Annotated in this window: 42 protein-coding genes and 1 pseudogene; 17 read left to right on the top strand and 26 right to left on the bottom strand. The window is 44.7% G+C overall.

What is annotated here, in order from left to right:
- Both R7E51_RS04770 and R7E51_RS04765 read left to right on the top strand, forming a co-directional pair.
- Positions 1-390, top strand: a pseudogene (locus tag R7E51_RS04770) (hypothetical protein); the annotation flags it as partial.
- 4 nt (positions 391-394) lie between these two features.
- Positions 395-2,041 carry a BatD family protein gene (locus tag R7E51_RS04765; protein WP_170894185.1) on the top strand — a complete coding sequence of 549 codons (1,647 nt, stop codon included), beginning with the start codon at positions 395-397 and terminating at the stop codon, positions 2,039-2,041.
- Between the two features lie 129 nt (positions 2,042-2,170).
- On the opposite strand, the gene R7E51_RS04760 is transcribed toward R7E51_RS04765, so the two are convergent.
- From R7E51_RS04760 to R7E51_RS04740, 5 genes are all read right to left on the bottom strand, one after another.
- Positions 2,171-4,294, bottom strand: a complete 2,124-nt coding sequence (locus R7E51_RS04760; protein ID WP_169628871.1) for a sensor domain-containing diguanylate cyclase — start codon at positions 4,292-4,294, stop codon at positions 2,171-2,173.
- A gap of 327 nt (positions 4,295-4,621) precedes the next feature.
- Complete coding sequence (pstB, locus tag R7E51_RS04755) at positions 4,622-5,371, bottom strand: phosphate ABC transporter ATP-binding protein PstB (RefSeq protein ID WP_005375156.1); 750 nt, start codon at positions 5,369-5,371, stop codon at positions 4,622-4,624.
- Positions 5,372-5,431: 60 nt separating this feature from the next.
- Positions 5,432-6,295: a phosphate ABC transporter permease PstA gene (gene pstA / locus R7E51_RS04750; RefSeq protein WP_005383923.1), complete on the bottom strand. Its 864-nt coding sequence runs from the start codon at positions 6,293-6,295 to the stop codon at positions 5,432-5,434.
- A gap of 22 nt (positions 6,296-6,317) precedes the next feature.
- A complete protein-coding gene (gene pstC / locus R7E51_RS04745) occupies positions 6,318-7,250 on the bottom strand; it encodes a phosphate ABC transporter permease subunit PstC (RefSeq protein ID WP_005375154.1) in 933 nt (310 codons plus the stop codon).
- A 100-nt stretch (positions 7,251-7,350) separates the two neighbouring features.
- Positions 7,351-8,172 (bottom strand): phosphate ABC transporter substrate-binding protein, encoded by an 822-nt coding sequence (locus R7E51_RS04740; protein ID WP_005375153.1) that lies wholly within the window; start codon positions 8,170-8,172, stop codon positions 7,351-7,353.
- Between the two features lie 330 nt (positions 8,173-8,502).
- Here R7E51_RS04740 and R7E51_RS04735 point away from each other — a divergent pair, with 330 nt between their 5' ends.
- Positions 8,503-10,146 carry a methyl-accepting chemotaxis protein gene (locus tag R7E51_RS04735; protein ID WP_042521623.1) on the top strand — a complete coding sequence of 548 codons (1,644 nt, stop codon included), beginning with the start codon at positions 8,503-8,505 and terminating at the stop codon, positions 10,144-10,146.
- Between the two features lie 108 nt (positions 10,147-10,254).
- Here R7E51_RS04735 and R7E51_RS04730 read toward each other — a convergent pair whose 3' ends face one another.
- The 6 genes from R7E51_RS04730 to R7E51_RS04705 form a co-directional block, all read right to left on the bottom strand.
- Positions 10,255-10,830, bottom strand: a complete 576-nt coding sequence (locus tag R7E51_RS04730) for an Lcl C-terminal domain-containing protein (protein WP_005375151.1) — start codon at positions 10,828-10,830, stop codon at positions 10,255-10,257.
- A 1-nt stretch (position 10,831) separates the two neighbouring features.
- Entirely contained in the window at positions 10,832-12,283 is a 1,452-nt protein-coding gene (locus R7E51_RS04725; protein WP_005375150.1) for an Lcl domain-containing protein, read from the bottom strand.
- 25 nt (positions 12,284-12,308) lie between these two features.
- The gene (locus tag R7E51_RS04720) at positions 12,309-14,561 is read right to left on the bottom strand and encodes a proprotein convertase P-domain-containing protein (RefSeq protein WP_206958258.1); all 2,253 of its coding nucleotides are present in this window, start codon (positions 14,559-14,561) and stop codon (positions 12,309-12,311) included.
- A 9-nt stretch (positions 14,562-14,570) separates the two neighbouring features.
- Complete coding sequence (locus R7E51_RS04715) at positions 14,571-16,712, bottom strand: TonB-dependent hemoglobin/transferrin/lactoferrin family receptor (protein ID WP_017820506.1); 2,142 nt, start codon at positions 16,710-16,712, stop codon at positions 14,571-14,573.
- Positions 16,713-18,710: a prolyl oligopeptidase family serine peptidase gene (locus tag R7E51_RS04710; RefSeq protein ID WP_017820507.1), complete on the bottom strand. Its 1,998-nt coding sequence runs from the start codon at positions 18,708-18,710 to the stop codon at positions 16,713-16,715.
- A gap of 324 nt (positions 18,711-19,034) precedes the next feature.
- The gene (locus tag R7E51_RS04705) at positions 19,035-20,378 is read right to left on the bottom strand and encodes a DEAD/DEAH box helicase (protein WP_017820508.1); all 1,344 of its coding nucleotides are present in this window, start codon (positions 20,376-20,378) and stop codon (positions 19,035-19,037) included.
- 550 nt (positions 20,379-20,928) lie between these two features.
- Between R7E51_RS04705 and R7E51_RS04700 the strand changes: the two genes are divergently transcribed.
- Entirely contained in the window at positions 20,929-21,183 is a 255-nt protein-coding gene (locus R7E51_RS04700) for an Lpp/OprI family alanine-zipper lipoprotein (protein ID WP_005375145.1), read from the top strand.
- A 26-nt stretch (positions 21,184-21,209) separates the two neighbouring features.
- Here R7E51_RS04700 and R7E51_RS04695 read toward each other — a convergent pair whose 3' ends face one another.
- Genes R7E51_RS04695 through R7E51_RS04680 form a run of 4 tightly spaced genes read right to left on the bottom strand, consistent with a single transcriptional unit; the run spans position 21,210 to position 25,321 of the window.
- Positions 21,210-22,136: a L,D-transpeptidase family protein gene (locus R7E51_RS04695; RefSeq protein WP_017820509.1), complete on the bottom strand. Its 927-nt coding sequence runs from the start codon at positions 22,134-22,136 to the stop codon at positions 21,210-21,212.
- Positions 22,137-22,142: 6 nt separating this feature from the next.
- Positions 22,143-23,558 carry a deoxyribodipyrimidine photo-lyase gene (gene phrB / locus R7E51_RS04690; protein WP_005383934.1) on the bottom strand — a complete coding sequence of 472 codons (1,416 nt, stop codon included), beginning with the start codon at positions 23,556-23,558 and terminating at the stop codon, positions 22,143-22,145.
- Between the two features lie 22 nt (positions 23,559-23,580).
- Complete coding sequence (locus R7E51_RS04685) at positions 23,581-24,381, bottom strand: MerR family transcriptional regulator (protein WP_005375142.1); 801 nt, start codon at positions 24,379-24,381, stop codon at positions 23,581-23,583.
- Positions 24,371-25,321: a YbgA family protein gene (locus R7E51_RS04680; protein WP_005383935.1), complete on the bottom strand. Its 951-nt coding sequence runs from the start codon at positions 25,319-25,321 to the stop codon at positions 24,371-24,373. Before R7E51_RS04680 ends, R7E51_RS04685 begins: the two co-directional genes overlap by 11 nt.
- Positions 25,322-25,719: 398 nt before the next feature.
- On the opposite strand from R7E51_RS04680, the gene deoD reads away from it, so the two are divergent.
- From deoD to R7E51_RS04635, 9 genes are all read left to right on the top strand, one after another.
- Positions 25,720-26,430, top strand: coding sequence for a purine-nucleoside phosphorylase (deoD, locus tag R7E51_RS04675; RefSeq protein ID WP_005375140.1), 711 nt, complete (start codon positions 25,720-25,722; stop codon positions 26,428-26,430).
- 70 nt (positions 26,431-26,500) lie between these two features.
- Complete coding sequence (locus R7E51_RS04670) at positions 26,501-27,970, top strand: lactate dehydrogenase (RefSeq protein ID WP_017820510.1); 1,470 nt, start codon at positions 26,501-26,503, stop codon at positions 27,968-27,970.
- A 166-nt stretch (positions 27,971-28,136) separates the two neighbouring features.
- On the top strand, positions 28,137-29,621 hold the full coding sequence (locus R7E51_RS04665; RefSeq protein ID WP_005375137.1) for a hypothetical protein: 1,485 nt from the start codon (positions 28,137-28,139) through the stop codon (positions 29,619-29,621).
- Positions 29,605-31,188, top strand: a complete 1,584-nt coding sequence (locus R7E51_RS04660) for a GGDEF domain-containing protein (protein ID WP_017820511.1) — start codon at positions 29,605-29,607, stop codon at positions 31,186-31,188. The genes R7E51_RS04665 and R7E51_RS04660 overlap by 17 nt, the downstream gene beginning before the upstream one ends.
- Before the next feature lie 244 nt (positions 31,189-31,432).
- Positions 31,433-31,813: a DUF3302 domain-containing protein gene (locus R7E51_RS04655; RefSeq protein ID WP_064376388.1), complete on the top strand. Its 381-nt coding sequence runs from the start codon at positions 31,433-31,435 to the stop codon at positions 31,811-31,813.
- The gene (locus R7E51_RS04650; protein WP_005375134.1) at positions 31,813-32,943 is read left to right on the top strand and encodes an HlyD family secretion protein; all 1,131 of its coding nucleotides are present in this window, start codon (positions 31,813-31,815) and stop codon (positions 32,941-32,943) included. The genes R7E51_RS04655 and R7E51_RS04650 overlap by 1 nt, the downstream gene beginning before the upstream one ends.
- Before the next feature lie 335 nt (positions 32,944-33,278).
- Entirely contained in the window at positions 33,279-33,827 is a 549-nt protein-coding gene (locus R7E51_RS04645) for an ECF-type riboflavin transporter substrate-binding protein (protein ID WP_005375133.1), read from the top strand.
- A 6-nt stretch (positions 33,828-33,833) separates the two neighbouring features.
- Positions 33,834-35,573 (top strand): ABC transporter ATP-binding protein, encoded by a 1,740-nt coding sequence (locus R7E51_RS04640; protein ID WP_206958260.1) that lies wholly within the window; start codon positions 33,834-33,836, stop codon positions 35,571-35,573.
- Entirely contained in the window at positions 35,570-36,409 is an 840-nt protein-coding gene (locus R7E51_RS04635; RefSeq protein ID WP_033906719.1) for an energy-coupling factor transporter transmembrane component T family protein, read from the top strand. Before R7E51_RS04640 ends, R7E51_RS04635 begins: the two co-directional genes overlap by 4 nt.
- Positions 36,410-36,531: 122 nt before the next feature.
- Here the strand turns inward: R7E51_RS04635 and R7E51_RS04630 are convergent, their stop codons facing one another.
- The 4 genes from R7E51_RS04630 to napG all read right to left on the bottom strand — a co-directional run bounded on the left by R7E51_RS04630 (position 36,532) and on the right by napG (position 40,025).
- Positions 36,532-36,813 carry a YrhK family protein gene (locus tag R7E51_RS04630; protein WP_025768568.1) on the bottom strand — a complete coding sequence of 94 codons (282 nt, stop codon included), beginning with the start codon at positions 36,811-36,813 and terminating at the stop codon, positions 36,532-36,534.
- Between the two features lie 206 nt (positions 36,814-37,019).
- Positions 37,020-38,201 carry an MFS transporter gene (locus R7E51_RS04625; protein ID WP_206958262.1) on the bottom strand — a complete coding sequence of 394 codons (1,182 nt, stop codon included), beginning with the start codon at positions 38,199-38,201 and terminating at the stop codon, positions 37,020-37,022.
- A 199-nt stretch (positions 38,202-38,400) separates the two neighbouring features.
- A complete protein-coding gene (gene napH / locus R7E51_RS04620; RefSeq protein ID WP_054579344.1) occupies positions 38,401-39,255 on the bottom strand; it encodes a quinol dehydrogenase ferredoxin subunit NapH in 855 nt (284 codons plus the stop codon).
- Complete coding sequence (gene napG / locus R7E51_RS04615; RefSeq protein WP_206958264.1) at positions 39,255-40,025, bottom strand: ferredoxin-type protein NapG; 771 nt, start codon at positions 40,023-40,025, stop codon at positions 39,255-39,257. Before napG ends, napH begins: the two co-directional genes overlap by 1 nt.
- A 395-nt stretch (positions 40,026-40,420) precedes the next feature.
- Between napG and R7E51_RS04610 the strand changes: the two genes are divergently transcribed.
- Complete coding sequence (locus R7E51_RS04610; protein WP_017820512.1) at positions 40,421-40,921, top strand: GNAT family N-acetyltransferase; 501 nt, start codon at positions 40,421-40,423, stop codon at positions 40,919-40,921.
- Between the two features lie 46 nt (positions 40,922-40,967).
- Here R7E51_RS04610 and R7E51_RS04605 read toward each other — a convergent pair whose 3' ends face one another.
- Positions 40,968-41,945, bottom strand: coding sequence for a phosphotransferase (locus R7E51_RS04605; RefSeq protein ID WP_176311648.1), 978 nt, complete (start codon positions 41,943-41,945; stop codon positions 40,968-40,970).
- Positions 41,942-42,217 carry a GNAT family N-acetyltransferase gene (locus R7E51_RS04600; RefSeq protein WP_206958266.1) on the bottom strand — a complete coding sequence of 92 codons (276 nt, stop codon included), beginning with the start codon at positions 42,215-42,217 and terminating at the stop codon, positions 41,942-41,944. The genes R7E51_RS04605 and R7E51_RS04600 overlap by 4 nt, the downstream gene beginning before the upstream one ends.
- Positions 42,218-42,344: 127 nt before the next feature.
- On the opposite strand from R7E51_RS04600, the gene R7E51_RS04595 reads away from it, so the two are divergent.
- The gene (locus tag R7E51_RS04595) at positions 42,345-43,091 is read left to right on the top strand and encodes a flagellar brake protein (RefSeq protein ID WP_042521645.1); all 747 of its coding nucleotides are present in this window, start codon (positions 42,345-42,347) and stop codon (positions 43,089-43,091) included.
- 123 nt (positions 43,092-43,214) lie between these two features.
- On the opposite strand, the gene R7E51_RS04590 is transcribed toward R7E51_RS04595, so the two are convergent.
- The 3 genes from R7E51_RS04590 to R7E51_RS04580 all read right to left on the bottom strand — a co-directional run bounded on the left by R7E51_RS04590 (position 43,215) and on the right by R7E51_RS04580 (position 48,854).
- Positions 43,215-44,174, bottom strand: coding sequence for a porin (locus R7E51_RS04590; protein WP_206958269.1), 960 nt, complete (start codon positions 44,172-44,174; stop codon positions 43,215-43,217).
- A gap of 397 nt (positions 44,175-44,571) precedes the next feature.
- Entirely contained in the window at positions 44,572-46,200 is a 1,629-nt protein-coding gene (locus tag R7E51_RS04585) for a methyl-accepting chemotaxis protein (protein ID WP_005375120.1), read from the bottom strand.
- A 293-nt stretch (positions 46,201-46,493) separates the two neighbouring features.
- Complete coding sequence (locus tag R7E51_RS04580) at positions 46,494-48,854, bottom strand: Lon protease family protein (RefSeq protein WP_005375118.1); 2,361 nt, start codon at positions 48,852-48,854, stop codon at positions 46,494-46,496.
- A gap of 187 nt (positions 48,855-49,041) precedes the next feature.
- On the opposite strand from R7E51_RS04580, the gene R7E51_RS04575 reads away from it, so the two are divergent.
- Together R7E51_RS04575 and R7E51_RS04570 are read left to right on the top strand one after the other, a co-directional pair.
- On the top strand, positions 49,042-49,539 hold the full coding sequence (locus R7E51_RS04575; protein ID WP_005375116.1) for a hypothetical protein: 498 nt from the start codon (positions 49,042-49,044) through the stop codon (positions 49,537-49,539).
- 85 nt (positions 49,540-49,624) lie between these two features.
- A complete protein-coding gene (locus R7E51_RS04570) occupies positions 49,625-51,256 on the top strand; it encodes an ABC transporter ATP-binding protein (RefSeq protein ID WP_206958270.1) in 1,632 nt (543 codons plus the stop codon).
- A gap of 242 nt (positions 51,257-51,498) precedes the next feature.
- On the opposite strand, the gene R7E51_RS04565 is transcribed toward R7E51_RS04570, so the two are convergent.
- Positions 51,499-53,532 (bottom strand): prolyl oligopeptidase family serine peptidase, encoded by a 2,034-nt coding sequence (locus R7E51_RS04565; protein WP_206958272.1) that lies wholly within the window; start codon positions 53,530-53,532, stop codon positions 51,499-51,501.
- A 120-nt stretch (positions 53,533-53,652) separates the two neighbouring features.
- The coding region (locus R7E51_RS04560; RefSeq protein WP_318128067.1) for a substrate binding domain-containing protein at positions 53,653-54,351 on the bottom strand (699 nt) is incomplete at its 5' end.

The following is a 54,351-nucleotide window of genomic DNA, read 5'->3' as shown; positions in this document are numbered from 1 at the left end:
CAACAGCAACAGCAACAGCAACAGCAACAGCAACAGCAACAGCAACAGCAACAGCAACAGCAACAGCAACAGCAACAGCAACAAAAGTCTCAAAACGAAGGGAAAGAAGCGCAAGGACAACAGTCACAAAATCAGCAAGATTCTGAAAATAAAAAAGAAAAACAAAAAACGGAACAACATCAACCGCAACGAGATGACAAGCAAGTGAAGGATCAAGGTGAACCAATACAGGCTAAAGCGCATCCCGAAAAAATGCATCAGGATGATCCTGAGTTCCGTCGACTAGAAGCAGTAGAAAGTGCTCGCGACCCAAGCTTTTTGATCCGTGCGCAAATGCAACTTCAAGCGCAACAAAAACAACCTCCACAACAATCTCAAAAGGAGTGGTAAGCCTGTGATGAACAAAGGCGTAAAACTGGTCTTTATTTTTGTGGCCAGCCTAATATCCAGTTTCTCGGTGATGGCACAGACACTTCAAGCTAGTGTGAATAAAACACAAGTAGCCAAGAATGAAGTGATTAACCTCAGAATCATTTCAGATACTGAGCTCAGCTCAGACTCAATCGACTTCAGTGTTCTAGAGAAAGACTTCTTCTTAGGTCAACCTCGTTATGGCCGCTCTAGCAATAACATTAACGGAAGAAAATCAGTGCGTACCGAGTGGAGTATCTCAATTGCACCAATGAAAGAAGGTGTTCTGACTATTCCAAGTTTTTCCGCTGATGGTATGAGAACGGAGCCGATCAAACTGCGTGTCAACGCGAGCCAAACAGACCCCAATCTTGATGATCTATTTAGCTTCAATATTACGGTCGACAACAGTACGCTCTACCCTCAGCAATCTGCAACATTACGTATACAACTTCTAATTAAAGCGGACACTCGACGCCTAGATAACCCGCAAATAGTACCTCCGCAGATTAAAGGCATGAAGCTTGAGGCACTGGGTGGCTTACAACAAAGACAGAAGATCTTAAATGGGTTAGAAGTAGCGGTCATAGAGCAGTCGTTTCGCTTAACGGCCAATCAACCAGGCACTTATACCTTGATAGGTCCTAAACTGACCGGTTCTTATATTTATGGCGACAGCTTGACGGGCTCAACCAAAATAATGCCTATCAACACCAAAGCGGAACGCATGCCAATCACGGTCAAACCGATTCCGAGCGAATTTAAAGGTGAATGGCTTCCTGCTTCAGCGTTAGAAATGACACAGAGCTGGCAAGACGATCAAGGTAATCTACTGTCGACTAACGCGATCAACACAGTAAAACAAGGCTCTTCACTCACTCGAACCATTCAAGTTAAGGCTCGCGGTACACAAGCCGAATATCTGCCACGAGTCAATATTAGTTACCCGAGTTCACTGCGCGTGTATCCCGAACAACCTAAGTTCGATAGCGCGAGAGATGGCACCGTTACCATGACGGTGAAGCAAGTCATTATTCCTACAGAGGCCGGGAAATATACCTTACCAGGATACGACTTGAACTGGTGGGACAGTCAAAATGATGAAGCGAAGAAAACAACGTTACCAGAGCTAACATTAGACGTAGAGAAAAATGACACTGGGCTAATCACGTTGCCGGAATCGCCTCTTTCAGCGCCTTTAGTGTCAGCCCCTAGTCCTGAATCAAGCGGCGATGTAAACAGTCTCTGGCGAACATTAACCTTTGTTTTCCTAGGGCTTTGGATAATGACATTGGGAATCGCTATTTGGGCATGGAAAAAGCGGTCAATAACAGCGAGTGGAACGGTTTCAAATACTGAACAACCACTTTGCATCGACGCGCTAAAAAAAGTCATCGAAGAGGGCGATGCTGCGAAAATTGAACGCTCTGTAAATGAGTATTTAACCACTCATCAAGACAGGCTAAACCCTGGCGACGTACAAGCAATTAAGCAAGAGCTTAATGCCATGAATCAAGCGTATTTTAGTGCTAACCAACAACCTTGGAGCCCTGATTCGCTGCTAGCGAAAATTCAAAACCTTGGCAAAGCAAACGTAACAAAAACCGACCACCAGCTCGAAAAGCTATAAATAACTAGATAACAATGGCAGCTCTCATGAGCTGCCAATTCTCTTATCCGGCCAAATTTGCTTTAGCGGTTTTATCTAGAGCACCAACCGCCGCCCCCTTCCCTATCAAGTTGCTCTTATGAACATCACTCACTTAACAAACACTTGGGGCTCGTATTCGTATCGCCTTACACAATTTCGCCCATGATTCTTCGCTTGATAGAGTGCCTTATCCGACAACTGATATAAATGGTCGAAATTAAAGTCTTTGCCTTTCGCTTTATAACAGGAGTAACCGACTGAAACGGTAAGTAACTCCCCTTCTGGGTTATGTCGATGCTTTATCCCCTCGCCCTCGATGCACTGACGAATGCACTCTGCTCTCAGTCGAACCTCCTCTTGCTCAGAACCAATCATGAGCAATGCAAACTCCTCACCTCCGATACGGCAAAAAACTTCATCTTCACCTTTGGTATGATGATCCAAGATATAGCCAATTCGCATCAATGCGATATCGCCTTCGAGATGACCATAGTGATTATTGAATAAGCCAAAATGGTCAATATCAATCAGGATCAGGCCAAACGACATGTCGTCTTCATACTCTAGGGCACAATATTTTTGCATCACATGTTCTAACATGCGGCGATTACCAAGACGCGTCAAAGGATCGAGCTTAGAAAGTACCTCAAGCTGTCGATTGGCTTCCTCTAACTCTTTTGTTCGGTTCTGAACCTCCAGCTCTAAGTTTTCGTTTAGTTCGCGAATCGCCTCTTGAGCTTGAGTACGTTGCAATACTTCAGCTAAGCTGGACGCGAACATACGAATCACTTCACGTAACTGAGAAGTTAAGGGCGCACGTGTCAGCAAATTATCAACAGCGATAAAGGCGATAGGACCACTGCTATTTGAAGTCAATACCGTCATCGCAGCCCAACCAAAGCCAACAATATTACAGTCATGATAAATAGGCACTGATTCTTCAAATGCGACTTCGTTTGGCATTGAGCGAGCCAGATTTATAAGAGAGAAATCTTGGGTTTCGCCAAAGAAGTAAGATTCATCCACCACATTACCTTGAATATCGGTACCCCACGTTCCTTGCATGTAAGAGCAATTTTCATCAGTTAAAAACACCGCCATTCGATCAATACCAAGATTTTTAATGGCGAAAGTGACGGCCGATTTGCATACTCCACTGACAGTAGTGCAACGTGATAACTCAACCATGCTTGAATGCAGCATGCGTACGTTTTGTTCTTGGCGCTTACGAATGTAAATTTGAGAGAAGAGTGAACCAAACGAGTCCAACATCTGTTTTTGATATGCCGTTATCGGCTTACGATGAATAAAGTTATCTAGCGCGAACCACCCAAACGGTTCATTGCCATCGCGTAAAATCAACATCGCATTCCAGCCCTGCCCGATGACCTTGCCTGCTGTGTATATTGGCGCGTCTTCTACAATAACTAAGTTGCTCTCGAGGCTAGATAACGCGGTGATATACTCCTCGCTAAGTTGGTGTAAATCGTATTGTGTGTGAAATTCATCAATCGTAATTCCTGACTCATCCGTGCCGTATGTACCACTGAAGCTGCGCTTTTTCATATCGAGAAGCATCAGTGTAGAGCGATCAAACCCAAGTCGTTCACGTAACGCTTCGACGGCTTTGTAGTACAAGTCCTTTAAAGAATCAGGATTAGAGATTTCGAGTGCAACTTGCTGAACTAACTTCATATTTTCGATAAAGCGCTCGCGTTGGCTAATCTCATCAACATATTGCGCTTCACGAATATCTCTGTGCCTGATCTCTTTCGAGGCATTTTTTTCAGCACGAATACATTGCCAACGCGCCGCTGCGAGTTGCATTGCGTCGTAACTTTCTTCATAGATATTATGTGCCGTGCGAGCATGTACAGATTGAATCAGTAGGTAGGTACGTTTGATAGGCGTGTTGTCGAGCATCATGATGTAACTATCACCGCCTAAATCTCGGGTGTGATTCCAGTTACAAGTGTTGATCGCCAGAGGTATGATGCTTTCAGAGGTGTCAAACTGACTTGCCCACTCCCAGAATGTCTCAGGATAGTTTTGGGTTGGGTAAAGCTCTCCGCGAGAGAAGCTCATCGAATGACGAGGGTTAATTGAAGGATCTTCAAAAATAGCGAGGGCTTGAGGGGAGAACAGACTCTCTAAATGATCAAAGATTGCCTCCGCTAGCAACCGATGGTCCCTCGTTGAAGACACTTTTCTTGTAAAACTTCTTAAACTCACCCTACCAACCTAATCTACTTTTTTATCCTCGATAAAAAACTACTTAGGCCATGATATGCAATCAATACGTTCAAATTTGAGCTGTTAAGTCATTCGCAAAATTATCAGACTTAGTGTTACATTCGAGAGCTCTTCAGCACTTTTAAAGCCATGTTTCACATAAGTTACATGCTTTATAAACTGGGGAGGAAAGTTGTACTCATTTACAAGATTTTTGTGTTGGTAGATGTTTTAAGCCTACGACTTAAAAAGAAAAAGGCCCCTCATCAAGAGGGGCAAAGTTACCATCGCTTATAGTTATTTAGTTATGCTTGTAAATACGGTGGATTAACCGAAATCACCATTTACGTAGCCTTGAGTACGGTCGTCTTGAGGGTTGCTAAAGATCACTTGCGTATCGTTGTGCTCAACCAGTTCACCCATTAGGAAAAACGCAGTGCGGTCAGAGATACGACGCGCCTGTTGCATTGAGTGAGTCACGATAACGATGGTGTAGTTCTTCTTTAGCTCTTCCATCAGTTCTTCGATTTTGTGTGTCGCAATTGGGTCAAGTGCCGACGTTGGCTCATCCATCAGAATCACATCCGGCTCCATCGCGATTGTACGTGCAATACATAAACGTTGCTGCTGACCACCAGAAAGACCGAATGCGTGTGATTTAAGGCGATCTTTCACCTCATCCCAAAGTGCAGCACCGCGCAGCGAACGCTCTACCACTTCATCAATTGTCTTTTTGTCTTTGATACCTTGAGCACGTAAGCCGTAAGCCACGTTCTCGTAAATGCTCATCGGGAATGGGTTTGGCTTTTGGAATACCATGCCGACTTTGATGCGAAGGTCAGCAACATCAATGTTGCCGTAAATATCTTCGCCGTCCATCGCCAATTTACCTGTAATTTTCACGCCTTCGATTAGATCATTCATTCGGTTCAAACAGCGTAGAAGCGTTGATTTTCCGCAACCTGACGGGCCGATAAGTGCAGTTACTTGGCGAACTGGAATTGGTAAGTTGATCGATTTCAGTGCTTGGTTGTCACCGTAGAATAGGTCTAGGTTTTCAATATCAAATTTGTTCATTGTCTTAATCTCTTAATTCTTGAATTCGTGTCTTTTAACGTGCGTTCTTAATTAGTGTTGTTAGTAAGTTGCGGTGTTAAAACGTCTAGCAATCAGTTTCGTTACCATGTTGATCAAGAGAACAACTACGATAAGCACTGTTGCCGTACCGTAAGCCTGATTCCATTCTTCAACGGTAAACAGTTCGGTAGTCAGTTTGTATAGGTGAACGGTTAGCGTACGACCTGAATCCAATAAAGAATCCGGAATACGTGCAACCATACCTGCTGTCAGGAATACTGGAGCAGACTCACCAATGACACGACCAATACTTAGAATGACCGAGGTTAAGATACCTGGCATTGCGCTTGGAAGAATCAAACGCCAGATAGTGTAAATCTTAGAAGCACCGAGGCCATAAGAGCCTTCACGGTAAGTTTGTGGCACTGCCATCAGCGCTTCTTCCGTTGTACGGATGATCACTGGCAGGATTAGGATACTTAGCGTCAATGCACCCGATAGAATCGAGAAGCCAAGGCCAAGAATCGCCACGAAGAAAGTCATACCAAACAGGCCGAAAATGATCGACGGGATACCCGCCAATGACTCGGTACAGAATCGGATGATTTTCACCAAACGACTGCCCACTTTCGCGTATTCGGTCAAGTAGATTGCCGTCATGATACCGAGTGGCGCTGCCACTGCGATAGAAGCGATAACCATGTAAATGGTCGCCACAATCATTGGGAAGATACCGTGCTCTTCACCTGTGCGCGTATAGTTATCAGTAATGAAGTTCCAATCTACGTGTTGTAGACCGTTTGATAGGATGTACCAGATAATCCAGAACAAAAAACCTACCGTTAGTGCTGCCGAGATCCAGACAAATGCGTTAAAGACATTATCTTTGAACTGGCGTGCTTTTTTCAGTTTTGCGCGATCCATAAAAGTCACCTTTAACGAGCGATTACTTCGCTTTTTCTCGGTTTAGGTACAGTAGTACAGCGTTCAACGACATGATGAAGACCAGAAGTACTACACCTGTAGCGTAAAGTGCGTTCGCGTGAACACCACTTGCGTAAGACATTTCAATAGCGATGTTTGCAGTTAGTGTACGAGCCGAATCAAGGATGCCTTCTGGCATTGCCGGCGCGTTACCCATAACCATGATAATCGCCATGGTCTCACCCAACGCACGACCGATACCCAGTATCACACCTGTCATGATGCCTGAGCGAGCCGCTGGAACGAGCAACTTAAAGATGGTGTAGATTTTCGATGCGCCCAGTGCCAAAGAACCTTCTTTATAAGTACGAGGGACAGCGCGGATAGACGTTTCAGATACCGTAATTACCGTTGGTAGAATCATCACACCAAGAACAATGATACCGGCAAGGATAGTATTACCTGCAGGTACATCAAATACCTTCTGAATCAATGGAACGATAATAACCAGACCGAAGAAACCGTAGACCACTGAAGGAATACCGGCTAGCAGCTCAACCGCTGGACGGATGATGTCTGCTAATCGCTTTGGTGCGATTTCAGCGATAAAAATGGCGGTCAGAACACCAATTGGAACCCCAACAATGACAGCACCAGCCGTCGATACGATAGATGCCACAATCATGGTGGCGACACCGTAAAGCGCAGGTGGTAACCAGTTTTGTCCTAAGACAATGCCCGATACGCCTGCTTCTTGGAATGCCGGAATACTCTCTCGAACGATGAAGTATGCAATAACGGCCAATGAAACAATGCCGATTACGGCACTCGTTAGGAACAAGCCGTGGAAGATGCGCTCTTTCCAGTCTACACGACGCTTCTCGCGTAGGCCTGACTTGCTGATAGCTCTAGCGTCAGTATTCATAAGCTTTTCACTATTTGTTGCGATGGTCATTTAAAAATCTCACGGTTCTGGGCAATGCCGTTGAACACAATGGATAGAAAAGGCTCAGCCCGAAACGTTGGGCTGAGCAAACTTTAGAGTCCCGATGGGATTAGTTAACTGAGATGTAACCTTTTTGGTCAACTAGCGCTTGCGCTTCGTCAGTTAGCATCCAGTCTAGGAATTTTTGCGTTTCTGTTGATGGCTTGCCTTCTTTGTAAAGAACAAGGAATGGACGCGCTACTTTGTAAGAACCGTTTTTAACGTTAGCTACCGTTGCATCAACGCCGTCGATTGCTAGCGCATTAACAGTGTTGTCTACAGTACCAAGAGAAATGTAGCCGATTGCGTATGGGTTAGATGCAACCATTGTTTTCAGTGCGCCGTTACCGTTTGCAACTTGAGCACGTTGAGAGATAGCTGATACCTTCTTACCAGAAATCTTCATTTTTAGAGACATGATGTCTTCAAATGCGCCACGAGTACCAGAAGCTGTGTCACGAGTAATGGCTACGATTGGCTTGTCTGCACCACCGACTTCTTTCCAGTTTGATACTTCGCCTTTGTAGATTGCAGTCACTTGCTCGGCTGTTAGACCTGGCAGTTTGTTTTGTGGGTTAACAACCACTGCGATACCATCACGAGCAACCACTTCTTCGATTAGTGTTGATTCTTTTTCAGAGTCTTTTAGATTACGAGAAGACATACCAAGGTCTGCTGAACCATTTTTCGCTGCTTTTACACCAGCTGAAGAACCAGGACCTTGAACTTCGATAAATACGTTAGGGTTCTTCTTCATGTACGTTTCAGAGAAAACTTCCATCAGTGGAGTTACGCTGCTAGAACCCACTGCAGAGATAGTTTCTTTAGCAGAAACAGGAGTCACTGCCATTGCGCCTAGAAGTGCGATTGCACCGATTACTGTCTTTTTCATCACAATTTCCTTAAGTGGCTTTATTGCCGTTGTGTTTCACTTGAACGGTGCTCACTTTAGAATTTGAATATGACAGTTGTGTTTCACTTAGTTGAACCCTCTATGACACGTTGTCATTTCTAACTATTAATTCCGCGACTTATCCCTCTCTCAATTTGAACGTAACGTTTTTATAAGTTGCCTCATGTTCAAGATGATAACCCCATCGATTTTGGTACATTTCATAACAATTAGATATGAGTAACTCATTGATTTGGCAAATGTAACAATTAAAATCGAAATGCTTATTTATAAAAAAGATAATAATCAAACCGATAGAGGGTCAATCTCATGCGTCAATTTCTTAGTACGCTTTCTATTAAACTTCAGGTTTTTCTGCCTGTTCTATTCACAGTTATATTACTCATCATTGGACTGAGTGTCGGAATCGGTAAACTCGATCAAGCATTCAATAAGGTTTCGGCTTCCACCCATAAGCTAATCATTCACAAAGAGGAACTTAGCGGCATCGTAGACAACACTTACGCCATGCGCATCAAAGCCATTTATAGTCTATTTAGAGCCGAAGATGTTCAGTCTCTCAACCAAGAGCTTTCTGAGCGACAAAACAAAAACCGCGATTTTCTTAACTCCATCGACAATCTCCCTGGCGTTCAAAATGAAGTCAATGCTATGCGTAAAGCCATGAATCACTATGTTGATTTCACTCGCGTTACCATGACACCTCTGCTCACCACTAAACACTCTTCTGATTACACCACCTCTGATTTCAATCAAAAGTACGAATCTGCAATGGCTGAGTATCGATTAGCTGGCGAAGCGATGATCAACGCCATCGACAAACTATCTAAACAATTGAATCAAATCGTCACCGATGAAGTCGAAACGAATGGCGAACAACATTCAACCACGCTAACTTACAGCGCCGTCTCGCTTGCGGTGATCTTGAGTGCCGCTTCACTTATTAGTTGGGTACTCGCCAGCTACATCGTTGCGCCGATTCGTAACCTTCAAGTAACGATGCAGGAAGTCGCGAAGGGAAACCTACTAGTTAAGGCCGAAGCCATCGGGAAAAACGAAGTGTCTCAGTTGGCTCGGGATGTAAACCAGACCATAGAAAAACTGCGTGAAACTGTAAGCGCATTGGTTCGCATTAGTGAAGATGTGGCATCAGCATCAACCGAGTTAGCAACTGTTATGACTCAAAGCAGCGTCAACTCGGATCAAGAAAAGCAAGAAGTTGAGCAAGTAGCCTCGGCGATCAATCAGCTAGAGTCGACCGCAGCTGAAGTATCGACCAATGCACAAGAAGCCGATAGTGCATCAAATCAAGCACGTACGTTAACCTCACAAAGTATAAGCATGTTTGGGGAAAGTACTCGCGCAAGTGAAAAGATGGCGGAACAACTTAACGAAGCCGCTGCCGTCGTGACTTCGCTAAAAGATCAATCAGAACACATTGGTCGCGTGATCGAAGTGATTGAAGGTATTTCTGAGCAAACGAATCTACTTGCACTGAATGCAGCGATTGAAGCTGCACGAGCGGGCGAAAGTGGCAGAGGCTTTGCGGTAGTGGCCGATGAAGTACGTATGCTGGCAGCGCGAACTCAGGAGTCCACCAAAGAGATCCAAACCATTATAGAAGAGCTACAGCAACAATCTGGTCACGCAAATGAAAGTATGCATTCCAGCTTAGCCATGTTGTCAGACAACCAAGCTCTGATACAAGAAGTTAGCCAATCACTTGCTAATATCAGTAATGCTATCGCCGATCTGAACTCAATCAACACTCAAGTTGCGACCGCATCAGAAGAGCAGAAACAGGTCACGGCTGATATCAACAACAACTTAACGAACATCTATGAACTAGTGAGCCAGAACGTCACTGGGATCACTCAATCAGCCGCGGCAGCGCAAGAACTGTCTGGCTTAGCGGAAAACCAAAAACATCAGCTTAAGCAGTTCCAAGTTTAAATACTCTGCTCAACACGATAAGTTCCAAAGGTTAGAAAAGAAAAAGCTCCGCACTGGCGGAGCCTATCATAAAGGCAAAGCTATCAACCCTTATTAACGTAATAATTATTATTCATCTGTCACTAACAAGAGAGAGCTTTTGAAACTTGAGTTTAACGGATCTCTATTGAAAACCTCACCATTAGTCGTATCAAAAGTTGCAACATGCTTACCGTCGCCATTAGGTGTGTTGCTCCAGACATAACGCCCTAGAACATCATCTCCATCTTTCAGACTATAGCCGCTAGCAAACCCTGTACTATTTATGGCTGGGCTGTGGCAAGCTCGCTCAGTTAGAGATACTAGCTCTTTGATATTTGCTAGTCGCCAATTTTTTTTGTCAGCAAAATTGTGAAGAGGATGGTTGCCGTCCTTATTACGAATTTGTTTGGCTGTGGAGAGAGCGAGTTGCCATGACATTGTAGATCGCGTCCCCTGGCATTCTTGGTTTCCTACATTCCATGTCATACCAACTGGACAGCGCATCCATGTTAGACCTGTTTTCAGGTCAGTTACGGTACCGCTCTCAGAATATGTATAACGCGTGTTAGGTGCCGTTTTAGCAAAGTCAGTAGAACACTCTTGTGCAGCTATTGCAGTTTGAGAAGCCAAAGTAAGAGATAGTACAGTTATTAATTTCTTCATCTTATTGCCCCTTAACTGCGACTAGACGGATTGGGAATTGGTAAGAATCATCGGCACCCGCACTTGTGTTGCTTGATCGAATCTCGACGTATGAAATAGTGCCTCTATCTTTGCCCCGGGAGACAATCGCAGGGAAATAAATCTCGCCATCAATAAGTTGTGATGATGCATTCGTAAACTTAAAGTCGCTATGCCAAAACGCACCATATCCTAAATAAGGGCTACCTATGGTTTGCTGTGGAAAGTATTTAACATTAAAACCATAGACGTTGTATTTTGCATATTCATCGTTCGGAGCAAACAGTGTTTGTTCACCAAAGTCTAGTAAGTCATAAGTCTCACGGTAAGTAGGCAAGCGCCAACCAGTGATTCCACATAACGATTGTTTGTTTATGTACTGAACATATTGGCTAGTGGTACAAACTTCATCACCAGCGTCTTTACAACCTGCAAGCTCTACATCTTTGCTAAATGGCTTAAATGTTTCAGACTCAAACGCAAATAGGCGATCTTTAAATTGAACTGAGCTCGCATCCGCACTTTTGTTTTCCCAAACAAGACCAGTACGCTCGTCCATAGTACAAGCCCACTCAGTCGCATCTGCAGCTAAAGCTGCACCTTGTGAATCTAGCTTAACGAACTTAAAGCCAGCGCCTGTCGACGTTTGCTTGTCCTCTTTGTCGAAGCCGTATTCTGCATCTTGACCAGGGTAAGACGCTTGAACCTCAGCAACGTCTGCTGCTCCTTCAGCAAAATAAAGAACGGCGCCCGTATCGTTACTACCAACCGTTTGTTCAGCAACCGCTACAATTTCTTCAGCAAATGCACTTACTTCCGCTTCAGACAGAAGATCAGAGGCCAACGATTTACCTTGAAAGCTAAGATTTTGAGCAAGCAGCGCTACGCCTTGGGTCATTTGCTTTGGTTGCATCGCAGCTAATAGCACAACCGTGTTTTGCTCTAGCTTGTCTAGCTCGCTAGCTTCTGCGTTAGACATCACCGTACCAGAAAGAGAAACGCCGGCATCGGCGAGTTGCGCTTTCACAATCTCTTCAGCTTGAGCAACGGTTTTACCGTCAATTACAAGACCCGCGAGCAACGTTGTTACACCATTGACCGTGTTACCCGTTGCTAAATTTTGACCCGGAGCCGCAAGACGCAACGTTTGGTTTGAACCTTGATCAACTTGAGCAAGAATGGTGCTGGTTAGTACGTTTTTGTCGCTTGAAGTCAGGCTAAATTTACCGGCATTATCCGTTTTAGCACTCGGTTCAGTGGAATCACAAACGTAGTTTTGGTTTAAATCGATACATACTGGCGTATCAAGAAGTGTACCTGCAGAAACGATGGTGCCAGCTACATCATAGGTCGGTGCCGACGTGTCACCACCAGAACCTCCGCCACAGCCAGCAAGGGCTAGTGACATAGCAACGAAAGAATATTGAAACTTCATAGATTTTATCTTCTTTTGATTTTAATTAACGAGAGCGAATCACTCTCACCATTGAAAGCAGGAAAAGTCCTAACAAGGTCCAAGGCGAACCACTGCCACCTGAACCACCGCCACTGCTTTCTTTAGTGGTATCAGCACTACACTGATACTGAGCAAAGTGACTCACACCCCACTCTTTCAACACCCCAGAGTTCCCTGACACGCGGTCAGACACTTCGAGACGCCAAGTACCCCAACTCGGTTGACCGACAAGTGCTTGTAACTCCTCGTCATACTGAGCGGTGAAGTAACCTTTAAATCCTTTGGTATTGCTTGATTGATGGCTAAGTAGCACGACCGATTTGCCTTGTGGAGACACTAGCGTCACTTGCAGATCTTGCAGTGAGTCATGTTCGATGTTCAGGTAAACCGCAAACGAATCATCAATCGTGCGTGACTTGTCCGATAGCGTCTGAGAGAACAGTCTGTCGCCCTGTTCCGGCAAAGCGGAGTTCACTGGTTGAGGCTGGATATCGAGCTCTGGCGTACCATTAACCAGCATCACCTTTTCACTCCACTGGTGAGTCTTTAGGCCTTCAGAAAATTGATAATCCAATGAAATAGAGGAATCGAATTGCGTGCCACATGTTAGACCGCTTGGTAACGCCACCTTCATTGAGGTCGAGTCAGAAAGCGTTTCATCAAAGTCGAAAACAGATGCGTTGTTTAGCTGCCATTGCCCTTTGATGCTCGCTTCACGGCCAGTTTGGCTCAGGCTCAAACCAACGTCTTGACCTTGTGCGATGTATCGAGCGTCATAGCGAACACGAAGAGGCGCTTTAAGTAAGTTGTGTCTGTTGAAGCTGTCCGTCAGGAATTGGGCGTAGTTTTTATTTGGGAACAAGGTGTTTGCGGCAAACACGGTCGATTCCGCCAGATCATGCATTTTCACGCCACGACCAATGCCGTACATACCTTCAAGTACAATGGCGTCAAACTCGCGGAACACGTTATCGGTATCATCACCGTATCGTTCAACCGATGCTTTAAGCGCTTGAAACAGCGGCGTTGACCATAGCTCGTCACCTAGTTCACCGCCCACACTGACGTGCGCTGGATACTCTGAGCTCTCGAAGTAACGTGCTCTTTGGTTCCATAAGCTACGAGTTGTTTTGCGTGTTCCGAACACACCGTCCCAGTTGAACACCGTATCTAACTCGAATTCTTGACCACGACGCGAAGCATCCAAATATTGAATGCGGTAGCTCGCGCTGCCCGCCCAGTAATCAGCAAAACCCTCTGCGATAGCACCAGTGTGACCGTACGCCCAATCCGGTACGATTTGGTAATGAATGCCATGCCCAAGCTCGTGTATCACGACATCAGCATCGACTGCATCCGGAGAAACACCACCGACACCCAGCATGAGTGCTTTCGGACCGTAATAGTAAGTAGAGTTATCTTTTGATAAACCGCGAGCGTCAAAACGAAGCGGTTCGTCAAACAAGTCGTAAGTCAGGCTTGTCAGATATTGGATCGAGCTATCAAGATGATAAAAAGCCATCAACTGTGGGAACGCATTGTCACCAAACTCGGTGCTTTGCATCTCATCAACACTGTCAAATGCTTGAACCCCTTCTGCGCTGAGGAAGTCCAACGTATCGAGTACAGGCGCTTCACCAGGTGCTGGGGCTGCAAATAAACCCGTCGCATCCACTTGCTTTAATCTTGGGTTAGAGAGGTAGAACTTACCGCCGGACTTTAAAACCTCAATCGACTTGGTGACGTACTCGATCGGCTGAGGGTAATCAGACAGTGCTGACCACGTCGATTCTGGTGCCGCTTGCTGTTGCATGGTGCGAAGATCTGGGTTGAATAAAGCAACCTCAACATTAACCAGACTTCCAGAGCTCAAAGCAGGTGGCTCTTGTGCTTGCAGTTGGCGAGGTGATTCCAATTCCATTGCAACCGTTGGTTTACCGTTGCGAATGATCGTATCTTCAAGGCTCTTAAACACTCGCACAACGTGATGATTTTTATCAGTTGTTACTACTAAGGTGCGCTGTGCTTGATATTCACCGTTTACCCAAACATCAAAATTGTAATGCTCACCAAGCTGAGACTGGGTTTTGTAACGGAACTTAAACTCACCCGCTTCTGAGTAGTGGCTGTCTAGATAAGTTTTCGCTTGCGCTTCATTGGTCACCACAGAATCCGTTGAGGGATAATCCCACTCTGCAGCCAGCGCCGCAGGGGTACATGCAATAAGCAGTGAAAACGCCAATGGTTTTAGCTTCATGATTTCGTCCTAGAATTCGTATTTTGCAGTCAGCGTGAAGTAGCGCCCTGGCTCAGTTGAGTAACGCTTACTTTCCTCAGCGATACCCGCTACGTCTTGGTATCGGATGTATTCTTTGTCGAACAGGTTGATGATGTTTGCGCTAACACGAAGGTCTTTGGAAACGTGGTAAGTTGCGCCAATATCAAACGTATTCCACGCACTTGTCTGCGCGCAATCTGTCGCTAGGCCAAGCGTGGTCTGGCATTTAGGAACGCGATCCATTGCCGCGGCCCAGTTCCAAGTCACGTAAGCATTGAAGTCTTGGTTGGCGTATTTCAGTTGAGCGTTACCTTCGAATGGCGTAATGCTTCGAACGTATTCACCTTCCGCGTCTTTGCCATCTACGTAACCAAACTTGGTGCTGATGTTCCATCGCTTAGTGATCGCGTAACCCGCAGAAAGCTCTGCACCATACGTCTCGACACCATCGAGGTTTTGGTATTGTTTAATGTAATTACCATTGCTTGAGTCAAAGCCCGTGGTCACAACGTCGATGAAGTTTTCAAACTTGTTGTAGAACAAAGACGCATAGACATACGCACGACCGTTATCGAACTTGTTACCGATTTCAAATGAGTCGGAAGTTTCAGCCTCTAGATCCATGTTTGGTGCAATGACAAACGGCGTGAGCGGCACAAAGTCGTGGCTTACGAAGCCATACGCTTTATCGTATTCCGGAGCACGGTAACCATGGTTATAAGATACATAAGCAATGTTGTTGGCAAATACTTCACGAGAAACCGACAGACTTGGAGATACCTCTGAGCTATCCATATCTTTTAATGGGAAGCCGCCCACTTCACCCGCACCGTCTGGCGTGAGACGGTGCGCATCAAAGCGTAGGCCACCTGTGATGGTCCATTTATCCAGTTCCACCATGTCTCGAACATACAAGCCAATGTTATAAGCACGAGCAGGAGCGAAAGGTTGTTTGGTCGAAGGCGTTACCCCGTTCCAATCAATCTTGGAATCGCTATCTGTGCGCTCGTAATAGTCTGTAGAAAGCTCAACACCGTAAGCCAATTGGTGCTCAGCATTTGCTGCATAAATCGTATTGGTGAAATCGCCACGGAAGCCAATTGTTTCGTCAATGAAGGTTTTGTGTTCCAGCTCGCGACGCTTGGTGATCAAACCATTGTGATCCACTTGGCGCATTAAACGGTTGGTGTCTTCCACCACTTCGGTGTGACGCCAGTAAACTTTGGTATCCAACTCTTCGAACCAAGTTGGATTAATCGGAGTCACCTCTGCACCAATATAAGCGCTGTACTCTTCTGTGGTTTCATCCTCAGCAAAGTCTTCAATATGCCAAATTCCATCAGGTTGAATGGACGGTGAACCCTCCAAACGCTCTTGGTTCTGGGTGTAGAGTTCCGCTTTGGCTTTCAACATCACCTCTTCATTGAAAAAGTGGTTGATCGTATAAGCACCGCTGTAACCATCGAGGTCGCGGTTATACAAATCTTCATCAAAGTTACGTGTCTCTTGTCCTTGCCAGTATGAAACGTTAAACAAACTCTCTGTATCACCGGAACGAAAAGCTAGATTACTCGTGCCTTTGTACTTGTTGCTGATATCGGTGTAAGTACCGGAAACATCGGTGTAGAAGTCTTTGTCTTTTAAGAAATCACCCGGCTGACTGGATTCTAAAATCACCACACCGCCGATCGCGCCAGAGCCATGCACCGAAGAACTTGCCCCTTTAATGATTTGCAGCGATTCAAAATTGGATAAATCAAAAGTATCTCTCCCAACTGCATCATTAATGTCATTCGCACCGAAGCCATCCGCAGAACGAATGCCATCACGAACGATCATAATGCGGTTCCCCGTCATACCACGGATGGTAATGTTTTGCGGACGTCCTGCACCGCCCGTCACACTTACACCAGGTTCGTTACGCAGCACGTCATATAGCTCGGTCTCGCCTCTTTCTTCGATTTGCTCGTTTGTGATAACCGCGACACTACCTGCCACTTTTGACAATGGCTGATCGATTTTATTGGCGGTTACCACCACCTCTTCCATTGAGAAAACCTTAGATTCGGCGTGCACTTGACTGGCAGCAAGTACCGAAAGTACTGCCGCTGACACTGGGGTAAGCTTCATTTACTGCTCCGCTTTAGATGTTTTAATGAGTGATAGTAGAAATGCGTATTCTTTTGCTTGTTGTTCTTGCGCTTGTCGTGGGTCCATTTGGTGGCCCGAATTAAAATCAGTTTGCAACAAGTACGGCCCGTTGCGCTCACTTAACGCTGAAACTTTAGCCAGATACTTTGCGCCTTCCCAATATGGCACGCGCTGATCAATTAAACCGACTTGAACCAACATGGGTGGGTAAGCGTTTTTATGGATATTGAGAATCGGATCGTACGCCTTCATTAACGCCAATTGTTCAGGTTTGGTTGGGTTACCCCATTCGCCATACTGCTGTGTGGTAAGCGGAAGTGAGGTATCCGACATACTTGCAACCACATCAACAAAAGGCACTTTAAGTACGACACCTGAAAACAATTTAGGATCTTGATTAACCGCTCCGGCCACCAACGTACCACCAGCACTAGAACCGATGGCGAAAACCTCTCTATTGCCACGTTCGAATGTTTGCAGCGCCTTCGCGGCCGCGACAAAATCACCAATAGAATTGGCTTTTCGCACACCACGGCCTTGCTCGTGCCATTCATCGCCAAAGTACCCACCGCCACGGACATGGGCGATAGCGTAAATCACACCTTGGTCGAGTAAACTGATAACCTGAGGCATAAAGTACGGTTTCATCGTAAAACCATACGCGCCGTAACCGTAAATCATCACAGGAGATTGTGGGTGCAATTTGTCTTTGCGATACGCCAAAGAGACCGGGACAGAAACGCCGTCGTGCTTAATAAAAATACGTTGGGATACATAACGCTGACTATCAAAGTCTTGGTAAGCATCTTGAGAGTACAAGGATTTATTCAGCGTTTTTACATCGAACTCTTCCCACTGAGGAGGCGTAGTCATCGACATGCTTCGGATACGAATTTTGTTTGATTCAAAATCGCCCAATGTGCTTAGCCAAGCGACATTACCATCGTGTTCCAATGGCAGTATCACTTTTTCCTGCCCTTGGTAAGAATACACCGTCAATGTCGACAAGTTGTTTGGCTTACTAAGTGCCACAACTCCTGCATCATAAAGGTAGAACTGTTCAAGCGGCTCACGAGGATTGGTAAAGCGTTGCCATGTTGCGCCAAGCGGTGCGAGTTCGGCTTGGTAAAGGGCGAACTTTCCTTCCAGGTTGCTTTTAAGATAAATGTAACCTTTCGCCACATCCGCGTAATATTCCACACCCACTTCAGGCTTTCGCAATGAATCTGAGACAGTGCCCGTTTCTAGGTCGACAAGCTTCTGCTCTGTTGTTGACTCGTTGTTGCTTTGCAGCACAGCATAACGGCTATCTGCCGCACGATAGAAAGAAAGTAACCAATCTGACTTGGGTTCATTCCATAGGACTGTTTTTGCCAAAGATTCAGTGGAGATACGTAAGATCTGATGAGGTCGCTGGGTGCGCTTTTCTTTTGCAACGAGGAATGCCACTTTCCCGTTAGGTGACAACAATACGCCACTATCGACGTGCGTCGCCAGTTCCGTAGATTGACCGGAGAGTAAATCAACAACCACAGCACGATATTGTTCGCTGCCGTCGATATCTTCCGTGAAAAGGAGCGTGTCACCATTCACTTGCCATTGACCAAGTTGGTAGTACTGATGCGCAGATTGTCGTTCATCGAAATCGAACACCACGTTTTCTGGTGCATGTTGACTCGCACGGGATAACAGTAAGTAACGACCATCGCGACGCGTTAGCGTCCACTCTCTTCCACTCACGATCGACCATGGCTTATCACCTTTGTCTGCCACCATGGTATCCCACTGCGTGAGTAGGTTTTTTGTCAACGTCTGATAACTTTTTTGGTGCTGTTCAGTTTTGTGGTTTTGTTCTGTTAGGTAGGTAAGAACTCGCTCATCTTTACGAGCATCATCTCGAAGCCAGTTGAAATCATCAGCAGCAAAGCCAGAACTAGAGGTAATTATGAGCCCTAAAAAAACATGAGTAAATTTCATATAGAGAGCGAATTCATTTATAGGATTAATACAATGGCGCGTATTCTGCCCTTAAATAAAAATGAGATCAATTATCATTTTCATGATCATGTAAGATTTTTATCTAGTGTGTGAGGAAAAACGTTTGCTTTGACCGAGGTTATAAAACTTAATAACTTCCTAAATTAGCGTTCTATGCTGTTTATATACAACCAGACAGATATAAAAGCTGACTAACGAGTGAGTATGGAAAGACGCTATTTCACCTAGCGACAGACATAAAAAATCCGAGTGCGAACACTCGGATTTTTAAGAACTAAAATCAATGGGAAACTACAGCAGCTTTTACTCTTCAGAGCTCGGTGCCGCTGGTTTTTTCTTAGGGATGAAGACATCATCACCCACAGATACGTTTTTGTAGAAGCTCTTGTCACGCTTAGCTGGTTTTTTCGCCGATTTTTTCGCTTGAGGGCGAGCTTTCTTTGCGGTCGCTTTCTTATTGCGGAAATCTGGTTTAGGTGGCTTAAGGCCTTTAAACTTACCTTTCAAATCTTCGAACAATGAAAACTCAAGATCTTGTTGTAGGTATGCTTCTACACGTTTAAAGCTATCCCAGTCTTTTGGACCAACAAGAGAGATTGCATCCCCTTTGTTTCCAGCACGACCAGTACGACCAACTCGGTGTACGTATTCTTCGGTATGCTTTGGCATATCGAAGTTGATGACGTGTGTCACAGTTGCAATATCCAAACCGCGGGAAGCAACATCAGTCGTTACAAGGATCTTAAATACTGCGCGCTCAAACTGACTCATAATGGTGTTACGTTGAGTCTGGTTCAAGTTACCACTTAGTGCTACAGCCTTCAGTTTCTTTTCGTTCAGCTTTTCTGTTAGTCGCTCAGTATCATCACGCGTTGCCGTAAAGATAATAACTTGACGGTATTCAGCCTCAGAAAGAACACGATCTAAAATTGCCTCTTTATGATCTAGGTGATCACACAAGTAAAATTTTTGCGTGATATCTTTATGTTCTTCGTTAGAAACGCCGATAGCAATTCGCTTTGGCGCATTGAGCATTTCAGCCGCGATTTCATTGACGTCTGCATGATCTAATGTCGCAGAGAACATCAACGTTTGACGACGACGATGCTTGGCTGCTTTATGAATGCGACGAAGCTCTGGTGCAAAGCCCAAATCCAACATACGGTCTGCTTCGTCCAGAATTAGCGTTTCCAAACCATCCAGATAAAGCGAACGGTGCTCTAAGTGATCAGCCAAACGTCCTGGTGTCGCCACGATAAATTTCGGGTAACGACGCAGAGCTTTTACCTGATCGTTAAAGTTCTCACCACCCAAAATCAGTGCTGCTTCATAAGATAGGCCAGCTAGCATAGAACGAAGCTCACCATATACTTGTTTCGCTAGCTCACGAGTAGGAGCAAGGATTACCGCGCGAGGGTCTTTCGCAGAAAACGATTTTGTCTTTAAAGACTTATGAAGCATTGGCAATACAAACGCCAAAGTCTTGCCCGAACCTGTTTTCGAAGATGCCAATAGATCCTTGCCTGCAATCGCAACAGGAATCGCCTGCTGCTGAATGTCAGTCGCTTTTTTAAAATCGTAGTGTTTTAGGTTCTTCAACAATCGGTTGTCTAGGCCTAGATCTTTAAATTGCAAAGTATTCTCCAATAAATCAGTCAGCGTCTGAGCGCTCTGTAGTGTCGTTTCCGCTCTAACGCAGCAAAAAAATAAAGCTCGGTATAATACCGCAAATCATAGGAGTATAGATAGAGATCACACAAACTAATTCCCTGTGGTAACGGTAAAACATCATTTGTGGCTCAGTTCAGAGTAAAGACTAGCCTTTTTGATGAGCAGCTGGACAGGAAGTTTAGAGAAAAGCCGTTCAAATATGCCTTCTATCCATCAACAAAACGACTTAAATAGCAGTTATTTGGGCCAATAAACTTTCATTTGTGTCAATATCGTCTAAATTATTGATATCAGGAACGTGGCAAATACACCTGCTATGAAAACTGTTGTGAGAACGAAATAAAGGATAGGTAGTTAAACTTTGTTAAGTTCAGGTAAAAGTTGACGTCAGGTACTCCATGAAATTCTTGGGTTTTTTTGACTTTTGCTACATCATGTACTGATAAAATGTAACCACATTTAACCTCGCTACTGTATAAAATAATAGCTAGTGGCGAGACTTTCACTATAAGCAAGGAGTTCTTATATGAACAAAACGTTGATCGCAGCTGCAGCAACTTCAGTACTTCTACTAGCCGGTTGTGCTTCTTCTGATGACGCAGCTACAGCAAATGCAGCAAAATTAGACGAACTAAGCAACCAAGTTAGCCAACTAAGCCAAGACGTACAAGCTCTTCAATCTGACGTTCAAAAATCAGGCGCAGCAGCAATGGCTGCTCAAGAAGAAGCTGAGCGTGCTAACGAGCGTATCGATAACATCGCTCAGTCTTACACTAAGTAAGATTTGATACCGCGTCTTAACGCCCGTTAAGGCGCGGTTATTTCGACGGGAACCCCATTCTGTGCAGCGATTGCTGCTTTAGCCTTCACGTTTTTCATACCGAATTCATCCAGCCACCACTTTAACTCTTTCGGCACTTTGAGTTCATCTTTCTCGCCATTACTACGAGTCAAAGGCTCATGTGCTTCTAAGAACACACTTCTGTCAGGCTCAAGTGTCATTTTGATAGGCTGGTTAATGATGTTAACGTCTTCGCCGTTACGAACCTTGTCAAATAACCACTCAATGTCACTTGGGTCCATACGAATACAACCCGCGCTGACTCGCATACCAATCCCAAAGTCCTTGTTGGTACCATGAATTAGGTATTCGCCATTCCCGTAAGCTAAACGCAATGCAAACATACCAAGTGGATTATCAGGCCCCGCAGGAACAACGGCTGGTAGGTCAATGCCCTTTGCTTTGTACTCGGCACGAATAGAGGCTGGAGGAGTCCATGTAGGGTTCGGTCGTTTTTGGCTGATACGCGTTGTCATTACTGGGGTATCGCGCCCTATTCGGCCAATTCCGACAGGAAATACATGGACAATATTCTCTCCTTTCGGAAAGTAATATAAGCGCAGCTCGGCTAGATTAATAACGATACCTTTATAAGGTACGTCTGGGAGGATTAGCTGTGTCGGAATAGTAAGAACATGCCCCTCTTCTGGTAAGAAGGGATCCACGCCTTTGTTTGCGGCCATTAAACCTAGCATACCCACATCGTAGAGCTTAGCGATATTTGCCATGGTTTCGCCTTCTTGCACGACGTGGTTTTCAAGGCGACCAATTAAACGGCTTCCATCCTCTGGTAATTCGTACATCTTAGCGAATGATAGACCACTCACTAAAGATAACGACACAGATAGCAGGGTACGTTTTGCGAAACTCATTGATCGCTTTTTGCTAAGCATTTCACTCTATTCCTTGGCACTTTTAAAGAGCTGTAAGGTTATCTCTCTTTCTGTCTTGTGATCAACCATCGGCTTGTGATATTCCAGTAAAGAAAAGCCCTCCCAAGTCCAAGGTTTATGGATGTATTTGTTCGGTACACTTTTGATTTCTGGTACCCAGTGGCGCACAAATTCACCATTAGCATCGAACTTTTCGCCTTGGCTTATCGGGTTGAAAATACGAAAGTATGGCTGCCCGTCACAGCCCGTAGAAGCAGACCATTGCCAGCCACCATTGTTCGCTGCAAAATCGCCGTCCACCAGCTTACTCATGAAGTACGCTTCTCCCCATCGCCAATCAATATGTAAGTCCTTGGTAAGAAAGCTCGCGACAATCATACGTAATCGGTTGTGCATCCAGCCTGTTTGATTGAGCTGACGCATTGCTGCATCAACGATTGGGTATCCTGTTGTTCCTGTCTTCCATCGCTCAAAGGCTTTCTCATCATAGGACCACTGGATTTTATCCTCCCAATCGATAAATCCTTTGCCTTTGACGAGTTTTGGTTCGAAAACCAATAGGTGCTGATAAAACTCACGCCAAATGATCTCACTTAGCCAAGTTGCTTTCCCTTCTGTAAGGTCATTTTGTTGATTTTCAGCATACAAACGAGCAATACACTGCCTTGGTGATAGTGCGCCAATCGCAAGGTATGGAGACAGTTGGCTAGTGCCATCAATAGCTGGAAAGTCTCGCTCGCTTTGATACGCGTCACTGCGCTCCCGTGCAAATTCCCTAAGCTGCTTCAAAATATCATTAGTCGAAGCCAGCCAGTCTTCACTGGATTCTCGAGGATAGCTAAATGTGAAGCTTGAATTAAATCGAGCCGACTCTAATTGTTCGAGTACCTTTTTATTGAGTGGCGCTTGCTCGTGAGGTTTTACTACCGTCGGCATATGGAACTGCGTTAACCAAGCACGCTTGAATGGCGTAAATACCTTAAAATATTCGCCTTGCTTATTAAGAACCGTCGTTGGCGCGTGCACACATTTGTCATGAAACAGTTCAAATTCGATATCGTGAGAAGCTAACGCTTCACTTACTTGTGTATCGAGCTCTCGTTCGTTCACCTCATAGTGAATGTTTGCCATGACAGACGTGGCTTCAAGTGTTTCCGCCCACCCACTAATCACATCTGTACAATCGGAAAACGACGGCACCTCTTTGTACAAAAAAGGAATATTAAGGCTTTCAAGCTCCTCGTTAAGACAAGCTAAGCGACGAGCAATGAGGTCTGCCTGCATCGGCGCCATGTGATGCTCCCGCCACTGCTCTGGCGTCGCGATAAAGCAAGCGACGACAGGCTGACCTGAATCCAATGCCGCTTTGAGTGCCGTGTGGTCTAACGTACGCAAGTCACGTCGAAACCATACTAAAATCATGGTAGCTCCTATCTTTTGTCTACTAAGTTAGGTGTAATTTCTCTATCACTTCAGAGCACCCCATCCGATCACCTAGCTGTGCGTGAAGCATTTTGATGGACGCTACTTGTTTAGCAGCTAGTGCTTTATTGGAGAAAAGGTAGATAAACGAACCATTTTCAATGACCTCGTGATCTAGTAGACCAGAAACATCATCAACCTTATCGATCAAAGTCGTGTGATACCCTTGTTCACAAAGCTTCGCTGCTTGAATCCAACTCTCAGATTCTCTGTTTTGTTCAAAGCTAATGAGCAGACACTTTCCTTTGGAAGCGGCTTTGTTTTCAGAATCGATAACAAGGGCAAGACGAGTGATCAAACAAGTCTGAAATAACCCCACCTGCAAGGATCGCAACGATCCTTTTACCATATCTAGCGCATCAAATACTGGGCTAATAAACTGATCAATAACGAGTTTTAGTGGGTACTCTTTAAGAACAGAGGCAAGTAAACTCTCTGCTTTTCCTCGATTCAGGGTAGACAGCGCAAGCAGCATGTTTTCAACTTCTTCGAGTGTGCGAACCTCGTTTTTGACTTCGACATCGGCGCTTTTTCCTAGCAGCCCCTTCACTTTACCAATCGAAATCCCCTTCGCGAGCCAACTCTGGACTTCGCGAATCGTATCGAGATCTTGCTGGCGATAGAGTCTGTGTCCTTTTTCAGTTCGCTGAGGCTGGATCAAGTTGTATCTTCGTTGCCAAGCTCTCAGCGTAACTGGTTTTACACCCGTGATTTCTGCGACATCTCGGATCGCGTATAGTTTTTCTTCTGAACTACAAACCATAGCGTAATCTCATCTCCTGCGGATACGGTTCTAAAAACTTCTGTTTTGATAAATACTCGTCTGGGTAAGTATTTAAGTAATGCTTAATCAACGTAAGTGGTGCTAGCAGAGGCAGCATTCCAATACGGTAGTCGTGAATCACTGTCGCTAACTCTTCTTTTTCTTCTTTAGTTAGTGAGCGTTTGAAGTACCCTTGTAAATGCATCAACACATTTGTGTTATTTTTGCGGCTAGCCCGATTCGTTAACGCCTTCATCAGTCCTAAACGATACTCTTGGTAAAAGTCTTCAATTTCATAATTAGCGACATCGGCAACTAAGCGGCCAAGGGATCGGTATGACTCTGGGTGGTGTGCCATTAACGTCAGTTTGTAGCGCGAATGAAAGTCGATGATTTTGCCACGAGTAGGCTCACCATCCATCGAGTCGTAAAAGTCATTTAGACAAAATACTCGAGTAATAAAATTTTCTTTCAATACAGGGTCGTTAAGTCTGCCATCCTCTTCAACAGGCAACCAAGGCATTTTTTGCATCAATGTTTGTGTATACAAGCCAACACCTTCTTTCGCAGCACTGTTCTTGCTGTAAACCTTGACTCGCTCCATGCCACAAGTTGGTGACTTGGCACAAACGATGTAACCACAAAGCTGCTCGCTTTGAAGTTCATCTACTTTATTGGCCGAGTAAGTGAGCATATTGTCGGTATGATCATTTTCTGGATTTTTGGTTTCAACCAATGCAACACGCTCTTCATTAGAAACAAGACGAATTGTTGGACGGGGTACTGGCATACCTACGCCGACTTCAGGGCATACCGAAACAAAGTCAAAATACGGGCTGAGCTCTTTAGTCACAAAGTTGCTCACCTTATGACCAGAGTCAAAACGCACTCGTTCACCCAAAACACACGAACTGATACCTACTTTGATTGAAGATTCCATGATGACGCATCCCTATACAAAAAGTTTTGTTGTATAACTTATAGCAAGCCTTTCCAGATTGTACAAGAAAATAAGTTGTACAATTTAATCGTTTTACTTCACTCGAAAGTATTTCGATCAACCAGCTTTCAGAAAAAAGTTTGGCCCAAAAACAAAGAATTTGTGCGCGCAATCGACAAACTGCTCAAAAGCAAATCGATTGCTCTTTTGGTTTCAACAGATTTAGTTATCAATAGGAGTTGCAGTTTCTAAATACGTGGTTTTTGTGACTAAGCTCTCAAGGGGCTACTGTACGTCCCGATATTATTGCCTCAACGAAAACGAACAAGTTCAACAGAATTGGTAATAGCGTTCTATAATAGAGGCGTTTTATCAAAACAAAACTTTGGAGAGCACTTATGGCAACCCCACACATTAACGCACAACCAGGTGATTTCGCTGAAACAGTTCTGATGCCAGGCGACCCGTTGCGCGCTAAATACATCGCTGAAACGTTCCTAGAAGATGTGAAACAAGTTTGTGACGTTCGCAACATGTTCGGCTTTACTGGCACTTACAAAGGCAAAAAAGTTTCTGTAATGGGCCACGGCATGGGTATCCCGTCTTGCTGTATCTACGTACACGAGCTAATCGCTGAATACGGCGTGAAAAACGTTATCCGTGTAGGTAGCTGTGGTGCAGTACGTGACGACGTGAAACTAATGGACGTTGTTATCGGTATGGGTGCTTCTACAGACTCTAAAGTTAACCGTATCCGTTTCAACAACCACGATTTCGCAGCAATCGCTGATTACGGTCTTCTAGAAGAAGCAGTTAACCAAGCGCGCGCTCAGGAAGTGCCTGTAAAAGTAGGTAACGTATTCTCTGCAGACCTGTTCTACACACCAGAAGCAGACATCTTCGAGAAGATGGAAAAACTAGGCATCCTAGGTGTAGACATGGAAGCGGCTGGTATCTACGGCGTAGCAGCTGACCTAGGCGCGAAAGCACTGACTATCCTGACAGTTTCTGACCACATCATCCGTGGTGAAAAACTAAGCTCAGAAGAGCGTCAGAAGTCGTTCAACGACATGATGAAAGTTGCACTAGAAACTGCAATCAACATCTAAGAACAAATAGTAAGTAATAATTTGCAGCCAGAGTTATGCTGGCTGCCCGAATTATCCCGAGGGGGCGATTGTGTCTAACGGCGAACTGCCAAAAGACGCAGATGGGTTACAACTCAACTTTTGTAAAACATTGGCGTGTGACAACTTTGGATTGAGTGATGCAAAGCGTTACGTTCTGCAACATGCGAACCCTAAGCGTCCGGCGATGGTATGCCGTGAATGTGGAGCTTTCCCCCCCTTACTTAATAATCGCGATGTCGTGAACGAACTTCATCGCCTGCGGCACGTCCACAGTGACGGGTTGCCTGCTTGCCGTAATGATGATTGCGACAACTTTGGACTTTCTGTCCACACTCACAAACACCTCTATCACGCTTTCGGTTACAGTGGCGATCGCCAACGTTACCGCTGTAAAGTGTGTCAAAGTACCTTTGTCGACAAGTGGTCTGGTGCCAACAAGAAGCTTCAATTTCAAGAGAACTTGATGGGTTTATTGTTTACGGGATATTCCGTACGAGAAATCTGCCGCAAGCTTAGTATTAACCCAAAAACCTTTTACGATCATGTTGACCATATAGCTAGCCGCTGCCGCCGCAAGCTGGCAACCATTGATGCGCGCTGGGTAAACCACGCAACGTATTATGAATTGGCCTCAAACTATATTGCATTGCAACCGAACAGCAATAATGGTGTGTATTGGATTGTTTCTGGCGAAGCGCATTCTGGCTATATTCTTTGCCAGCACGTCAATTATTCCGCTGATGAAGAGCCAATCGCAACGCTCGATCATAATCCTTACGATGAGGTGTCTCGTTTTGTTTCCCAGGAGTATGTAGCGGAAGCAAGTGAGCCGCTTGCGGAACCTTCTTATCACCTCAGAGAGCGAATTGACCAAAAATACCAAACAATTTTGGCTCGCGGTAACGTAGAAGACCCTCTTGGTAATCTATCTGTATTTCATTACCCTTCAAAAGGGGCATTAGTCCGTCCGCCATACACCTCGTATGCACACTATTTGCACGTACTTGATATGTGCTGCCCAAACAAACGTGTATCTCTATACATGCCTCAAGATCCCCTACTACGTTCAGCTGCACTGAGCGTTTGTTTACCTCGTATTAAAGAGAAAAGTGTCGACTTGATGTACGTAGAAGAGGACGCTAGTTGGGACATGAGCACTCCCTTTGGCAAAGTCGATATCGCCTATATGAGTTGGTGGCGCGATCGTTGGGCAATCTCTAGTCAAAACGAAAACCACAAAGGCATTTGCTACCTCGCTGGCGATCAAAATGAGCCTGAAAAATGGTTTAACGTTGCGACAACTCGTCATGTGAAGTTTTATCAAAACCGCTTTCAGATTCTTTTCGAAAGCTTCATTAACGAGCCACGTCGCAAATTACGACCTGCTGGTATTTTACCTCTTTTAGATATATTCAGAGCTTGGCATAATTTGTGCTATCAGGATAAACAAGGTCTTACCGCTGCACAAAGGTTAGAAGTCTCTGATGCACCTTTGACAATCAAACAGCTCCTATCGTAGCTATTCTATTGGTAATTTAGATGTAGTAATTAGGGGTTGTAACGGTATACATTACGGCCCCTGATCGTTTACCAAAACGTTATCCGCATCGCTTTGGTAAAGAAACATGCATCTAACCACTTAATATTAGGTGTGATTTCCAGTTCGATAGTCATGGATGTGAACGTTGGATAAAAACCAAATTCAGCTAGAAGATGATCTCACTAAGCTTAAAGGCCAAATAAAATCGGCCCCTAAACATACCTTTAATATTGCGCAGCAATATCGTATCCGCGCGGAACAAATTTTATTTGTGGACGGAGAGATCAAAGCCTTACTCATCATGGCGCAATGCTGTTGGTGCCTAATGGATTACCGACAAGGCTTAAAACTCGTCAAAGACGCTTACAGCAAACAAACACAGCTTGAAACCGACGATCATCTCCCGGAAATTCTCCATCTTTTTGCTCTCCAATATTGGGGCCAAGCAAAGTATTATTCCGCGCAACAATATTGGATTAATGCGCTCGAACAATCTGCTCTCGTTGATGATGTTGAAATTCAAATCGAATCTCTAATTGGGCTTGGTAATGTATGGCGCATCACTAATGAACACCAACTTGCCGCTTCAACTCATGAGTTAGCCGTTAAAGTGGCAAACAATGTTCGTATTGCTTGGTTAGAAGGTAAAGCGCGCATCTTATTAGCTTGGGACTATTACTTACTAAATAAGTTTGTCGAGATGCTTACGGTACTGGATGGAGCAACCGAAGTATTAAAAGATCATGATGATAGTACATGGCAAGCCGAGATCTGGGACTTTAAAGGGTTAGCACTGCTTGGACTAGAACGCCTTGATGCGGCCGAAGAAGCCACCCAAAAAGCCCACCAGCTCGCCATTGAGCATGACCTCGTTTGGATGAAAGCACACTCTTTTATTAGCCGAGCAAGACTTGAGCTTTTGCGCCAAAATACAGACAGCGCTGCCAAGTTGCTACTTGCAGCAGAAGAGTCTGCACTCAGTTTCGACCACGGTGAGCTACTCAGCCAAATTTGCTTCCAACAATCACGAGTCGCTGAAGAACAAGGTGACTTTGAGTCTGCGTTTAACGCGTTCAAGAAATACCGTAAGCACGCACTCAAAATGCTCAAAGAACAAACTCATCGAATCAGCATGGATAAAGCAAGAGGCTCTAAACGCCAACTAGAGCAGCGAGCACGTAAGCTGATCAATCATATTCGCTCTCAACACGAATACGACCCTGAAAAACAGTTCTCTAATGTCGTTTCTGAGACCTACTGGTGGGAACAGTTAGTTTTGTTTAAAACGGAGCTCAAACGCTCTAACCACGCCATCATTATGATTCAGCATTCAAACCCCGAAGTTCTCGATGTTTGTACCGAGCTCGTTCATGCATTGACAACCTCCAGCGACCTCATCTCGAGAATTTCCAGTAACAGGCTAGCAATGTTAATTGCAGAAAAAGGTCAAGCAGCAGAAGAGGTCTACCGCACTGTCCAAGCGATGTTAGACATCTATCCATGGAAGCGACGCGGAATCAAAGGCCCGAAACCGATACTGTATTTGCAAGATATCCTGACCTTCCCATTCACGTTAGAACAGCTCGAAGAAAGTTATATTGAGGTAATGAAGAATGGAACAACTGCTTAGCAAGGTGACTGACGCAGGTATCGATCCTTCTTCCGTTTCAGGTGAAGAAGCGATTACGCTATGGGAACACATAGGGTTACATATTGCGTCAACAAACCGAGAGAAAGCGCATTGCTATATCATTAGCGCCGAGTATCGAAGAGAGATCAAACAGCTCAACGACAGCATTAGTGAATTGAAACAAGCGCTTGAGTTGCTTGTTTTACCAGAGGATGTAGAAGATATTCTTTCTGTGAAAGCAAGCTTGAGTGAGCGTTTGGTTGAAGTAGGTGACTACAATGCGGCATTAACCGAGTATGTTGCTTCAACCAATATCGCCGTCGAGTACGGCTATATTGATGAGTACGTATTGGCCATTATTGGAATGGGTAATTTGTGCGATGCCCATGGGGATCACCAACGTGCATTACGTTATTATCAAAAAATAGATGCTATCGATCACGCTATTGGCAGTCGATCCCTACGCCTTCGTTACAAGCTGTACATGCTTGCCTGTTATATCAGCTTGAACCGTACCGCAGACGCCAAAGAACTATTGAGTGAATGTGAAGAACTGAGCATTCTCGTCAGTGATAAAAACCTCGCCGCACAAATTCACCTCTACCGAGCCAAATTACATCGTCTGCAAGAAGACTACCCCAATGCGTTGCTGGCTATTTCGAATGTTCAGTATACAACGGGTAGTGCCACGACATACTGGTTATCCACGATGGTCAAAATTGAGACTGCGTATTGTCTAAACGGTGTAGGGCACACTTCTTTAGCTAATTTAACGTTGGACTCCATCAGTAAAAGGATTCAAAAGCAACTATCTCCTATCGTTACTCAACATTTTTATAACGCGATGAGTCAAGTTTACGCCTCTCAAGGGTTGTATCAAGAAGCATTAAATTGTGAAAAAAAAGCGCATAGAATCGAATCTGATCTTGTAAAACATATTCCGATCGGTGAGTTAGGGTCTGCTCAACTACGCCGACTTTCACGCTTTGAGTTACAACTCAAACTCATTTTGTCAGAGCTAGAAAACAAAGAACTAAAAGAAACCACCAAGCAGCATAAAAATACTGTTGCTCAGCTACAGCAGGACGTCTTTACCGATCCACTTACGTCTTTACACAACCGACGCTGGTTAGAAGTTAAACTAAAAGATCTACTTCTGCACGATACTGCATTTGCATTGATGGTCATCGATATCGATCACTTCAAATCCATCAATGACGAACTAAGCCACTTGGTTGGCGACAAAGCGATCAAAAGTGTGTCACAGGAACTGGCGTCCTACTTCAGATTTAAAGGCGCATCGTGCGTACGATTTGGTGGTGAAGAGTTCCTCGTGATCCTTGAGAATACCCAACTGGAACGCGCAGAAATGCATGCCGAGAATTATCGTGAACGGATTTATCAATATGGTTGGGACGATATTCTTGGTGAACGGGGGCTGACCGTATCCATAGGGATTACCTTGCATCGAGAAGGCGAGAATACTCAGCGAACTTTTTATCGTGCAGACAAAGCTCTTTATCGCGCCAAAGCCAATGGCAGAAACCAAGTCTGTACCGAACTTTAAACCATGCCCCGGTTGACACCTGGGGCTTTAGTATACTTTTTACTTATCCTTCCTATATCACTTCACTGCTTGTTTAAATAAGTACTCAGCAACACCTTAACTGCCAATAAACATCAGTGGATACTTACATCGCATAAACATAATTCCTACATAAAAACCGCTTGATTCATCTGTAGTTAAGACAAATACTTAAATTGTTAATTTACGTAGATTTTCCATTTCGCAATACGCACAGGTAGGTAAGATGTTTCTAGACTATTTTGCACTTGGGTTACTCATCTTCGTTGCTTTAGTGATCTTTTACGGAATCATTGTCATCCATGATATTCCATATGAAATCGCCAAAGAGAGAGAGCACCCGCACCAAGACGCAATTCACTACGCTGGCTGGGTCAGCCTTTTCACTTTGCATGCGCTGTGGCCATTTTTATGGATCTGGGCAACATTATGGCGCAAGGAACGCGGCTGGGGTTTTAAACAACTAGAACAAGAAACACACGACATTCATCACCGCCTTGAAGAACTCATCGATGAAGTCAACGAACTCAAAAACCAAGTATCGATGTTGAAACAACAAAAGATTCAGCAAAAGCCTTTGCCTGAACAAAGTAAAGAGGACGAATAATGGACTTATTGCTGATTCTGACTTACGCCGCTCTTTGTATTGCCATTTTTAAAATTTTCAATATTCCTCTAAACAAATGGACCGTTCCAACCGCCGTACTTGGCGGCGTAGTGTTAGTGGGCACACTCGTGCTGCTTATGAACTACAACCACCCATTTACTCAATTGGGTAACCAAGTGTTCCCGACTACGCCTATCGTCTCTGGCGTGCGTGGCCGCGTGGTGGAAGTGCCAGTCCAAGCCAACCAACCGCTCAAAACGGGCGATATTCTTTTCAAAATCGATCCTGTGCCTTTTGAAGCAGAAGTTGCTCGCCTTGAAGCGAAAGTCAAAGAAGCAAGCCAAGGTGCGTTGGGTTTAGAGTCTGATCTAAGAGAAGCAGAAGCTGCTGTATTGAAAGCGCAAGCGGACAGAGATAAAGCACAAAGGGAGTTTAGCCGATATCAAAGGGGCTTTGATCGTGGCGCGTTTACTGAACAAGATTTAGATACTCGACGCCAAGCGTATAAAGCGGCAGAAGCCATGTTAGACGTTGCGATTTTGCAACAAGAACAAGCGCAAATCGCTCTGGACTCTGAAATCGGAGGCGAAAATACCCAAGTCGCGCAACTTCTTGCCGAGCTGCGTAAAGCAGAGTTTAACCTAGAGCAAACCGTCGTTCGTGCGCCAACCGATGGTTACGTTACGCAATTGGCTTTGCGTCCTGGTGTTATGGCTGTGCCGTTGCCACTTGCCCCGGCAATGACCTTCGTACATACCGAAGACATTACGTACACCGCGGCATTCAGACAGAACTCATTACAACGCTTGAAGCCAGGCTTTGAAGCAGAATTTATGTTCCGCGCAATTCCGGGCAAAGTGTTCCGTGGCGAAGTCATTGACGTGATTCCAGCCATTGGTGAAAGCCAAATTCAAGCGCGAGGCGCTCTGCTTGGGACTGATGCCTTGCGCACGAGCGGACGTGTTTTTGCGAAGCTGAAAATTACCGACGACTTGAGTGGATACCACCTACCAATGGGTACTGCGGTTGAAGTTGCAGTTTATTCAGACAGCTTTACTCACGTATCAGTGATGCGCAAAGTGCTTATTCGTATGAAGAGCTGGCAGAACTATTTATACCTCGACCATTAATGAACATATAGCGCATTCATTTATTGGTAAAAATAACATCAAACCGTGTAATCAGGGGCTGACGATCAGCCCCTGATTCATTCTAGCCATCCAGATAGATAGCATTCCCACTTTTATTAATATTCTGTATAATGCGCGCCTTATTTTTAATGCTTGCTAAAACCAAAGCCAGTCAAAGGGATGCGTGAATCAAATCACACATTTCCTGAAGAAAAATAGAGCAAACAATAAGCAGCTTGGTTGTTTTGAATATATGTTACACAATCAAATAACTAACGCTTTCCAACAATATAAATGAACGTTCTTTAAAATCGACTATTGAACTGAGGTTATCTATGAATCTTTCCGCTAAAACTGTTGTGGTTATTGCAATCGGTGCTGCTCTTTACGGTATCGGCGGCTTACCTATGTTTGGCATCCCTGTGTTTGCAAACACAACGCTAAAACCAGCAATGGCAGTATTAGCATTGTTCTCAGTACTATTTGGACCACTTGTTGGCTTCTTGGTTGGTTTTATTGGTCACTGGGTTACTGACCTATTTGCAGGTTGGGGCGTATGGCTCACTTGGGTACTTGGTTCAGGTATTGTTGGTTTGATTATCGGTCTATTCCCTTCTCTAACGCGCTACCGTTTGGAGAAAGGTGATTTCAATATGAAAGACTTCGCGTTATTCGTAGTACTTGCGCTATTAGGCAACGTATTTGGTTACGGTTGCTCTGCATTCCTCGACACGATTTTATACGCAGAACCGTTCACTAAAGTGTTTACCCAGCTTTCTATTATCGCGATCGGTAACACCATTCTTATTGCTATTGTTGGCTTCTTCATTCTTAAGTCTGTCGCTAAACGTAACAAGCAAAGCCGTAACTTAACAGAGGCTTAATGTCGAATGACAATCGAATTTTCTAACTTCTCTTTTAGATATGAGTCGCTGGACAAACCGACGCTAAAAAATATCAATCTAAGGATAGAGAAAGGAGAGAAAATCGTCATTATCGGTCCAAGTGGTAGTGGTAAATCTACCCTTGGGCAATGTCTTAACGGACTGATCCCACACGCAATCAAAGGGGAAACCAGTGGAACATTGACCATCAATGGTCAAGACACCGCCCCTTTCGACATGCACCAATACACTGAGCAAGTTGGCATCGTACTGCAAGATACGGACAGCCAATTTGTCGGTTTGAGCATTGGCGAAGACATTGCATTTGCGCTGGAGAACCAGCTAACTTCAAATATCGACATGTACCCATTGGTCAAAGCCACGGCCAAAATGGTCGACTTGGAACAGATGTTAGATCGCTCACCCCACGATTTATCTGGCGGGCAGAAACAGCGTGTTTCTTTGGCGGGCATTCTCGTCGATGACGTCGATATCCTTTTGTTTGATGAACCACTAGCTGCGCTTGACCCTAAAACGGGTAAAAAAACCATCGAGATTATCGATGATCTACACCGCGAAACGGGCAAAACCATCGTAATCATTGAGCATCGTCTTGAAGACGTTCTGCATTGCTCAGTTGACCGTATTATCTTGATGGAAAGCGGCGAAATCATTACCGATACAACGCCAGATGAAATTTTAGCGTCGCCTCTGCTAGAAGATTACGGCATCCGCGAACCGCTTTATATTTCAGCACTAAAAGAAGCAGGCTGCGCGATTGAGGGCGATGCAAAACCTTCTAGCTTAACTACATTACCGTTGGAGCTATATAAACCAGCGGTACAAGCATGGTTTGATGGTTCAACAGCACAACCACCTAAAACGCCAGCCGAGACTTTGCTTGAAGTCCGTGGCCTCACCTATTCTTACGACGGTGAGAAAAACGCGTTAGAAGACGTGAGTTTTGACATCAAGCGTGGCGAGTTTGTCTCTGTACTTGGCAAAAATGGCTCGGGTAAATCGACCATCACCAAACTGATTATGGGCGTTATTGAAGCGGATAGCGGCTCAATGAGCATAAATGGTCAAGATCTTAACGAACTGACCATCTTCGAGCGTAGCCAGAAAGTGGGCGTGGTGATGCAAAACCCGAATCACATGATTTCCCATCACATGATTTTCGACGAAGTGGCCTTCGGCCTCCGTAATCGTGGCGTTGAAGAGAAACAAATCGAAGCTAAAGTATTTGAAGTCCTTGAGCTGTGCGGTTTGAGCAAATACCGTCACTGGCCAATCGAAGCATTGAGCTACGGCCAGAAAAAGCGCGTAACCATTGCGTCAATTTTGGTATTGGAACCAGAGCTTCTGATCCTTGATGAACCGACGGCAGGTCAGGACTATCGAAACTACACGTCTATGCTGAGTTTCATCGAAAAGCTCAATCGCGAGTTGGGCGTAACCGTGATGATCATCTCTCATGACATGCATTTAGTGCTGGAATACACCACGCGCTCTATCGTGATTGCAGACAGTAAATTAGTCGCGGATGCACCAATGACGCAGGTATTCAGCAGTCCAGAGCTACTAGACCAAGCAAACCTCACCACAACAAGTCTGTTTGAGTTGGCTACGAAAGTTGGCATCGAAGACACCAATGGCTTTATGCAGCACTTTATCAATGTAGAAAAAGCGCACCGCCAACGAAAAAGCGGCGAAGTAAACCAACCAGAGAAAGCTGTGGCATGAAAGACAATAAGATGAAGTTTGGTATCAACTACATCGATACCCAATCACCACTTCATAAGTTGAATGGCATTACTAAGTTCTTGCTTTTCATTGCTTGGGTAACGGTGGTGTTGACCACATTTGACTTGCGAATCATCGCGCTGTTGATCGTGCTTGGTGTAGGCTTATTGAAAATGACCAAAGTGCCCTTTCATGTCTACAAACCGCTGTTATTCGGTACAGGCACGGTATTGCTGATCAATGCCCTGTTTATGTTCGCGTTAGCTCCGCAACAAGGTACTGAGTTCATGGGCTCATCAACGGTTTTACTCTCGTTACCCGGTAATTACTCGCTCACTCAAGAGACGTTGTTTTACCTAGTAACAGTGACGTTGAAATACTTCAGCATGTTTCCAATCGCGTTGGTGTTTGTATTTACCACTCACCCGACGGAGTTTTCAGCCAGCTTGAACCGCTTGGGTGTACCTTACAAAATCGCCTATGCCGTAAGCTTAACGCTGCGCTACTTGCCGGAAGTGAAAAAGGACTTTGTTAACATCATGCACGCGCAACAAGCACGCGGAGTAGAACTGAGCAAGAAGGCTCCGTTGTTCACTCGTATGAAGAACGTCGCGAAGATTCTTGGACCTCTGATTTTCTCTAGTTTAGACAGAGCCGATCAAATCTCAAACGCGATGACGCTACGTGGTTTTGGCCGCCACTCCTCTCGCACTTGGTACAGCTTAAAACCACTGACCAAAGCCGATATGATCTGCATGGCTGGGATTGCGGTGATAGTGATTGCTGCGATCAGCAAGCGCGTGATGGACACACAACTGTTCTGGTATCCGTTTTAAATTCTGAAGCTTCAAACTGAACATAACGTGGTTAGTGTTGTGACCACGTTATCTTCCGTCTTTCCCCTCGATAACTCGCCTGCTGGCTTCTTGCTTGCAAGTATTCAAAAGAAGCGGTAATTTCAGCGGCTCGCTGATGTGCCAGAAAGTTGCTTATTCAAACGACCAACATGAACTAAACTCATCAGTTTTATCAGGGGCTTAATGATCAACTGCGCACTGCCCACGATGAAAAGCCAAGTACCACTTTCAATCAACGAATCATTCAAAAAGAAAAAGCTACCAATTAAAAACCAAATAGCAATGAGTAGGTCGTTTGCAGCACCTAACGCCTCATAGCGGCGCTGAATAACGATGTGACGGCTTCCTAGATCTAAATCCAACTCTCTGCCATGTATCTGCACTGTATAGCTCCCCTCTTATTGTTTCGCGTCAGTTATGCCCAAGTTATTTCGAAATACTTAGTTCTAAACCCTAACGGACGTAGCATGCATTGACAACCATTGGGGGGATTATCTATTTGCAATCAAAAGAAAAGGGCGCATAAGCACCCTTTTCAGCGAGTCTAATTACAGGTATTCGCTTTAATGATTAGATAGTGAGTGCCAACTTAACTCCACTTCAACAAGCGAGTTTCGTTGCCTTCTTCCGGCTTCGCTGGAATATTGAGTGACAACAGCAAGCTCACTGCTGCCATACCAGCGCCGATGTAAAATACGCTAGCAGGTGAAACCAGCCAAATCACACCAAACGTAACAGGTATTACAACCGCCGCAATATGGTTAATCGTAAACGCAACGCCCGCGGTCGACGCCATATCTGCTGGGTCGGCAATTTTCTGGAAGTAGGTTTTAATCGCAAGCGCTAACGCGAAAAATAAATGATCGACAACATACAATACTGCCGCCCACTCAGCCGTTTGCACCAAACCGTACCCGACGAACACGAAGATCAAACCGACGTATTCAAACATCAACGCTTTGCGCTCACCTACAACGCCGATAAAACGGCCTATTCGCTTCGCAAACAAGAAGTTAAAGACATAGTTAATCAGGAACAGCAACGTAATATCTGCGGCGGAGTAACCAAACTTTTCTACCATCAAGAAACCAGCGAAGACCGTAAAAATTTGACGGCGTGCTCCACTCATAAACGTAAGCGCATAGTATAACCAGTAACGTTTACGCAGGATGAGCTTCTTGTTCTGAGGAACTTTTGTCTTAAATTGTGGGAAGGCAAATGCCATCACCAAAATGAGCACAAAACCTAAACCACCAGCCATTAAATAGACCGTTTTAAAATCAAGTTTGAGCTGTTCGAGCGAAACCCAAATGGCGCCGTAGGTAAACAGAGAAGCCAAAGCTCCAACAGAAATAAACTTACCCAGCATTTCTGGCGCTTCTTCTTTAGATAGCCATTGTAAAGACAAAGACTGCTTGAGTGTTTCAAAGTAATGGAAGCCGGTGGACATTAACAAGGTTGTAAAAAGTAGACCGTACAAAGTGGGAAAATAACCTGTTAATGCCGTACCAAGCGTAAGCATCGCCAAAGAGACGAGCATAAAGCGTTGCTCTCGGATAAACAGCAATACAAACACGGCGGTAAAGGCCAAAAAACCCGGAATTTCACGCACACTTTGCAATAAGCCTATGTCGGCACCATCAAAGTTTGCTTTCTCGATAACAAAGTTGTTCAACAACGCCATCCAGGTAGAAAAAGCAATGGGCACGATAATGGAAATTAACAGGAGGAAATTTTGCGGCGTTCTCCAGCCGTGCGATGAGGTAGTCATGATGTTTCCTTTAAATATGAAGGCATCATCATAGCTTTAAATGTAACAAATTCGCAATATCATTATTATTTTCAGCCCAGAGCAAGCAGATATGGCTGAGGGATATTGTTATGAAGATAAACATCGCACTTAACTCCTCGGCTAAGCGCGATGTTCAAGTATCAAGAGAAATAAAGCATGAGTAAATGTGCTCAGTGGCTTAATCAATGACTTTTACTGATAGGCAATTTTTAAATTCAAACACATGTTCTGGACATACATCCAAACAACGACCACAGCTAATGCAGTTTTGATCCATAACTCGACGATCTCCCTCTTTCAAAGGCTGCCGAAGCACTTCTGGTTCTGGGCAAACGTAAAAGCAATCCATGCATTTGGTGCAATCTTCGCGGCGAACAGCAGTAACGCGCAACAGGCTTTTTCGGCCTATCACGCCATAGGTAGCCCCCAGTGGACATAAGTGCCCACACCACCCATGCTCAACCAAGAGTAAATCCAACACGAACACCAGGGCGATCAACACCCAACCTGCGCCCATACCAAACACCAACCCGCGATGCAGTGCCGCCACTGGATCTAACCATGTCCAAAGAATTGCGCCAGACAGCGCACTGCCCAACATCAAAACAGGGATCAGCCAATAACGAATCACGGGAGACCAACGATAGCTCGCTTTAATGTTGAGCTTTCGACGCAACCACGCCGCCAAGTCTGTCACGATGTTCAACGGGCACACCCAAGCACAAAATGCGCGCGGCGCCAAAATCGCGTAAAACACCACGACAATCACTACGCCTAACAACGCATTAAACTCCGGAACATGCCCTGTCGCCAAAGCTTGAAGCACAATTAACGGGTCACTTAACGGCACGGTATCGAGCAACATACTTGATGACAGATTACCAGTTAGAATTCCCAGCGTCGGCCCAGCCATAAATAGCGCAATGATGGTGAACTGACATAGCCGACGTAAAATCAAAAACCGATGCGCGCGCCACCAACCAAGCTTTTCAAGCGCTTCTTTGCCAGCATTTTGAGCTAAATTCTTTGCCATTACTTACCTCCTTTTAGCGATTCAAGCGCACCTTCCGGCACAGGCGTCTCACTAGGGAGGATATTTTCGAGTGGTTTGTCGATCTCTTTCCAACCAAAATTGTAGTGGCTGCCCACTTTGCCTTTCGCCAAATCCGTCGGGACAACTTTAATAGCAGCGACATCCAACACGCACGCTTGTTCACACTTACCACATCCGGTACACACTTCGGAATTCACTGTAGGGATAAGTTTGGCGTGATAGCCGGTTCGGTCGTTGTGAACCATCTCTAACGTGATGGCTGCATCAATCAGCGGACAAACGCGATAACAAACGTCGCATCGTAACCCTTGCCAGTTAAGGCAAGTTTCATGGTCAATAAGAACCGCTGTACCCATTCGAGCATCATCAATATCGGTTAGTTTCGGATCCAGCGCCCCACTCGGACAAGCGACAACACAAGGAATGTCTTCGCACATTTCGCAGGGAATATCGCGTGCAGTAAAGTAAGGTGAGCCAGTCGCGACGGGTGAAAGTAATGTCGCAAGTTTCAAGGTATCGTAAGGACATGCCTGAACACACAAGCCACATCGAATACAAGCTGATTCGAAATCGCCTTCCGGCAGTGCACCAGGCGGACGAATAGGCACACCTTTGGTTTCTCGAGCTTGGCTTTGTAGCGATTGTAAGCCCAATACACACGCAGCTGCGCCAACACCAGCCGCAGTTCGAGCTGTATCACGCAAAAATCGGCGCCGACTTTGCGATATTTTAGACTGAGAGGATTTCATGCTATTTCCTCAACAAAACTCCCTTATCAAGTTAAGCATAAATAGCCCTAAACGTGTCGTTTCCCTATACCTCATAGGAGGTAACCCCATCCTCTATTGATTCAAGTCAACTGACGCACAGTGCCGTCGTCACAGTTTGACTAAATGCGTTTATTTACTGCGACATGAAATTCACCACGATACTCTGCAGTACGCGCCATTCTCAGTACAATAATTCAACACCTTTGCAATCTACTCGCTCAATTCGATGATAAATCACTACTAAAAATTCAAAAAATGACATCATAACAAGCTAATTTAAAAGGCATTTATCCATTAAACATAAAAAAACACTATCCAAATAAGAAAACTGTGGTTAGATTAAAAATTAAAACTAAAAAGCGAAGGAGAGAGGCATGGAAATTATCGTACGTCCAACGACCGTCGAAGACGCAGCGGCACTCGTAGAAATCTATTCACAACCAAAAGCACAACGTGAAACCCTGCAACTCCCAAAGCCTTCGCTCGCGATGTGGGTGGAAAGGTTGTCAAACATACCTGATGGTGTATATAGCTATGTCGCTGAAATTGATGGTAAAGTCGTCGGAAATATTGGCTTTCACCACTCTCTACGTCCAAGAACGATGCACACGGCATCGTTTGGCATCGGAGTACATGATAGTTTCCATGGACTCGGTATTGGTAGCAAATTGATAGAAACAGTCACTGAACTAGCAGATAACTGGTTAAATGTGAGAAGAATTCAGATAGAGGTCAATGCCGATAACGACGCCGCCATTGGGCTTTATAAAAAGCATGGATTTCAAATTGAAGGTGAAGCGATTGACGGTTCCTTCCGTGATGGTGAATTCATCAATACCTATTACATGGCGCGCATCAGACCAGGCCAAAGATAAAACAAAGCCTCCTACTAATTGGAGGCTTTTCTTTTTAAACTTCGACTCACTTTCGTAAGTAAGCCAACGCTCTGCGAGTCAATGCTTCTGTGTAGGGATTGATCTTCCAGTGGTCGGGACTCCAACCTTTCACAAATCGCTGAAAGTCTGCCCAAGCCACAGCAAACAAAGGACGCCATTCACGCTCGACTTCATTAGGGTCAAGATTCGGTTGATAGCCCATTAGCGCGTGTTGCAACTGAGCAAAATACGTATCCAAAACCCAAACTTCCATCTCTGCACAACGTTCTGGCTTAACGGCACTACTCATAAACAGTGCCACATCTTTCATGGCACACCCACATCCAACGTATTGAAAGTCAACCGCAGCAACGTTTGATTCTTCTTCATCAAAACAGAAGTTCGCCAATTTGGCATCACCGTGTACTAGTGTTTTAAACTTAGCTTGCGAAAGCGTTTGATCAATCAATTGAGCCGCATTTTGTAGCTCAGTGTCTTGCAATGCTTCAAGCTCGTCGGGTCTGGTTGCTAAGTGCCAGTATGTACCGATATGCCACAACTTATCAGAACGAACATTGATGTATCGCGCATGAAAGTTCGCCAACCAAGTGAGGCAGGCTTGTAGATGCTTTAGCTGTGCATCTGTGATGACTTTTGGAAAGCCCACCTCGGCGAGATCTTCCATCACAATGAGCCATTCATTCTCCGATTGGAACGTTTTTAGACCTTGTGGTACTCGGCAGCGAGTATCCACCTCTCCGGAAAAATACTCATACCAATTCACTTCCACCTGATAAGAGTGCAACTTTCTTTGATGAGAACGGTCCGTATTCCAGCCTCTAGGATGCTCTGAAGGCTTAGGGAGTTTTACATGCTTAATGATCACCGAACGAGTAGAATAAGTAACTCGGACTAACTCCCCATAGCCTCCCCATAGCGATTGTATGACTTCTACAGAGCGGTAATTACCGAGATTGAGTTCCTGGCCAATATTTTGGTAGCATTGGTGGTTGTTACTCATCATGCGATCAGATGTGACCACGTTTGGTTCTTCTCCATATAGTGAATAACATATGGGCAAACTGGTTTGATTTGATAACCGAGTGACTCAATTTCTGGCAACACCGCTTCCATCATCACTTTTCCGTACCCCTTACCTCGCAGTGCTTCAGGAACAACCGTTGATGTAATGTGCATGACATCACCCTTAAGCTGATAAATCACCTTGGCTTTATAACCCTGCTCTAAATCAACCCAGAATGTACTATTCGTGGTCTCATGAGTTACTTTATGCATATCTTGCTCTCTAATTTTTGTTACAGATTGATTGAATCAAACTATATCACTGAATAAAATCGATACCATGCGAGAGTGCTGCTTCGCCTCACGCGATTACCTTCTTACATCAGGTACGACAATTATAATGAGAAATATGAGCCCAATTGCCAGAGACGGCAAGCTACCTCTGCAAAGCAAGAAGGCACCAGAACGTCAGGCAAGTACATTAAATAGCACCGATGCAATGGCAATGGTCGAACATGGCAGTGAAGTGAGCTTAAACGTCACCACCCCCGTTGGTACAAAGTTTATTACAACCAGCACATTTGTTGGCTGTCACTCAAATAATACTGCATTGATAGAGGTTCCGAACATCTCCGATGAAGACTTGAAGTTCTATTTTCAAGAAGGCTTTTGGATCAATGTAAAAGCCTACTCTCATCGAGGTGAAGGGGCCGTTATCCCATTTCGGGCCCAATTACAGCATCGACTAGGCGATCCGTACCCAATTTTGGTGCTAGACCTACCCAACACTATGCAGGTCTTTCAGCTTCGCAAAGAAGTGCGTTACGAAGTAAATTTGAGAGCGCGTGTTTGTTTAGAAGCCTATCGAACTGAATGCGAAATAAGAGATTTATCTCGTAGTGGCTGTCGTTTTGTAACATCACCAATGAGCCGACCACTTCAGGTTGGTGACCACGTTTCATTGGATCTAACGATGCCCGGAGAAAGTCGTATGCTAGCGCCGTTGCGAGGTCGTATTTGTAATTTACAAAAATCAACGCACTATGCTCGCTACGGAATGGAGTTTGATGAGGTTGGTAAAAACAACGCTAAAAACCTCCTCAGTCACCTCAAATTTGATGGTACTAAGCTCACACTAAAAAGATAGATTTGATAACCCCTATCGCTTATCAAGAAGCTTTGAAGTGCTAGAAAACAAGAAACCCCTTACTTTTCAGTAAGGGGTTTTATTTACTAAGAATAAGGCAGTGTCTTAGATAAGAGTCATGACTTAAAAGTCGTAACGTAGACCTAGCGCTAGCTCATCTTTTTCATCAGCGCCTACGTTATCCATTAGATCGAAGTTGTATGATGCGTAGCCACGGAAGTTAGGCTTGAAGTAGTAAGTTACATCAACAGCTAGGTTTTCTACAGTATCTGCGTCTTCTAGTTCACCTTTGTTGAACGTAGAAGTGAATACAGTTTGACCCATAGTGTAAGCAGCGGCTAGTTCGTAGCCTTTGTAATCAAGAGTCTTGCCTGCAACATCCATATCCGCGCCAGTGTAGTTACCAGCGAAGTAGAAGTCACCTACAGAGTATGCAGCTACCAGCATGAACTCATCGCTGTCGTTTTGATCTGCGTAACCAGCACCTAGTTCAAAACCAGTGTTAGCAAACGCGTAAACACCAGATAGAGAGAAGCCATCTTCCTCGTTGTCTGTAAAGCCTTGTGCATCTGTTGTGCGATCAGCAAAACGGTAGCTAGCGCGTACAGCTAGTTGCTCGAATTGGCCTTTGTAAGACAGCATGTTATCTGTACGGTCAGAAACAGGCAGTTTAAGTGCTGCTGTGTTACCGTGGTAAGCCATAATGTCAGTAAAGTCAGTAAGAACCACTAGTGCGCCGTCGTTTTTACCGTAAGTTACTTCACCGTATTTGCCACCCAGACCTGCATAAGCGTAACGAGTTTCAAGATCACTATCGTTATCTACAGCACCTTCTTCTTTTGTTTTGAACTCACCTTCCCAAAAACCAACACCGTATAGGTTTTCATTGATTTCCTGTTTGCCTAGGAAGTTAAGACGGATGCGAGTACGGTCTTCTGCCTTACCATCCATCATAGAAAGACGCGCTTCAGCGCGGCCGCCCATCTCAAGAGAAGTGCCATCTTGGTTGTATAGTTCTGAAGCGACAACTTGAGATCCTGATGCCATTAGCGCCACTGCTACAGCTAAAGTTTTTAATTTCATTTTTATTTTCCATATCATTGTTTTATATGTGTTTTCTCACCAGAAAAACAGGACTTTTCTGTACCAACGAGAAAACTGGCGGCATAGTAGCAGCTGTTATTTTTCACGCAACGTGTTGAATAAACAGCGCTTATAGAAGAAAACACCACTTAAAATGGCGATATGAATACCTCTCAACCATCAAGTTATCGGTTGAGTTAAAAAAAATGTTCGCGTCAAAAAAAAATTGACGAAAAAAATGTAAAAACAATATCACAAAACGTGACATTGCCCGCAAAAAAATCTTGTTAACTAACTGTTTTAGATAGACTTATTGATAATAAATCCGATTATTACAAACAAAAAAATCCCTGAGCATTCACTCAGGGATTTAGAGATTTGATAAGTAGATGATGAATTAAAGCTTAAAGAAACTTAATTGCTCTTTCTGCTTCTCTGCAAGTAATGAAAGCTCAGTACTCGCACTTGCACTCTGGCTGATGCCCGCTACATTTTGGTTTACAAGCTCCGACATGTTAACCACGTTGCGATTGATATCTTGAGTAACTTGAGACTGCTCTTCGGCTGCGGTTGCTACTTGCGTGTTTGAATCGTTGATGTTGGCGACCGACTCGGTAATTCCAACCAACGCTTCATTCGCTTGTTGCGTCAGCTCGTTGTTGCGGCTAAGCATATCAAGGCTGACTTGCATACTGTCATTCGCCAGCCCAGACTGCGCTTGAAGCTCTTCAATGATCGTTTGGATCTCTTGTGTCGAGTCTTGAGTACGCGCTGCTAGCATGCGTACTTCATCAGCTACTACCGCAAAACCACGACCAGACTCACCAGCTCGCGCCGCTTCAATCGCAGCATTCAATGCTAGCAAGTTGGTCTGCTCAGATACGCCGCGAATCACTTCAATAACATCGTTGATCTGTACAGATTGCTCTTTTAGACGCAAAACAACTTGCGCTGCATCGTTCAATGCTTGAGACATTTGCGCACTTGCTTCCGCACTTTCTTGGAAGATAGCCAAACCTGATTGAGCAAGTCCATCAGCTTCACGCGCTGTTGCGTCAGCAGAGGTCGCGTTATCACTCACATTATTCGCAGTACTTGCAAGCTCGTTAACCGCAGATGCAACTTGCTCGATCTCCGCCAACTCTTGTTGAGCGTTCGCTTCCGCTTGCGTCATTACCGCAGCTAATTCGGTCGATGCAGATGCAACTTCCTCACTAATACGGGTTAACTGGTCCACAGTGTTGTATAACTGCTCTGCGGTTTGGTTTACATCTTTGCTCAGCTTAGAGATCTCATTGTCCCCATCGACATCTGCACGTACTGATAGATTACCCATTGCTAACTGACGCATCACTTCTTGCAGCTTTTGGATTGGTGTAACAATCATGCCAGATAGGAACCAAGCGCCTATCAATGAGAAAGCAAATACCGCTAAAACCGTCAACATAGCGTTATTTTGCACACGTTCATTTTGCTGATGACTTCTGATAGTAGATTGTTCAGCTTGCTCGTTTACATGCTTTGATAGCGTGTTAATTTGTTGGACCATTTCTCGGCCAACATTGCGATACTCTTTGACAAATGCACGGTACTCGCTATCCGATTTCAAACCTTGATCGTATTGGTTGAAGAAAGCAACTGAGCGCTCTGAATATCGCACATAGGATTCAATTGCTTGGCGAACTTTAACGGCATCGTCACGGAATAGGTTTCGGGCTTCAATTGCGCTTAAATCGGCATCAACTTGCTTTAAGCCTTCTTTCAATTCGGTTAGAAAATTCTCACGACGAGAAGCATCGTAAATAGCGTAAACCGCGCTTATGCGCAGAGGGTAAATTTGGTCGTCAATACTCGCCAATGTGTCTTTGTGAAAAACCAAAGATTCTTGGTTGGAAGCAATAACATCTTGCTCTGCTTGAAGATTGTTTTTAGTAATCCAAAGAGCAATAAACAAAACAATCGCGGTAAATAATACCGGAACCAAAATTTGCGTTCGTACTGACAAATTTTTCAGTGATAACTGCATGACAGGGCCTCAGTTGTATGCGTGATGTCTATATCCAAACAAACTCGAGCAGTGCCTATAACAACGTTACTTTTCGGCAGTTTGAATATCTATGCTTCCTTGCGACGGGATAAATCCCAGACGAATAAACAAGTGGCGAATATTAGAGGTCGATCACACTTTTGTCTAGTACAAAAACTCTCCATTTTCAATCTGTTATTGACAATATCCCGACAGTAGCGTCGGGATATTGTCGTTATGATAACTTATGATCACTTATGATGAGATACATTCACATTTAGGACGGTTTCAGCCTATTTTCTCAACGAATTGAGCTTAGCTTGAGCAAGGCCAAAAATGGTATCGATTGGATAAGAGCCTTCATCGGTTGGCTCACCAGCAACTTTCCCCGTAAACAATTCGATAGCTTCAGTAACATGGTCAATCGCCCAAATATTAAACTCGCCTTTTTCGACTGCTTTCACGATGTCGGAACGAAGCATTAGATTGTGAACATTAGAGCGCGGAATAATGACTCCCTGCCCGTCATGACGACCTTTAATTACACACACATCATAAAAGCCTTCGATCTTTTCGTTTACGCCACCAATAGGCTGAGCTTGACCAAATTGATTCATCGACCCTGTTATCGCAATGTCTTGTCGGTTTGGTTGCTTTGAAAAAGCAGACACAACCGCACATAACTCAGCCATGCTGGCACTATCACCATCAACACCACCATAAGATTGCTCAAAGGTAATGGTTGTCGTTAATGGCACTCGTGCCGTTTTACCAAATACGGAAGATAAGTAGGCAGACAAAATCATTACGCCCTTAGAGTGAATACTGCCCCCCAAATCCACGCTGCGCTCGATATCGATAACATCCCCATCACCGTAACACGTCGTCGCTGTGATGCGATTCGGTGCACCAAACATGTAGTCACTAGTGCTCAATACCGAAAGTGCGTTCACTTGGCCTACGGCTTCTCCTTCGGTGCGAATCAGCGTTGTGCCGTTAATAAAGGTTTCCATTACGTTATCGCGTAATCGGCTTACTCGCATTTCTTGGTTATTGAGCGCCTCTTCAACATGCCCAATACGGATCATGTTGGAGTTGGCTTGACGAGCAACGTAGTTCGACTCTCGAAGCAAGTTGGCGATATTAGCCGAATGTAGAGATAGCTTGGATTGGTCGCCAGACAAACGTGAGCTGTATTCGATGATCCGAGCAATGGCTTTGCGATCGCAATGCAGCATATTGTTGTCATGCACCACGCTAGAGATAAAGCGCGCGTAATGCAGCTCAGACTCCGGCGTACGTTTCATTTCGTCTTCGAAATCTGCCGTCACACGGAACAACTCGCTGAACTCTGGATCGTAATGTTGGAGTAATTGGTAAGTTCGGTAATCACCAAATAAGATAATTTTGATATCAAGCGGAATCGGTTCAGGATCGAGTGATACCGCTCCCGTCAATGTGACTTCTTTTTCTAGAGACGTAAAACTCAATTGACGAGCACGCAATGCGCGCTTCAAACCATCCCAAACGTAAGGCTGTTCAAGTACTTTCTGAGCATCCATTAATAGAACGCCGCCATTCGCCTTATGCAAGCTCCCTGCACGAATCAGCGAGAAGTCGGTAAACACCGTTCCCTTGAAAGTGGCAGTCTCAATCGACCCGAAGAGTGAATGATAGTTGGGGTTTTCTTCAACAACGATAGGAAATTCGCTGCTTTTACGGCTTACCAAGACATTCACTTTATAACGACGTGGCAATTTTTTATCCAAGGATGCCGTCGCAATTTCGCCTTGCTCGCCACTTTGGTCAAGGAAGATATCTGCGTTTTCAACAATATCTTTTTGCAGCTCAGTTAAGTAGGTTTTGATTTCGGAATATTGCGCGTAATCCACTTTGAGTTTTTTGATGAAGTGAGTAATCACATCAAGCGTCACTTCATCATTGAGCTTTTTGATTTTATCGCTGTATGTCTCTTCCCACTCCGTAAGCTCACGAACCATCGAGCGCAATCGCACTTCGAGTTCATCAATAGCATCGCTGAATTGCTCTTGTTCTTTTTTGCTTAGTACATCAAAAGACTCTTCCGTATGAAGCTCATCACCGTTCATGGCGACAAACTGATAATCCCCCTGCGTAGTCAGTGTTAGGCTGATGCCCTTTTCTTTTGCCTCTCGACTAATACGATCCAGCTCGTTTTGTTGCTTAGCTGCCAATTGATTTTTTAATCGCTCAGCGCGGCTAAAGTACATTTCATTGTCGAATGCTAGGGGTAAAGCATTTAATAATTTGCCCATTAAAGCTTCAATATCAACACGTAGCTTATTTCCGATACCACAAGGCAGCTTTAATACCTTTGGTGTACGGGTATCCTCAAAGTTCGCAACGTAACACCAATCAAACAGGGCTGCTGCATCGTGCTGGTGACGATTCAGATAGCGCAAGATCATGGTGCGTTTACCTAGCCCATTCTGACCAATGGCGTAGATGTTATACCCTTTCTCTTTGATGGACATCGCAAACTCGACCGCTTTTTGCGCGCGCTCTTGGCCCACGATTTCATCAATTGGAGGTAACTCCTTGGTCGACTTACATGGCATATTCTCTAGATCTGCTACAGAATATAGCTGCTTAGCTTCCAATCTTAGTATTGCCATATCCACTTCCTTTTTTCTTATTTTCGTTATTTGAGTGTAGAGATTATTTGCTTAATTTTAAGTGATTTACCTTCCACCCTAGATTGATTGGACATTTTATGAACACATAAGTGATATTAACACGCACTTGCAATTGATAATCAATTTCATTTAATATCTAAACAAATCAAATGTTGTGGAGATGGATATGAATATTGAGCAATGCTGGATGCGCTACTTAAAAGCGGAGCAACTGATGGAACAAGGCCATTGGCCAGAAGCTCATCGTTTATATGACGACGTGCTCAACAATCTACCCAACCACATTCATCTAGCGCTAGAAAATGCACAAACTAAACCTTGCCAGTTTGTATGTCTCATTACGGGGCTTAGAGATGCCAGCGTGACGCAATCAGAGATTCTCAACAAACTCGGCTTACAGCATGATGCGTTCTCAATACTCAATCAAACTTACGCGCTATTTCAATTTTTGCAGCTAGAGAGCCATGAACTGATTGAGCGCGTAGGTCACCTACTTGGTCAACAGAGCGAAGACTTGTTAGCTCACATGGCGGCATTTTGCTCTGCCCAACGTAATGCTCAATGGATGATAGAACTCGAGCACGTAACGCGCGCACATGAGCAGTTCTTACATTTGCAAGCAATGAGTTCGGCAAAATCTTCGCCTTCTCACCTGTATAATTAATCTAAAGCTCAAGCATTGAGGACAACTAGGTTTGTGCTGTCCATTACTTGAGTATCATTTGCTTTATCAACCACAAGGATCTGTGATGTCTTCTAAAACCATTCTTTCGGTGAACAACCTATCAGTCAGCTTTACGACAAACGATGGTATCGTCGATGCAGTAAAGAATGTTAGCTTCGATTTAAAAGCAGGCGAGACGCTGTCCATCGTTGGCGAATCTGGCTCTGGCAAGTCAGTATCAACCAATGCACTGATGAAACTACTGCCAGACAACGCTATTTTGCGTGAAAGCTCATCCATCATGTTTGAGGGTAGCTCCATCTTGGATAAAACAGAGCGTGAAATGCAAAGTATTCGCGGTGATCGCATTGGCATGATTTTTCAAGAGCCGATGACCTCACTAAACCCGTACATGCGGGTGGGTATCCAAGTCGCTGAGGCCATCATGTGTCACCGCCCGGTCGACAAACGAACAGCAAAAGCAAAGGTGTTAGAGCTGTTTGCATTGGTTCATATGCCAAACCCAGAAAAAGCGTACAACAAGTACCCACACGAATTTTCTGGTGGTCAATTGCAACGCATCATGATTGCGATGGCACTGATTAACGAGCCCGATATTTTGATCGCCGACGAACCAACAACGGCGTTGGATGTCACGGTTCAAGCAGAAGTGTTGCACCTGATTAAAGAAATTCAGGCTCAGATGGGCATGGCAATCCTATTTATTACTCATGACTTAGGCGTCGTAAAACACTTTGCAGACCGTGTCATTGTGATGTGTAAAGGAGAAGTCGTCGAAGAAGGCGAAACACAAACACTCTTCAAGGACCCAAAGCACGAATACACACGTATGCTAATCAATTCGATTCCTAAAGGCAGTAAGGAGCCTATTAGCGAAAGTGCTACGCAGCTGTTAAAGGCTGACGATATACGAGTCAAATTCTTGGTAAAGTCGCATTTTATTGCGAGCAAGAATGAGTACTTCGAAGCGGTAAAAGGCATTTCTCTTGAGCTTAAACAAGGAGAGACCCTCGGGATCGTTGGGGAGTCCGGTTCAGGTAAGTCTACACTCGGCCGAGCTTTGATAGGTCTACTGCCCTCAACTGGCAAAATAGAATATAAAGGCCAAGATATGGCCTTGCTGACAAACAAAGAACGTTTTGAGCTGAAAAAAGACGTTCAGATGGTATTCCAAGACCCTTATGGTTCGCTTTCTCCTCGTATGACTATCGGCGAGATCATCACTGAAGGATTAACTGTCCACCAGCCAATGTTGAGTAAAAAAGAACGTATGCAGAAAGCACGCGACGTGCTTCGAGAGGTTCGCTTAGATCCCGCGTCCATCAACCGTTATCCACACGAGTTTTCGGGAGGCCAGCGTCAGCGTATTGCTATCGCGCGAGCACTAATTCTTGAGCCTTCGTTTATTTTGCTTGATGAGCCAACCTCTGCATTGGACCGCTCGGTTCAACTGACTGTGATTGATCTCCTGAAAGATTTGCAGAAAAAACACAATATTGGCTACTTGTTTATTAGCCACGATCTATCAGTAGTTAAAGCACTCTCTGATCGTGTTCTAGTCATGCAAAAGGGCGAGGTCATGGAACAAGGTACGGCCGAAAAGATTTTCCAAAACCCTAAAAATGACTACACGAAAAAACTGATAGATGCCTCATTTGATCTTGAAAACAGTGAAAATCAGCACAATGCGGCTTAGGTTCATCACAGTTTCATATTCATAAACTAGGATTAAGAAAAGGTGATAAATTCATCTTGTCTTAAGAATGGCGTAGCTGCCTTTCGGTTTGGCCGCCGAGACTGGTTGGTTCAAGAGTCAGACTTAGTCAACCTGGCTCAAATACTGGCAAACAGTATGAATTGAGTTCCCCCAACCATGAAAAATGCCGCGACACTGTCGCGGCATTTTTTTATTCTCAGAAGCTTCGAACAACTAGGGCATTAAATCGACTCAATACCCATATTATGTAACGTAAATGCATACACGTCTGTGGTGAGGTCAATTTGCTTACTCAGCGGCATTCCTGCACCATGACCGGCATTAACATCAATGCGTATCAATACTGGATTAGCGCCTTGCTGCTTGTCTTGCAGCTCCGCAATAAACTTGTACGAATGTGCTGGAACCACACGATCGTCGTGATCGGCGGTTGTCACCAATGTCGCAGGATATTGCACGTTTTCTTTTACATTGTGAACAGGAGAGTAGCCAAGCAAGTATTGGAACATCGCTTCGCTTTGCGAAGACGTGCCATAGTCATACTTCCAGCCTTCTCCAGACGTAAACGTGTGGTAACGCAGCATATCAAGCACGCCAACCGCAGGCAGCGCGACTTTGAATAGTTCAGGGCGTTGCGTCATACACGCTCCAACTAACAAACCACCATTAGAACCACCGCGAATCGCTAGGCGATCCGAGCTAGTGTAGTCGTTTTCAATCAGGTATTCCGCCGCCGCAATAAAGTCATCAAACACGTTTTGCTTTTGCTGCTGAGTGCCTGCGTTGTGCCAGGCTTTACCGTATTCACCACCGCCTCGCATGTTGGCGACAGCGTAAATACCACCCAATTCTAGCCAGTTGGCTACATTGCCAGAAAACATTGGAGTGAGGCTGATGTTAAAACCGCCGTAACCATACAACATGGTTGGTGCTCTACCATCAAGTGCAATGCCCTTCTTGTATGAAATGATCACCGGAACTTGCGTGCCGTCTTTTGAGGTGTAAAACACCTGTTTTGATTCATACTCATTACGATCGAACGGTGCCTTTGATTCTTGAAACAGTGTCGATTCACCAGACTCAACATCAAATGAGAAGATCGTCGGAGGCGTCACGTAGTTAGTGAATGTGTAATAAAGTGTGGTTTCTTCTTTTTTACCCGCCAGACCATAAGCCGTGCCTTCTCCCAGCAATTGTACATCTCGAATCCACTCACCTTGGTAGTTAAACTGCTGCACTTTAGAAAGCACATCTACCATATAAGTCGCAAACAGATAACCGCCACCTTTGCTGATTTCTAACGGCTGTTCTTGTTCAGCAATCACGTCAGCCCATTGTTCTGTCTGAGTGTTGTAGCTGACAACTTTGCCATTCGGCGCGTCTAGGTTGGTATAAAGCAGCAAGGTTGCGTCTTGGCTATCAATTAAGTAGGTGTCTCCTTGCGTTGTCTCGCGCAGCTTCACAATTGCTTGGGAGTCAGACTGTAAATCGATATAAAACAGACGATTACCCGATGTAGATTCTGCGCCAGAGATAATGAGGAAGCGATCATCTGTCGTCGTCGTACCAGACACATAACGATGAACTTGCGTATCCAACTCACCGAAAATCACTTTATCTTCAGATTGAGGCGTACCAAGTTCATGATAATAAAGCTTGTGATGCTCAGTTCGAGCTGACAACTCGCTGCCTTGCGGCTTATCGTAGCTTGAGTAATAGAAGCCTTTGCTGCCCAGCCAAGAAATCGACGTAAACTTCGCATCAACAATCTCAGGCTCTAACTGTTCTTTGGTTTCCGTATCAATGACAAAGATCTTACGCCAATCACTGCCCCCTTCCGAGATGGAATACGCAACCAAACGGCAGTCTTTAGAGAAGCTGACTTCGCCAAGAGAGGTCGTGCCCTCTTCGGAGAAAGTATTTGGATCAAGGAAAACCTCGGCTTCTCCCTCGCCTTTACGTCGATACAATACGCTTTGGTTTTGCAAACCGTCGTTTTTGTAGAAGTAGGTGTAGTCACCACGTACAAATGGCTGGGAATATTTTTCGTAGTTTTGACTGTTCGCCACTAAGTCACGGATTTGTTGGCGGTACGGTATCTGACCAAGGAAATCGAAGGTGACCGAATTTTGACCCGAAACCCATTGTGCGGTTTCTTCACTTCGATCATCTTCTAACCAGCGATAAGGGTCGGCAATGTCGTGACCAAAATAAGTGTCCACGACAGAATCTTTACGTGTTTTTGGGTAATGCATAACGTCCGTGTTACTCCGTTGTTTTTATTAAGTTGTTTATCTTCAATCGTTTTATTGCGGTGATTACCTTAGAGCACCCAATTTTGATTTCAACGACATTGTTTTAAATCTATGAAGAACCTAGAAATAATGAGATATCGTTAAGTATCGGTCACGAATGTGCTCAATAAGCAGCTTCACTTTGTTCGGTGGTTGACGAGTAAACGGATACACCGCGTAGATACCCAACTTTTTACCTACTAATTCAGGAAAAATATCCACCAGTTGACCATTACGAATATCGTGATACACCAAGCAGCGCGGGACGTAAGCAATACCATGGCCGCCCAGAGCGGCTTTACGTAATGCGGTCGCGTTATCAGTAGAAAAGCAGCCCGATACTTTGACGATGTAATTGCCATCTTCTCCTTTAAACTCCCAATCCGTTGCACCAGTGGTTTGGTAAGCGTATTGCAGACAATTGTGCGTGGTGAGATCAATCGGCTCGATCGGTTTCCCATTTTTCGCAATATAAGAAGGTGACGCGCATACCACCCATTGGGAATCGAGAATATGTCGTGCGATCAAACTGGAGTCGGCTAGGTAGCCAGTTCGAATGACTAAATCGTAACCATCAGCCACTAAATCGACAAAGCGATTATCCAATGACATGTCCACGGTCAGACCCGGATGAAGGTTACAAAATTCGGCAACAGCATCAGCAAGTATCAAATCTCCAGAGATACACGGCACGGACATTTTTATATGACCGCTCACATTCTCTCCAAAGCCTGCAACAGCATCCATAGCCTCCTGAGTGGCCTGCTTCACATTTTTAGC

Origin of the sequence: Vibrio sp. Vb1166, from assembly GCF_033338695.1 — a bacterium.
Classification (GTDB): Bacteria; Pseudomonadota; Gammaproteobacteria; order Enterobacterales; family Vibrionaceae; genus Vibrio; species Vibrio alginolyticus.
The sequence above is the reverse complement of the archived record's forward strand: the minus strand, read 5'-3'. Positions and strand labels throughout refer to the sequence as shown.

Bases quoted from the DNA above. Each gene is read 5' to 3' on its own strand.
- R7E51_RS04585 (WP_005375120.1), bottom strand. From the start codon at position 46,200: ATGCAGTTATCACTGAAAAATTTGTCAGTACGAACGCAAATTTTGGTT.
- R7E51_RS04575 (WP_005375116.1), top strand. From the start codon at position 49,042: ATGAATATTGAGCAATGCTGGATGCGCTACTTAAAAGCGGAGCAACTG.
- napH (WP_054579344.1), bottom strand. From the start codon at position 39,255: ATGGCAAAGAATTTAGCTCAAAATGCTGGCAAAGAAGCGCTTGAAAAG.
- R7E51_RS04650 (WP_005375134.1), top strand. From the start codon at position 31,813: ATGGACTTATTGCTGATTCTGACTTACGCCGCTCTTTGTATTGCCATT.
- R7E51_RS04725 (WP_005375150.1), bottom strand. From the start codon at position 12,283: ATGAAGTTTCAATATTCTTTCGTTGCTATGTCACTAGCCCTTGCTGGC.
- R7E51_RS04605 (WP_176311648.1), bottom strand. From the start codon at position 41,945: ATGATGAGTAACAACCACCAATGCTACCAAAATATTGGCCAGGAACTC.
- R7E51_RS04590 (WP_206958269.1), bottom strand. From the start codon at position 44,174: ATGAAATTAAAAACTTTAGCTGTAGCAGTGGCGCTAATGGCATCAGGA.
- R7E51_RS04730 (WP_005375151.1), bottom strand. From the start codon at position 10,830: ATGAAGAAATTAATAACTGTACTATCTCTTACTTTGGCTTCTCAAACT.
- pstA (WP_005383923.1), bottom strand. From the start codon at position 6,295: ATGGATCGCGCAAAACTGAAAAAAGCACGCCAGTTCAAAGATAATGTC.
- napG (WP_206958264.1), bottom strand. From the start codon at position 40,025: ATGAAATCCTCTCAGTCTAAAATATCGCAAAGTCGGCGCCGATTTTTG.
- R7E51_RS04680 (WP_005383935.1), bottom strand. From the start codon at position 25,321: ATGGAATCTTCAATCAAAGTAGGTATCAGTTCGTGTGTTTTGGGTGAA.
- R7E51_RS04700 (WP_005375145.1), top strand. From the start codon at position 20,929: ATGAACAAAACGTTGATCGCAGCTGCAGCAACTTCAGTACTTCTACTA.
- R7E51_RS04735 (WP_042521623.1), top strand. From the start codon at position 8,503: ATGCGTCAATTTCTTAGTACGCTTTCTATTAAACTTCAGGTTTTTCTG.
- R7E51_RS04695 (WP_017820509.1), bottom strand. From the start codon at position 22,136: ATGCTTAGCAAAAAGCGATCAATGAGTTTCGCAAAACGTACCCTGCTA.
- R7E51_RS04580 (WP_005375118.1), bottom strand. From the start codon at position 48,854: ATGGCAATACTAAGATTGGAAGCTAAGCAGCTATATTCTGTAGCAGAT.
- R7E51_RS04715 (WP_017820506.1), bottom strand. From the start codon at position 16,712: ATGAAGCTTACCCCAGTGTCAGCGGCAGTACTTTCGGTACTTGCTGCC.
- R7E51_RS04565 (WP_206958272.1), bottom strand. From the start codon at position 53,532: ATGCATTACCCAAAAACACGTAAAGATTCTGTCGTGGACACTTATTTT.
- pstC (WP_005375154.1), bottom strand. From the start codon at position 7,250: ATGACCATCGCAACAAATAGTGAAAAGCTTATGAATACTGACGCTAGA.
- R7E51_RS04570 (WP_206958270.1), top strand. From the start codon at position 49,625: ATGTCTTCTAAAACCATTCTTTCGGTGAACAACCTATCAGTCAGCTTT.
- R7E51_RS04595 (WP_042521645.1), top strand. From the start codon at position 42,345: ATGAGAAATATGAGCCCAATTGCCAGAGACGGCAAGCTACCTCTGCAA.
- deoD (WP_005375140.1), top strand. From the start codon at position 25,720: ATGGCAACCCCACACATTAACGCACAACCAGGTGATTTCGCTGAAACA.
- R7E51_RS04720 (WP_206958258.1), bottom strand. From the start codon at position 14,561: ATGAAGCTAAAACCATTGGCGTTTTCACTGCTTATTGCATGTACCCCT.
- R7E51_RS04645 (WP_005375133.1), top strand. From the start codon at position 33,279: ATGAATCTTTCCGCTAAAACTGTTGTGGTTATTGCAATCGGTGCTGCT.
- R7E51_RS04625 (WP_206958262.1), bottom strand. From the start codon at position 38,201: ATGACTACCTCATCGCACGGCTGGAGAACGCCGCAAAATTTCCTCCTG.
- R7E51_RS04655 (WP_064376388.1), top strand. From the start codon at position 31,433: ATGTTTCTAGACTATTTTGCACTTGGGTTACTCATCTTCGTTGCTTTA.
- R7E51_RS04635 (WP_033906719.1), top strand. From the start codon at position 35,570: ATGAAAGACAATAAGATGAAGTTTGGTATCAACTACATCGATACCCAA.
- R7E51_RS04710 (WP_017820507.1), bottom strand. From the start codon at position 18,710: ATGAAATTTACTCATGTTTTTTTAGGGCTCATAATTACCTCTAGTTCT.
- pstB (WP_005375156.1), bottom strand. From the start codon at position 5,371: ATGAACAAATTTGATATTGAAAACCTAGACCTATTCTACGGTGACAAC.
- R7E51_RS04740 (WP_005375153.1), bottom strand. From the start codon at position 8,172: ATGAAAAAGACAGTAATCGGTGCAATCGCACTTCTAGGCGCAATGGCA.
- phrB (WP_005383934.1), bottom strand. From the start codon at position 23,558: ATGATTTTAGTATGGTTTCGACGTGACTTGCGTACGTTAGACCACACG.
- R7E51_RS04610 (WP_017820512.1), top strand. From the start codon at position 40,421: ATGGAAATTATCGTACGTCCAACGACCGTCGAAGACGCAGCGGCACTC.
- R7E51_RS04685 (WP_005375142.1), bottom strand. From the start codon at position 24,381: ATGGTTTGTAGTTCAGAAGAAAAACTATACGCGATCCGAGATGTCGCA.
- R7E51_RS04640 (WP_206958260.1), top strand. From the start codon at position 33,834: ATGACAATCGAATTTTCTAACTTCTCTTTTAGATATGAGTCGCTGGAC.
- R7E51_RS04660 (WP_017820511.1), top strand. From the start codon at position 29,605: ATGGAACAACTGCTTAGCAAGGTGACTGACGCAGGTATCGATCCTTCT.
- R7E51_RS04600 (WP_206958266.1), bottom strand. From the start codon at position 42,217: ATGCATAAAGTAACTCATGAGACCACGAATAGTACATTCTGGGTTGAT.